The organism is Ruegeria sp. YKSF070 (assembly GCF_059612725.1).
Genome location: NZ_JBXWRD010000035.1, coordinates 1 through 50,760 on the forward strand (window position 1 = coordinate 1; position 50,760 = coordinate 50,760).

Below are 50,760 nucleotides of genomic sequence, written 5' to 3' on the forward strand. Positions count from 1 at the left end.
CTCGTCGCCTTCGTCGCCTTCGTTGTCCTCGTCGCCTTCGTCATCTTCGTCGCCTTCGTCGGCTTCGTCACTGCCTTGAACCACGAGGGCAAATGTCAAGGATTTGTCTGGCGCGATTATAACTTGACCGTCGCCGTCGAAACCGAATCCGGTAAAGGCCTGACCTTCGTCGCCTTCGTCGAGTTCGTCGCCTTCGTCGCCCTCTTCGGTGAGTTGGACCACGTCATCGATCACGTCGATAAGGTCGTCCTCGTCCCCTTCGTCCCCTTCGGTGCCCTCGTCGGCCTCATCCCCTTCGTCGCCTTCGTCGTGGTCGTCGTAGGCCTCGTCGCCCTCATTGCCCTCGTTGCCTTCGTCGTCCTCGTCGTCCTCGTCGCCCTCGTCGCCCTCGTTATCTTCGTCGAACTCGTCATCTTCGTTATCTTCGTTGTCTTCATCGGCCTCGTCGCCAGAGTCCGGGGACCCGTCCTCGTTGAGCTCGTTGTCCTCGTCGAATTCGTCGCCTTCGTTGCCTTCGTTGCCTTCGTTGTCCTCGTCGCCCTCGTCGTCCTCGTCGCCTTCGTCGTTTGCGCTGCCTGGGTCGGTTTCGTCGCGCTCGTCACCTTCGTCGCCGGTTTCCTCGTTCAGGCCGTTGCCACCTTCGTCGCCTTCGTCGTCCTCGTCGCCCTCGTCGCCCTCGTTGCCTTCGTTGTTTTCGTTGTCCTCGTCGTCTTCGTCGTTTTCGTCGCCTTCGTCGTTTTCGTCGCCCTCGTCGTTTTCGTCGTCCTCGTTATCCTCGTCGCCGTCGTCGGCCGCGGTCTCGTCACCTTCATTGCCTTCGTTGCCGTAGTTTTCCTCGTCGACCTCGTCGCCTTCGTTGCCCTCGTCGCCTTCGTCGTTTTCGTCGCCTTCGTTACCTTCGTTGCCTTCTTCTCCTAAGGCTGTAACCTCGTCGCCTTCGTCGTTTTCGTCTCCCTCGTCGCCCTCGTCACCGGAATTGTCCGAGGTATCCTCGTCGCCTTCGTCGCCTTCGTCGTCCTCGGCGCCCTCATCTCCGGTATTGGACTCGAACGTGAAGCCTTCGCCTTCGTCGCCTTCGTCGCCTTCGTCGCCCTCGTCGGCTTCGTCGCCTTCGTCGCCCTCGTTGTTTTCGTCGCCCTCATCGTGTTCGTCGCCGGTATCCGCGCCGACAGTCACATCTTCGTCGCCTTCGTCGCCCTCGTCGAATTCATCGCCTTCGTCGCCTTCGTCGCCTTCGTCGCCCTCGTTGTTTTCGTCGTTCTCATTGTGTTCGTCGTCTTCGTCGCCTTCGTTGTTTTCGTCGCCCTCGTTTTCTTCGTTGCCTTCGTTGCCTTCATCACCTTCGTCGTTTTCGTCGCCAAGGTTGGCTTCTATTTCCTCGTCGCCTTCATCGTCCTCGTCATCCTCGTCGCCCTCGTCGCCGTCGAATCCCCCGTCTTCGTCGCCTTCGTTGTCTTCGTCGCCCTCGCTGCCTTCGTTGTTCTCGTCGCCTTCGTTGTCCTCGTTGCCTTCGTCGCCTTCGTCGGCTTCGTCGTTTTCGTTGTCCTCGTCGCCTTCGTCATCTTCGTTGCCTTCGTCACCCCCGTCGTTCAGAGCAGACTCGCTGTAGGGGCCTTCGTTGCCCTCGTCATCCTCATCGTTTTCGTCGCCTTCGTCGCCTTCGTCGCCTTCATTGGATTCGTCATCCTCGTCGTCTTCGTCGCGTTCGTCGTCCTCGTCGCCCTCGTTGTTCTCGTCGTCGTCCTCGATGTCGTCACCAAAGGCATCGACGCTCTCGTCACCTTCGTTGCCCTCGTCGTCCTCGTCGCCCTCGTCATTGCCGGCAGCAGCGTCGATCTCGTTCTCGTCGCCTTCGTTGCCTTCGTCGCCTTCGTCGTCCTCGTCGCCTTCGTCGCCCTCGTTGGCTTCGTTGCCTTCGTCGCCTTCGTCGCCTTCGTCGTCTTCGTTGGCTTCGTTGCCTTCGTCGTTTTCGTCGCCTTCGTCGTCTTCGTCGCCCTCGTCGGCGGCGTCCTGGGGATCTACGTATTCGTCGCCCTCATCGCCTTCGTTGTTTTCGTCATCTTCGTCACCCTCGTCGTCTTCGTCGCCGCTATCGGCTGTTGACCTGTCGAAATTGAAGTGACCTTCGTCGTTGGGTTCGTCGAACCTGTCGAACCTGTCGTTATTTTCCTCGCCTTCGTTGTCTTCATTACCTTCGTCGTCCTCGTCTCCTTCATTGCCTTCGTCGCTGCCGCGTTCAAATGCGTCGTCGGCGATTTCGTCACCTTCATCGCCCTCGTCGCCCTCGTCGCCCTCGTCGCGTTCGTTGTCTTCGTCGCCTTCGTTGTCTTCGTCGCCTTCGTCGTCTTCGTCGCCCTCGTTGCTTTCGTTGCCCTCGTTGCCTTCGTCGTTCTCGTTGCCCTCGTTGGCCTCGTCGCCTTCGTCGCCCTCCTGGCCGAAACCTGTGTTCTCGTCGCCCTCGTCGCCGACTTCGTCGCCTTCGTTGCCCTCGTCGCCCTCGTTGCCTTCGTCGTTCTCGTCGCCTTCGTTGTCCTCGTCGCTTTCGTTGCCTTCGTCGTTCTCGTCGTTCTCGTCGCCTTCGTTGTCCTCGTCGTTCTCGTCGCCTTCGTCGGCCTCGTCTCCTTCGTCTCCTTCGTCGTCTTCGTTGCCTTCGTTGTCCTCGTTGCCCTCGTTGCCCTCGTTGCCCTCGTTGCCTTCGTCGGCTTCATTGCCCTCGTCGCCTTCGTCGGCGCCGCCGGCCACCTCGTCGCCTTCGTCGCCCTCGTTACCTTCGTCGCCTTCGTCGCCTTCGTCGCCCTCGTTGTCCTCGTTGCCTTCGTCGTTCTCGTTGTCCTCGTTGCCCTCGTCGCTCTCGTTGCCTTCGTTGTCCTCGTTGCCTTCGTCGCCCTCGTCGGCCTCGTTGCCCTCGTCGCCTTCGTTGCCTTCGTCGTCCTCGTTGCCCTCGTCGCCTTCGTTACCCTCGTTGCCCTCGTTGCCTTCGTCGCCCTCATCACCTTCGTTGCCTTCGTCGCCATCGTCTTCCGGGCCAAAGCTCAGCGAAGACAGGAGCGAGGTCTGCGCCTCGGCCAGCAGCAGGGAGATGAGGTCGGCGGAGAGGAGAGGAGCGGTCATGAGCGTAAGTCCTTGAAATCTGGCGCGGCCGAGACGCATGAAATTCGGCACGACGGCGTGAGCCAGCCGGACACGCGACGCAAAAAATTGTAGGTATGAAGAAAGCGTAGGCGGGTATTGGCTTTGAAACAAGGAATTTCAAATCAAGGAGGATGGCACGGGAATGTCCGCATTTGGTTTGCTCACCTGCCAACACCCTTGAAACGCGGCAGAAAGCGCTGAATGTCGATCCGAAGGAGTTCGCGAACCAGAGAAAGCATGGAACGGAAACCAAACGCTCCCAGAGTCTGAGAGCCCAGATGGCTACAACGGCCTGTCCGCTAATGAGACTACGGTGCGAGCGTAACCCCAATAAGGCCACGGCCCGCGGACCGATCCAAAGGCCGAATACATATCAGCGACTTTCGAGAACGTGCAAAACCTCACGTGCGAACAGCAGCCGGTTCATACATCTGGGCTCAACCGAGACATCTGACTAAAACCATCAGATGACCGCCCATCGTAACATTTCTGCCGTTGCCGATGTCGCCACACGTCACGCTGTCATCGACCGTCTTCCCAAACACTGTGCTGTAGAACCATGTCACAAACACTGTGGGGCAAAGAGTGTGTTACGGTTGCTTTGGCTCTCGCAAGACAACGTGTAGCTGATTGAAATGAACGGGAGGAATTGACAGATGGTCCAAAAGGTTTTGGCTGCTTTGGTGGCGCTTGCTGTGAGCGCTGGTTCCGCAATGGCGGTCTCTCCCGAAGCGCAACAACTCATCGACCGTGCGGCAGCAGATTGCCAGAGCTCGGAAAACGGCGAGTTTGATCAGGGCGATGCTGTAACTGAGATCGAACTGCGCTCTCAGTTTGGGACCGTGAACGCGGAACTTGTGGACGAAAGCCAATACGCATGCTCTTCCGCCGCGTCGCTCTACTGCGGGACAGGTGGCTGCATGCTTAATCTCATCGTGAACGGTGAGACGATGGCATGGCAGGCAACAGGTTGGCGTCTCATTGATTGGGGTCCTGACCGTATCCTTCTGATTGGACGTGACGGAGGCTGGTGCGGCGGCGCTGGCGCAGAGGTGTGCTATGAAGCGCTGGTTTGGAGCAATGGCAAGATATTGACCGTGGGACCTGAACCCGAATGAAAACACTCAGTCTTTAACTGTGCCCGAAAACACTGTGTTGAAGAAGTGTGTCACAAACAGTGTGGGGCAATTACTGTGTTCTGAGTAACCGACTCGCTCGTTGAAGGTTGAGCAATTTGCGCGAGGCAAAGCACATCTTCTGGCTCGAATTGACCGGGGCCATTTGCATGATCCTACTTGGATCGGCGATGCATTTTGCCTTCTCATGGTGCGGCGAATGGAAACCTCTGGCGTTACTGGCTGCAGTTAACGAGTCTATTTGGGAGCACTTGAAGCTGGCCTTTTGGCCAGGATTGTTTTGGGCCTGCATCATGCCATTGCCACCAAATCTGGGCCGGCTGGAGATGCTGAGCGCAAGAGGCTTTAGCCTTGCAATAACAGCAACGCTGATTGTCGCGATCTTTACCTCTTACACAGCAATCTTGGGACGCAATCTTCTTGCGCTCGACATCGGTACATTTATGCTCTCCATTTGCGTCGGCCAGTTGGTTTCTTTTTTGTTGCTCGCAAACCGAACCAGCCTGCGCAGATCGGTGGTTGCACTTGGATTAGCTGCTCTACTGCTTCAGTTAGCCGCCTACAGTCTCTTTACTTTCTTCCCACCTGACAATTGGCTATTCATCGAAACCCGCACAGGCCTCAGGGGTATCCCTGCTCAATAATCCCCGGTAACATTGGTTGCTGAGTTCCTACCCATGTCCCGGAACACTGTGGCGAAGAACTATGTTGCAGTTACTGTGGGCAAACTGAGGTGCCCCTAGGGTCAGGCTTCATAACCAATAGATGACGGTCGCCGCGAGGGCGATGGCCGATCGGAACACCTCGGGGCATCGGTCATGGCGGGTCGCCACACGCCGCCAATCCTTGAGCCTGCCGAACATGATCTCGATCACTGCCCGGCAGTGCATTGCGCAGCAATGTCACGAGAGCCCGTGCTTCTGCCCGGGCGCGATCAGTTGATGGATAGCTGGGAACGTCACAACGTTGCATAGTGTGGTAGACTGTGACCATCTCACAGCCTAACTCTTTGGCAATCTCTCCTGCCGCAGTCGTGGGAGCCATGCCTTTTCGAGCCTAGTTCGACAATCGCTCAAGGATTGTCGGCCAGTAGTCACGTTCTGTGATTTTCGGTGGTCGTTTGCTCATGGGCTATCGTTATCACGTTGCACGACAGCGGCGGTAGACCCCTGAAAAAGAAGCCGATTGTTGTAGAGTTGTTGCAGCGTCTAACAAACCAAAGGTCTTCACCGACGCGGGCGACCATCAACACGTTGAACTCTGTATGTTTTGATGGTGCCCCCACACGGACTCGAACCGCGGACCTACTGATTACAAATCAGTTGCTCTACCAGCTGAGCTATAGGGGCAACAGCTTCCGATTAATCGCAGGCACGCCCGACTGCAAGATGGAAATCTCGACCGCTAGGCGAAATTGTCCGAATACAGCCTCACGGCAAGCGTTTGACTGGCCAGCTGCGAGCTTGTAGTCAGGAAAATATCTGTTTGTTTTTCAAAAGGAAGCCCGGCAACCGATGCAGGTGGTATTCCATACCGGAGCACATGGCACCGACGATGATCGGCTGATCAAATGCCTGTTGGGCAACAAGGAGCCGTTCTCTCAACGTGGTATCATGGTTCCCGGACCGGCGCAGTATCGCGCCCTGTTCAAGAACGTGCTGACCGCGCTGGACGAGGCCGAACCCGAACCACAGGCACGCGAAGTGTTGATGGAGGCGATCCTGGATGGCGAGGTGGCCGACCGGGTGATCTTTTCGGATTCCAATTTCTTTGGCTCTCATTGGTCGGCCCTGGGTAAGGGAATGTTCTATCCCCGCGCGGCAACCCGCATGGCGAACCTGCAATCCATCTTTGCCTACGATCAGGTCGAGATGTTCATGGCGATCCGAAACCCGGCCAGTTTCGTGCCCGATGTGCTGGGTTCCCTGCCCGACAAGGGCGCGACCCAGGCGATGGAGGGGATGGACCTTCACAAGTTGCACTGGTCCGGCATGGTCGAAAGCATCCGCGCCGCGGCGCCCAACGTGCAACTGACCCTATGGTGCAACGAGGATACGCCGTTGATCTGGGCCCAGATCATCCGCGACATGGCAGGACTGGAACACGGCAACAAGATCGTGGGCGGTTTCTCGCTCCTGTCCGAGATCATGTCCAAAGAGGGCATGCAGCGGTTTCGTGCCTATCTGGCCGAACACCCCGAATTGAGCGAGATGCAGAAACGCCGGGTCATCGCCGCCTTTCTCGACAAATACGCGCTGGAGGATGCGGTCGAGGAAGAGCTGGACCTGCCCGGCTGGACCCATGAACTGGTCGACCAGCTGACCGAGCTATACGACGAAGACGTCTTCAACCTGCAACGCATTCCGGGCGTGCAGTTCATCGCCCCCTGACCCGTCCTGTTGCGGACGGGCCATCGGGCGCGCGACTCAGGCCATACCCAGCGCCGCCTTGTACATCTCCAGCACCGCTTCTTCCTCGGCGATGTCGTCCTTGTCGCGCTTGCGCAGGGCGACGATCTTGCGCATGACCTTAGTGTCGTAACCGCGCGCCTTGGCCTCGGCCATCACCTCTTTCTGCTGGTCGGCGATGTCTTTCTTTTCCTGCTCCAGTCGCTCGATCCGTTCGATGAACTGGCGCAACTCGCCTGCGGCGATCCCGTAATTGGCGTCTGATTGGGGCTGATCCATCGGTGCGACCTCCATCGGTGCGTTATGCGGCGACAAGCGGGATATCGCGGCGCCGGTTCGCCTGCAAGGATCATTTCCCGCCGGTTGCGCCGGATGGGCCGATGCGGTAACGCGGGCGCGCAACTGGCGTAACAGACGGGGCGCGGTCATGCTGTTCGACATCATCATCTGGACGGGCGCCGCCCTGTCGCTGCTCGGGCTGGCCGGGCTGGTCTGGTGCATCCTGCGCGTCAACCGTGCCCGCAAGGCAGGGCTGAGCGACGATGAACTACGCGCCGCAGTTCAGGCGGTGCTGCCGTGGAACCTGGGCGCGCTGTTCCTGTCCGTCATCGGGTTGATGATGGTGATGGTCGGGATTTCGCTGGGCTGAGCGCGACGCGCCCAGACCTGTAAATCAGACCGGCATATTGTCGAACCGCGCCTCGACCGCATCCTCGCACAGCGCCGCGTCCAGCTGGCGCAGGCGCGCAGGCACCTTCAGCCCATGCTGCCGCATGCGGTCCACGACCCGGCTGAATTCCGGCTGCACCTCGAGCCGGATACTCAGCGGCGCACCCGTAACGCGTCGTTCCAGACGTTCGGCGGCGTGATATAGATCCTGTGCTGTCATGTATCTTCTCCCCTGTATCGGAACCGAATCTGCCACAGCCGCGTAACAGGCTTAAGAAATTTCCCGGACATTCGGCCCCATCTCCCGGCCGAAAGGGCGGATATGCCTGTTTTCGTGGCGATTGCCTCATCCTTGCACAGCACCCGTTCGCGCACATTGACCGACATCAAAACGCCCAGGATATAGAAAAGTGGCACATGGGAGTTGCATCATATTCACAATTTACCATATGATCCGAGAAACCAACAGGAGTCCCTCATGACCCCCTTCGTAAAAGCCTTCTTCGACGAAGCCACCTTTACGGTGTCCTATGTGGTGCGCGAGCCCGACGGCCGCGCCTGCGCCATCGTCGACAGCGTTCTGGATTTCGACCACGCCTCTGGCCGGACAAACACCACATCTGCCGATGCGATCGTGGACTACGTCACCGCAGAGGGTCTGAATGTCGAGTGGATCCTCGAAAGCCACGTTCATGCCGATCACCTGTCCGCCGCCCCCTATCTGCAAGAGCGGCTGGGCGGCAAGATCGGTATCGGCGCCAACATCACCGTCGTGCAGGACACGTTCGGCAAGGTGTTCAACGAGGGCACCGAATTCCAGCGCGACGGTAGCCAGTTCGACGCGCTGTTCCGCGAGGGCGACAGTTTCCACATCGGCCAGATGCGCGGCGACGTGCTGCACACGCCCGGCCACACGCCGGCCTGCCTGACCTATGTGATCGGTGATGCGGCCTTTGTTGGCGATACGCTGTTCATGCCCGACTTTGGCACCGCGCGCTGCGATTTCCCCGGCGGCTCGTCTGCAACGCTCTACCAGTCGATCCAGAAGATTCTGGCCCTGCCGGACGAAACCCGCATTTTTGTCGGCCATGACTACAAGGCGCCGGGACGTGACGAATATGCCTGGGAAACCACGGTGGGCGAGCAGAAGGCGCTGAACATCCATATCGGCCAGGGCCGCAGCGTCGAGGAGTTCGTCCAGATGCGCGACGCACGCGATGCAACGCTGGGCATGCCGCGGCTGATCCTGCCCTCGTTGCAGGTAAACATGCGCGCGGGCCAGATGCCGCCAGCCGATGAACAGGGCAATGTCTTTCTGAAACTGCCGGTCAACAAGCTCTGACCGGCAGTCCAATCAAGCGCGAACAGGGAACATGGTAATAATGGAAACGGATTGGATTTGGGGTCTGGTCGGCGGGCTGTTGATCGGCACTGGCGGCGCGGTCTATCTGCTGGGCAATGGCCGCATCATGGGGGCCAGCGGCATTCTGGGCGGCCTGATCGACGGGACCGGCCGCAGCAACTGGGTTGAACGGGCGGTGTTCCTCTTCGGCGTCGTGGTGGCGCCGCTGGTGCTGTGGCCGCTCTACAGTGTCGAGATCGGCACGCATGTGACCAGCGATATCTGGGTCATCGTGGCCGCAGGCCTGCTGGTCGGGGTCGGCACCCGTATCGCCAATGGTTGCACCTCTGGCCACGGGGTCTGCGGCATCTCGCGGTTCTCGCTGCGTGGTATCGTGGCGACCGTGTTCTACATCCTTGCCGGCGGTCTGACGCTGGCGATCTTCCGCCATGTCCTGGGGGTGATCTGATGCGCTTGCTGATTTCGCTTGTCGCCGGGGCGCTGTTTGGCGGCGGTCTCTTTGTCTCGGGCATGACCGATACGCGCAAGGTACAGGGTTGGCTGGATGTGTTCGGCGACTGGGACCCGACGCTGGCCTTTGTGATGGGCGGCGCCATCCTGCCGATGCTGCTGGCCTGGCGCCTGACCGAGGGGCGCAAACCGTTGGCGGGTGGCAGCTTTCCGGCGCTGCCGCGACCCGAAATGGATCATCGCCTAATCACCGGATCGGTGCTGTTCGGCATGGGCTGGGGCCTGGCCGGGCTGTGCCCCGGCCCGGCCATCGCCTCGCTCAGCTATGGTGGTGTCGGCGGGCTGATTTTCCTGGTTGCGATGCTGGCGGGCATGGCGCTTGCACCTCGCGTCGGCACGCAACTGGACAGGCTTGCGGCAACGGCCTAAGGAGCGGATATGGATATTCGACCGATCACCCCCCGCTACGCCGTCTCGCCGCAGATTTCGGTCGAGGACATTCCCGCCATCGCAGCCGCCGGTTTCACCCGGATCATCTGCAACCGCCCCGATGCTGAGGTGCCGCCCAGCCATCAGGCCGAAGCCATCGGCGTGGCCGCGCGCGCGGCGGGGCTGGATTTCGAGGTGCTGGAGCTGACCCATCAAACCATGACACCGGAAAACGTGGCGCGGCAGAGCGCGCTGGCCGAGACTGCCAGCGGCCCGGTTCTGGCCTATTGCGCCTCGGGTACCCGGTGTTCCGTGGTCTGGGCGCTGGGTCACTGCGGCGCGCTCGGCGCCGACGCAGTGTTGAGCAAGACTGCAGCGGCAGGGTATCAGCTCGACGCACTGCGTCCACGGTTGGAAGAAATCGCGGCAGCACAGGGCTAATCCCGCCTTCCCCACCGGATTAGCGGGGTTGGGCCACCTCCTCCTCTTGCTGCAACCCCGCCAGTTCGGCGATTTCCGAAGCGACCTGGTCGGCGCTCAGCGCAGGCAGGTCGTATTCCGAGAGAGCATCCATTTCACTCTCGGTATCGGGATCGACATCCTCGTAATCCTCGGCGCGGCGGCGTGCACGCGCGCGCGGGTGCGTCTCGTGGTCGATCACATCCGGCTCCGACGGAGTTTCAGGCCTCGGCCCATCGCTGGGCTTGTGTGCCAGAAACCCGTCAGACCCCTGTTCAATCCGTTCGGGTTCGGGCAGTTTCTCGTTCAGCCGTACCGCCCGCATGCCCCGGCACTGGCCCAACCGGGCCAGCGCCACCTGCCGTCCCTCGATGGTTACGATTTCGGTCTTGTCGAGCTTCAGCCCCACCAGCGGCAGCAGGTCGCCGGGCTGCATCCCGGCAAAGGCAGCCAGAGGCAGGCGGATGCGCGAGATCACCGCATCCAGCTCGGCCCGGACCACGCCAAAGGCCGTGTCCAGATGACGGCCCTTGGATGCGGTCGCCCCTTCGGCGACAGCCAGATCCGCCTCGGACCGCTCAGGCAGGATAAGGGTGATCTGCCCCTGGGCCTTGCCTCCGGCAATCTCGGCCGTCAGATCGAACACCCGATAAAGATCATTTTCCAGCAACAGCAACAGGGCCCTGCGGCTTTCCGCACGCGCACAGAATTCGAACCCCGCGAGACAGGCGCGGTCGGCAGGCTGCTCGACCATGTCATGGGCCCGCGGCAGCAGCGCATCGAACAGCGGCGCCACCATGGCCGCGTCGGTTCCGGTGAACGAGCGTTCGACACCGCCCCCGGCCACAACCTGCCCAATTGTCTGCTGTTGCAGTATAGCGGAGACGCAAGCGCGATCGATACAGGCCGCTCCCAACGCGCCCTCTGGCCCCGATAGCATCAGGTAAAGCCGGTCCTCGGCCACCGCGCGGCCCAGTTCGTCCAGCTCGCGCCGGGCCTGGGTCGCCCCGATGACCGACATGGCCAGCCCCACCGCCTCGTCCGCGGCGCGGGCCAGCGCCAAGCGCAACGCCCGCAGGATCGAGCGGGTGTCGCCCTGCCGCTCGTCCCGTGCCAGGGCCAGTTTCCGCTCCAGAACCGTCTTGTTTTCCGTGTCCGTCGCCATCACATGCGCTTTGCCTGCCGCTCCGCCTCAGTCACCAGACAGGTGTAGCGCGGCAAGCGTTACCAAGCTCTTTACGACGATCTACTGCGCAGCAATTTCCATGCCGACCGGCAGGCTGACACGGAACGCGCCGCCTTCCTGCCCCGAGAGATAGCTGACATCGCCCCCCAACCGCTGCATGATCTCGCTGCAGATCGCCAGGCCCAGGCCGGCTCCGCCGGCCTTTTCGGCGCTGACACGTGCGAATTTCTCGAACACCATCTTGCGGGCATCCAGCGGGATTCCCCCACCATTGTCGATCAGGTCGACCACGATCCGCCCGCCCACGTCATGCACGGTGATCGTCAGTTCGGGGTCGGCCGCATCGCAATATTTCTGCGCGTTCGAAATCAGGTTGATGAACACCTGCGACAGCCGGTCCAGATCGGTGCGCAGCGCAATCCGCTCGGCCCCGCGATGACGCCGCACCCGCAGCGCCCTGTCTGTGCCCGTCAACGCCGTCGCCACGGCGCGGTCGAGGATATCCACCAACCGCCCCTGCCCCATGTTCAGCGTGACCTGACCGTTTTCCAGCACGCTCAGGTCCAGCAGGTCGTCCAACAGCCGCGTCAGTCGCAGCGCCTCGTCATGGATGATGGTGGCGTAGCGGGTCTTTTCCACCGGCTCGAGTCCGTCGGTATCGCGCAGAATCTCGGAAAACGCCCGGATCGAGGTCATCGGCGTGCGCAATTCGTGGCTGATCTGGCTCAGGAACGCGTCCTTTTGCAGCGAGATCTGGGTCAGTTTCTCGTTTGCCTCGCGCAATTTGCGTGCGGTGCGGCTCAGCTCGGCCGATTTCGCCTCAAGCCGGCTGGAATACTCAAGCAGCTGCGCGGATTCATCGGCCACCGCCAGCAGGTCCTCGACCGAGACCGACGAACCGCCGACGATCTGACCGATCATCGCATGGGCCGTGGCCGCCCCGACCGAACCGCTGAGTTCCCGCTCCAGCCGCTCCAGAAAGGCCGGGTTCGGCTCGGGCAGATAGGCGCGGCTGCCCTGCGCCACCGCCTCGGAATGAAAGAACTCCTGCGCCTCGCGCGCGCCCATGATCCGCTGCGACATGATCATCAGGTCCTCGCTTTGCGCAACGGACCCGGTCCACCCTCGCGGCCCGGCGGAATGGTCGAACACGTTGACGAACTGCGCGCCCTGCAACCGCTCCAGCGGGCTGGGAAAACTCAGCAGAGAAGCGATACAGAAGGCGGCGGTGTTCAGCGACAGTGACCACATCACCGAATGCACCATCGGGTCGAGCCCATCAATGCCGAACAGCGCCTGTGGGCGCAACCACGAGAGGCCGAAGAGCCCGTACTCCATCACCGAAGGCGCGATCACCCCGGCGCCCATTCCGGGCAGCAGCAGGGTATAGAGCCAGAGAACAAATCCCACTGTCAGCCCGACCAGCGCACCGGTGCGGGTGGCGCCGCGCCAGAACAGACCACCCACCAGCGCTGGCAGGATCTGGGCAATACCGGCAAAGGCAATGAGCCCGATCGAGGCCAGCGCCGCGCCGCCACCCGACAGGCGATAGTAGAAATAGCCAAGCGCCAGAACCGCTGCGATCGACACCCGCCGGGCATAGAGCACCACCGAACGAACATCCCCCGAGACCGAGGCGCCGCTGCCCTGGGCGTTCAGCCAGATCGGCATCACGATATGGTTCGACACCATGGTCGACAATGCCATGGCCGCCACGATCACCATCGAGGTCGCCGAGGAAAACCCGCCCAGAAAGGACAGCATGGCCAGTGTCTCCTGCCCCTGTGCCAGCGGGATCGTCAGCACGAACATATCCGGATTGGACCCCTCGGGCATGATCTCCAGCCCGACCACAGCGATGGGGACCACGAAAAGGCTCATCAGCATCAGGTAAAGCGGAAAGGCCCAGGCGGCGGTGCGCAAATGACGTTCGTCATCGTTCTCGACAACCATCACCTGGAACATGCGTGGCAGGCAGACAAAGGCCGCCGCCGCCAGAAAGGTGATGGTCGCCCAGCGCCCGTGGTCGACCTGCCAGACTCCGATTTCCGAGGCGTCGATGCGGGCGAATGTATCGCCCAGACCGCCGGCGATACCCCAGACCACGAAGATGCCCACCGCGAGCAATGCAACCAGTTTGACCATAGCCTCGATGGCGACGGCGGTGACCACACCATGATGGCGCTCGTTTGCGTCCAGGTTGCGGGTTCCGAACAGGATCGCGAACACCGCCAGTCCGCCCGCCACCCAGAAGGCGCTGGAACCCTCGCCGGGGCGGCTGACCGGATCGGCCTCGGCAAAGATATTGAAACTGAGGGTGATCGACTGGAGTTGCAGCGCGATATAGGGGGTGACGCCGATCACGGCCAAGAGGGTAACACAGACCGCCAGCGTGTTCGACTTGCCATAGCGCGACGAGATCAGGTCGGCGATCGAGGTGACCCGCTGCGAGCGGCCCACCCGCACCAGCTTGCGCAAACCCCACCACCAGCCGATCATCACCAGCGTCGGCCCCAGGTAGATGGTGACAAATTCCAGCCCCGACCGCGCCGCATAACCCACGGCGCCATAAAAGGTCCATGCCGTGCAGTAGATCGACAGCGACAGGGTGTAGACCAGCGGCGAGCGCAGCCAGGTTGTGCGCCCAGTCGAGGACAACCGGTCCGCGGCAAATGCGACCCCGAACAGCAGGATCACATAGGCCATGCAGACCGCGACCAGGACGTTGAGAGAGGTCACCGCTCGGTCTCCTGCCCGATCTGATGACCGCCACTCTGACGCGTGGCGCGTCCGAACAGGGCGCTGACCGCGATCAGGATGGCCCAGACGCCGAACACATATGTGATGGCCGCCGACATCCGCACGGTGCCTGCTCCCTCGGATGGCCAGAGCAGTGGAACGGCAAACAGCGCCGCCCCCATCAGCGGCAACAGGCGCGCAGCATCCATCAGGCGGCGGCGTCGATAGCTTTGCCGCTCAAGAAACACGGGCGGCGGCTGAACAGGGTCGCGCCCGGTCCCCTCGCCTGAGGACCGGCTCATGGGCGCGATGCCTGCGCGTGCAGATCGCGCACCGCTGTCAGCACCTCGGCATTGGAAAAGGGTTTGGTCATGAACCGGCTGACCCCGGCCTTTTCCGCCATGTCGCGATCGCGCGACTGGCCGCGCGCGGTCAGCATCAGCACCGGCAGATCCCGCGTCGCAACTCGTTCGCGCAATTCTCGCAGGATATCCATGCCGCTCTTGCCCGGCAGCATCACGTCCAGGATCACCAGATCAGGCGCGGCGGTGGTGATCTTCTCGACCGCATCCGCCCCGTCCTCGTGCGTTTCAACCTGCCAGCCATCGCGCGTCAGCAGGAAACGGATCGCTTCGGCGATGTTAGGCTCGTCTTCGATCAGCAGAAGCCGTCGGCTCATCCTTGCCCCTTCCTCCCCCAAAAGGTGGCGGACTGCTGCCCGCTCGTTTTCCCGATTTCAGATTAGACCCGCGGTCAGGGGCCTGTCAAAACCCTTCGGACAGGATTGATGGTTCACGGCGCGCGGCGCAATCGCGGCGAGGGCACACACGGCACGATGCGCCGACCGGCTGCGCCGCCTGCCGTCCGCGCTCGGCAGTGGGCACCGGCAGAATTAGCATGATGGAACGGATCACCGGATCACTGTCGAAATCGGGCATACCTTCAGGCCAGGCGACGGCAAGGCAATCGAACTCTGCCGCGTTTCGCCCCAGCTGCGACACTCGCCGGCGGATCGGGGCAAGCGGTCGGCCAAGAGCGGCGTAAAGCGGCCAGAGCGGGCAGGATTCGCCATGCCTGGGCAAGGCGAAACCGGTCACCGGCTTGCGAAACAGGATACTGCCCGAGGCGTCACAGATCACCAGCCCGGCTTCGTGTGGCAACACGCCTTCGGGCAGGCTGGCGAGGCGCCGGAACATCGCAGGCAGCCCCACGCCAAAGCGTCGCGCCAGCGCGACCGGATCGAGCCCCAGAACATCCAGCGCCGAGACCATCTCGGGCAGCGGCATGGCACGCGCATCGGCGGCATAGACCGCAAGCATCGAGCGCGCGATTTCGCGCGCGGCGCCCGAGGCCAGATTCTCGAGCGGCACATCCGCAACCGAGCCGCCCTTTTCAAGTTCGGTGAAATGGTGACCGCGTCCGGCGACAAAGGCCTCGACCTGCTCGACCGGGACACCGGTGCGATCCTCGCCCGCCTCGCTGTCGTCAAGCCAGCCCACCAGCGATTTAGAGCTTTCTGCCAGACGCTCGGCGTCCTGATGCAGGTTGCGATGGAACCGGTCCCGCCATTCCGCCTCCAGCTCTCCCGGTTCGGCAAGAATCGCCGCCGTCGAGCGGATCGCGGCAGCGGTCGACAGCACCTCGTGCAGCGACGCGGCAAGATGCGGGTCATGCGTCAGCCGATCAGACAAAGTCTCGACCGTGCGTTCCAGCGACCCGACGCGCCGGAAAAGCCGCGCCAGAACCTCGGCCCAGCCAGGAAAGCGGCCCGCGAATTCATCGACCCGGTCCGCCTCGGCGGCGGTGGAACCGGCATCGGCGGCCGCCTCGCGCAGCGTCGCCAGCAACGCCGCCTCGGCACCCTCGGTCAGCATCGAAGGCTCGACCGACAGTGCAGCCGCGATATCGACCAGCAGTTTACCGCCGATTCTGCGCCGGTTGTGCTCGATCAGGTTGAGATAGGAGGCGGAAATATCCACCTTGCGGGCCAAGTCGGCCTGCCTGAGGCCGGTCATCAGCCGCCGCTCGCGGATTCGACTGCCCGTCAATGTGTCGCGTGCCATGGTATCCCGTTCCCGGAATGTGAATAAAAATCAACGGGTTTCTGCGGCGCGACATAAGGTTTTTTACATCACCCCCAGAATCCGTGTTGAGAGATTTACAGAATTTTCTTTCGGTTTAAAGGGGTTATTGCGTAATTTTCCAATCCCCCACCATACTGCTTTTGCACACATGTGCCTGCGCATCGCGGAAGAGGAGCCGCCGCGCACGCAATCTTTTGGGAGGAAAACATGTCCAAGAACCAAGTCACGCGTCGGGGCGTGCTCAAGACCGGTGCGGTTGCCGGGGCCGGTGTGGCCCTGCCGACGATCTTCACCGCCTCTTCGGCCGCCGCTTATACCAACGAACCCACCGGTGGCACCGTCACCCTGGGTTTCAACGTGCCCCAAACCGGCCCCTATGCGGATGAAGGCAATGACGAATTGCTGGCCCAGCAGCTGGCGGTCGAGCATCTGAACGGGATGGGCGACGGCGGATGCCTGAACACCTTCACCTCGAAGGCACTCAAGGGCAACGGCATCCTGGGTAAGAAGGTCCAGTTCGTGACCGGCGACACCCAGACCAAGTCGGACGCCGCCCGCGCATCGGCCAAGTCGATGATCGAAAAGGACGGCGCCATCATGATCAACGGCGGCTCGTCCTCGGGCGTGGCCGTGGCCGTGCAGGGCCTGTGCCAGGATGCCGGCGTGATCTTCATGGCCGGCCTGACCCATGCCAACGACACCACAGGCAAGGACCGCAAGGCCAATGGCTTCCGCCATTTCTTCAACGCCTACATGTCGGGTGCCGCGCTGGCGCCGGTGCTGGCCAAGGAGATGGGCGCAGATCGCCGCGCCTATCACCTGACCGCCGACTACAACTGGGGCTGGACCCAGGAAGAGTCGATCGTGGCCTCGACCGAGGCACTGGGCTGGGAAACCGTGAACACGGTCAAGACCCCGCTTGCCTCGACCGATTTCTCGTCCTACATCGCGCCGGTCCTGAACTCGGGCGCCGACGTGCTGGTTCTGAACCACTATGGCGGCAACATGGTCAACTCGCTGACCAACGCCATCCAGTTCGGCCTGCTGGACAAGGTCGCCAACGGCAAGGACTTCAAGATCGTCGTGCCGCTCTATTCGGAACTGATGGCCGCCGGTGCCGGCGACAACATCAAGGGCGTTCTGGGCTCGATGAACTACAACTGGCAGCTCGACAATGAGGGCTCGCGCGCCTTCGTCAAATCGTTCGGCGAGAAATACGGCAAGCCGCCGTCGAACTCGGCCCAGACCTGCTATGCTCAGGTTCTGCTTTATGCCGATGCCTGCGAGCGGGCCGGAACCTTCAACCCCTGCGGTGTGGTCGAGGCGCTGGAAGGCTTCGAATTCGACGGACTGGGCAACGGTAAGACGCTTTATCGCGCCGAAGACCATCAGTGCTTCAAGGACGTTCTGGTGGTGCGCGGTGCGCAGAACCCGACCAACGCCTATGACACGCTGGAAATCGTCGAGGTCACCCCGGTCGAGCAGGTCATGTATCCGCCGAACCACCCGATGTTCGGTGGCGACGAGGCCACGCTAGGTCAGTGCAACCCGGGCGCCTGATCAGGCAACCGGACCTTTCGACGACAAGTCTTGAAATGTCGTGACCTTGCTCTTCCCGATCACGCATCGGGAAGAGCAATCAGTACCAGCCAAGGGTGGGGACGATGGACGCAATCCTGCTGCAAATTCTAAACGGGCTCGACAAGGGCTCTGCCTATGCGCTGATTGCGCTGGGCCTGACGCTGATCTTCGGGACACTGGGCGTCGTCAACTTCGCCCATGGTGCGCTGTTCATGATCGGGGCGTTTTGCGCCGTCATGCTGCAGCGCATTCTCAACCTGAGCTTTCAGACCATCGATGAAACACAGAAGGATTTCCTCGGCAATCCTCTGAAAGTCGATACGCCCTATGTTCATTCCTGGTTCGGGCCCGAGACCGGCGCCGCGATCATCGACTGGTCGGTGCCGCTGGCAGTCATTTTCGCCATCCCGATCATGCTGTTCATCGGCTATGCGATGGAACGTGGGCTGATCAAGCATTTCTACAAGCGCCCCCATGCCGACCAGATCCTGGTGACCTTTGGCCTGGCCATCGTGTTGCAGGAGATCATCAAGTATTTCTTCGGCGCCAACCCGATCCAGACGCCGGAACCCTCGGCGCTCAAGGGCTCGCTCGACATCGGGCTGATGCTGGGCTTTGATCCGAACGCAATCATCTATCCGATCTGGCGCCTCGTCTATTTCGCTTTTGCAGCGGTGATCATCGGCGGCGTCTTTGCCTTTCTGCAATTTACCACATTCGGCATGGTGGTGCGCGCAGGCATGGCGGATCGCGAGACCGTGGGCCTGTTGGGCATCAATATCGACAAGCGGTTCACCATCATGTTCGGCATCGCCGCCGGTGTCGCCGGTTTGGCGGGCGTCATGTACGGGCCGCTCAACCCGCCCAACTATCACATGGGGATGGATTTCCTGGTGCTCAGCTTCGTCGTCGTCGTGGTCGGCGGCATGGGCAGCCTGCCGGGCGCGGTCGCTGCCGGGTTCCTGCTGGGTGTGCTGGAAAGCTTTGCCTCGACCACCTGGGCCACCACCACCATCCCGGGCATCAACCAGATCATCATCTATCTGGTCGCAATCATCATTCTGCTGACCCGTCCTCGGGGCCTGTTGGGCCGCAAGGGCGTGATGGAGGACTAACCCATGCTGGGACTGGACAAGAAAGACACCTCGCTTCTGATCATCGTGGCGATCCTCACCCTGCTGGCGCCGTTCATCCTGAACCCCTTCCCGACCGGAAGCGCCATGGCGCAGTTCAACGCGGGCTATCCCGACCTGATGCAGCGGTTCGTGATCTTCGGCATCTTCGCGATCGGCTTCAACATCCTGTTCGGCCTGACCGGCTATCTCAGCTTTGGTCACGCGGCCTTCCTGGGCGTCGGCTCCTACTCGGCCGTGTGGATGTTCAAGCTGCTCAGCTACAACGTGATCCCGGCCATCGCGCTGAGTGTCGTCGTGGCCGCGCTGTTCGCGCTGCTGATCGGTTATGTCAGCCTGCGACGCTCGGGCATCTACTTCTCGATCCTGACACTGGCCTTTGCGCAGATGAGTTTTGCGCTGGCCTATTCGGTGCTGTCGAACCCCAAGTTCAACCTGACCAACGGGGAAACCGGTCTTCAGGTCTATGCCGACGACCCGCAGATCTTCCACCGTGACAGCCTGCCCGACATGCCGCATCTGTTTGGCCTGTCAATGCGCTCGACCTACAAGCTCGACCTCGGCGCCTGGAGCTTCGATTTCAACGCGGGCTATTACCTGTGCGCAGTGATCATGATGGTCATGTTCTACCTGGCCATCCGCATCTTTCGCTCGCCCTTTGGCATGATGCTGCGGGCGGTGAAGTCGAACCAGCAGCGCATGAACTATACCGGTCTCAATCCGCGGCCCTACACCCTGGCGGCCTTCGTCATCTCGGGCATGTATGCCGGTCTGGCCGGAGGCCTGATGGCGGCGATGGATCCGCTGGCGGGCGCAGAGCGGATGCAGTGGACCGCAAGCGGCGAGGTGGTGCTGATGACCATCCTCGGCGGTGCGGGAACCCTGATCGGGCCGGTTCTGGGCGCGGGCTTCATCAAGTATTTCGAGAACATCTTCTCGAAGATCAACGACACGATCCTGCACCAGTGGTTCAGCTTCCTGCCCGACGGGATCGAGGATTTCATGGTCTTTATCGTGCACCCGTTCATCGGCAAGGGCTGGCACCTGACGCTGGGCATCCTGTTCATGCTGGTGGTGATTTTCCTGCCCGGTGGCCTTGTGGAAGGCGGCCAGAGGCTGGGCAACTGGCTGCGCAACCGGGGCAAGCGCTCGGGTGAGGCCAAGACCAAGCACGAGCCTGCGGAATAAGGAGCCGGAACCATGGGAATTCTCGAAGTCAAGAATGTGGGCAAGCGGTTCGGTGGCCTTCAGGCGCTGTCCGATGTCAACCTGAGCGTGGCCGAAAACACCGTTCACGCGATCATCGGGCCAAATGGCGCGGGCAAGTCCACCTTGCTCAACTGCCTGGTCGGCAAGCTGATCCCGGACAGTGGCAGCGTCATGTTCGACGGTCAGTCGGTTCTGGGGCGCGCGCCCTTTGAGATCAACCAGATGGGTATCAGCCGCGTGTTCCAGACACCCGAGATCTTTGGCGATCTGACGGTGCTGGAAAACATGATGATCCCCTGTTTTGCCCGCCGCGACGGGGCGTTCGAACTGAACGCCCTGCCCTCGGTCGGCAGTCAGAAGGATGTCGTAGAACAGGCCATGCACATGCTGGAAGAGATGCGGATGGCCGACAAGCGCCACATGCACGCGGCCTCGATGTCGCGCGGCGACAAGCGGCGGCTGGAAATCGGTATGTGCCTGAGCCAGCAGCCCCGCCTGCTGCTGCTGGATGAACCGACCGCGGGCATGGCACGGGCCGATACCAACAACACCATCGACCTGCTCAAGCAGATCAAACAGGAGCGCGACATCACCATCGCCATCATCGAACATGACATGCATGTGGTGTTCAGCTTGGCCGAGCGGATCACCGTTCTGGCCCAGGGCACGCCCCTGGTCGAGGACACGCCGGAAAACATCAAGGGTCATCCGAAGGTGCGCGAAGCCTATCTGGGCGAAAGTGCGTAAGGGAGTGCGTCACTCATCCCGAAAAGCGGGAACCGGTTTTCGGACAAGATGAGTGAGAAAGGATAAACGATGAATGTAAAACCCGATTTCTCCAAGAACGCCAACCAGGCCACCACGGCGCCCGCCTTCCTGTCGGTCTGGGACATGCACGCCTATTACGGCGAGAGCTATATCGTGCAGGGCGTGAACTTCAACGTGCACGAGGGGGAGATCCTCGCCCTGCTGGGGCGAAACGGGGCGGGCAAGACCTCGACCCTGCGCTCGATCGCGCGCACTGGCTCGCCCCTGGTGACCCATGGCGAGATCTGGCTGGACCATCAACCACTGCACAAAATGGCCAGCTACGAGGCCGCGCAGGCCGGGTTGGGCCTCGTGCCCGAGGATCGACGGATCATCCCCGGACTGACGGTCGAAGAGAACCTGCAACTGGCCCAGATCGCGCCGCCGATCGGCTGGTCGATCGACCGGCTCTACGACCTGTTCCCACGCCTGGGTGAGCGGCGCAAGCAAGAGGGAGTGACGCTTTCGGGCGGCGAACAGCAGATGCTGGCCATTGCCCGCGCGCTGGCCCGCGACATCAAGGTTCTGTTGCTCGACGAACCCTATGAGGGGCTGGCGCCAGTCATCGTGGACGAGATCGAAAAGACCCTTATCCACATCAAGGAACAGGGTATGACCACGATCATCGTCGAACAGAACGCGGTGCGGGCGCTGGAATTGGCCGACCGCGCTGTGATCCTGGATACCGGCACGATCGTCTTCGACGGCAGCGCCGCCGAAGTGCTCGGTAACGCCGAACTGCGCGCCGAGTATCTGGCGATCTAACTTCACACTCCCCGTCGTGCAGGGCTATCAGCCCCTGCCGATACCTTGAGACCGGCCCTGAAGGGCCGGTTCTTTTTTGCCTTGCAGAAACCGTTTTCCGACACGGAAAACGGCCAGGAAAAGATCTTTTCCTGGTCGGAAATTCCCAATTTCCGACCCTTGCCCGAAAGGTCCGCGCCTGCCTAAATGAGCGCATGAAAATATGTGCGATCACCATGGTTTACCGCGATCACTGGGCGCTGGGTCAATGGTACCGGCACTTTGCACGCCAATTGGGCGCCGAGCATCTTTACGTCGTGGCCCATGGCGCCGACCCCGAGATTGCCCGCATCTGTCCCGGCGCCAGCATCCTGACCATCCCACGCGACGATCTCAGCCGGTTCGACACCCGCCGGGGCGACATGCTCAACGCCTTTCAGAACGGGCTGAACCAGATTTACGACTGGGTGATCCGCACCGACGCGGATGAGCTGATCTGCCTCGATCCCGCCCGTTTCGACAGTTTTACCGATTTCTTCGCCCGCCAGCGCCGCAGCGCCGTCTTTGCGCTGGGCCTGAACCTGGGCGAACGGGCCGAGGACGCCACGTTGCAAGGGGATGAACCGGTCCTGAACCATCGCCAGAGCGCGGTCTTTACCGGCAATTACTCCAAGGCCTGGGCGGTGCGCAACAGGATCGGTCTCAAGGCGCACGGGGTGCAGCTGCGACCGGCACGGGTCGAGAGCTTCCCCTTCATCATGCCGCGCGGTGTCTATCTCGTGCATCTGAAATACGCCAACAGCGCCGCACTGGCGCGTGCTGCGGAACACCGGCGAGAGGTGGCCGACCAGCCGGGCCTGGGTAATCCTGGCCAGGCCTGGCTCAACCCCGGCACCGACAGCCGCCGCTTCTTCAAACAGTTCGAGGCGCTGCCGGAGTTGCCATGGGAAGAGGCCGAGCCGCGCGCCTATGCCGATATCTCGGCGGAACCTGTCCGCGAGACAGGTCCCGGCGTGGTACGCGCGCGCCGGGACACGCCGCGCATCCGCACCCGCCTGCCTGACTGGTTCAGCGCGCTCTGATCTATTGCGCGGTCCAGCCGCCATCCACCGGGATCGCGGCCCCGGTCACGTTATGGGCGGTGAGGGCGCAAAGCCACAGCGCCAGCGCCCCGATCTCTGCCGGGTCCGAGGCCCGGCGCGAGGGCTGTTTCTCGGCCATCAGATCGGCCATAGCCGCCTCGCGATCGGCGCCTAGCGCCGCCATCCGCGCGGCGATCTGCGGCTCGAGAATGGCGGTTTCGGTCCAACCCGGACAGATGCAATTCACGGTCACGCCGCCCCGGCCCCGATCACCAAGCGCCGCATATTCCAGCGCCGCCACTTTGCTCAGCCCGATCAGCCCGTGCTTGGCCGCCACATAGGGCGCCTTCTCGACCGAGCCCACCAGACCGTGCACCGAGGCGATGTTGATCACCCGGCCATAGCCGCGCTCGGCCATGGCGGGCATGGCGGCCTGCATGGTGTAGAAGGCGGCGCTCAGATTGACGGACAGGATCGTCTCCCAGGTCTCGCCCGCCATCTGGGCCAGCGGCCCGGTGCGCTGGATACCGGCATTGTTGACCAGGATATCGGCGCCACCCCAATGGGCCACCTCGCGCATCAGCGTGGCGATCTGGCCAGGGTCGCGCAGGTCGCCGGCAAAGAACCGCGCCTCGGGCGCGCCCGCCGCGCGCATCGCAGCACAGGCCGCCTCGGCCTCACCCGCGTCGGCCAGCCCGTGCACCGCGATGCGGGCACCGGCCCCCGCCAACACCTTGGCAATCGCCAGCCCGATGCCCTGGACCGAGCCGGTCACCAGCGCCGTTTTTCCACTCAGATCGGTCATCCCTCGTCCTCCAGCATCCGGCGCAGTTCGGTCTTGAGAACCTTGCCGTAATTGTTCTTGGGCAGCTCCGGCAGCCAGCGATAGTGTTTAGGCCGCTTGAACCGCGCGATATTTCGGGTGCAGAGCGCGTCAAGCTCTGCCGCCTCGGCCTCACCCACCACAAAGGCCACCACCTCCTCGCCCCAGTCCGGATGGGGCCGGCCCACGACCGAGGCCTCGCGCACGCGCGGGTGGGTCAGCACGACCTCCTCGACCTCGCGGGGATAGATGTTCGATCCACCCGAGATGATCAGATCCTTGGAGCGGTCCTGAAGCGTCAGATACCCATCCGCGTCCAGAAACCCCATGTCTCCGGTCATTAACCAGCCGTCGCGCAAAGCCTTGGCACTTGCCAGCGGGTTGCGCCAGTACCCCGGCATCACCACGTCGCCGCGCACCATCACCTCGCCGGTCTGGCCCGGCGGCAGCGGCGCGCCATCCCCATCCCCGATGCGCAACTGGACCGGGGATTGCGCGCGCCCGACGCTGGCCAGCCGCGCCTGCCAGCGCGGGTGGTTACGGTCGGTCACGTCATGGCGCGACAGGGCGGTGATGCCCATCGGGCATTCGCCCTGACCATAGATCTGTACAAAGATCGGCCCGAAATGGTCGACCGCCTCGACGATATCGGCTAGATACATCGGCCCACCCGCATAGACCACGGTGCGCAGCCCCTCGCCGGTTTCTCCGCTGGCACGGGCCTGCTCGGTCATCCGCTTGACCATTGTGGGCGCTGCAAACATCTGCACCCGGCTGAAATGGCGCGCCAGATCGAAGATCTCATCCGGCTCGAACCCGCCCGAGGCCGGACAGACATGGCGGGCCCCGCGCAGCACATGCACCATGTTATAGAGCCCGGCGCCATGGCTCATTGGGGCGGCATAAAGCACCGTATCCTCGGGCGTGACCGGGTCAACATCCACCGGATAGGCGAGCGAGACCGCCATCAGCATGCGGTGGGTGATCATCACTCCCTTGGGCCTGCCCGTGGTGCCGGAGGTGTAAAACAGCCAGGCCAGATCGGTGGGATCACACTGGGCGGGCTCCGCGACCGGGTCGGCGGCAAGGATCACGGCCAGCCCGGCCGCGCCCGTCTCGACAATGCGGCCCGGCGCCTGGGCCTCGTACAGGGCGGCGGCCAGATCGGGCGTGGCAAAGGTGATCGTGGTTTCGGAATCGGCAAGGATATAGGCCGCCTCGCGCCCGTGCAGCTTGGCATTGATCGGCACCGCGGCGGCTCCGGCATACCAGATGCCATAGAGCAGGATCAGGTACTCGGGACAGTTCGCCATGAAAAGCGCGACCCTGTCGCCGGGCGCCACCCCCTGCCCCCGCAGCCAGCCCGCCACCCGCGCTGCGCGCTTGTGAAACTCCGCATAGTCGGCCACCAGATCGCGCCCGAGATAGAGCGCCGGGCGGTCGCCGCCCGCCTGCGCCTGCCGCGCCAGCCAGAGGCCGATATTCATGCCTTGACCGGTTCAAGGATCGAGGCGTAATTGGCCACCCCCGATCCCCCCATGTTGAAGACCAGCCCCAGTTCGGCGCCCGGATGCTGCATCGCATCCGCCTGCCCCAGAACCTGGCGCGCGATCAGGGCATGCATGGATACGCCCGTGGCCCCGACCGGATGCCCCTTGGCCTTGAGTCCGCCGGACAGGTTTACCGGCAGCCGCCCGCCCGCATGGACGACACCGCCCTCCAGCAGGTCAGCCGCATGGCCATGGGCAGCCAGTCCCATCGCCTCGTAGATCAGCAACTCGGCGATGGTGAAACAGTCATGAACCTCGGCCACGTCGATATCGCTGACGGTGACGCCAGCCCGGTCATAGGCCCGGTGGATCGCCCGGCGCGGTCCCTCGAAGGCCAGCAGATCGCGCTGCGACATCGGCATGATGTCATTCACATGCGCCACGCCGCGCAGCCGCGCGGCCTTGGCCACGTCACCCAGCATATCGTCGGCCACCAGCACGAGCGCCGCCGCCCCGTCCGAGACCAGCGAACAGTCGGTCTTTTTCAGCGGCGCGGCGATGATCGGGTTGCGATCGGACACCTCGGCGCAGAACGCCTCGTCCAGCGGTTTTTGCAACTGCGCCAGCGGGTTGTTGACCGAATTGCCATGGTTCTTGGCGGCAATCCGGGCCAGCGCCCGGCTTTGATCGCCGTAACGGTCGAAATAGGCCTGCGCGAACATGGCAAAGACGCCGGGAAAGGACAGGCCCGCCTCTTCCTTTTGATACGCCGCATGGCCAAGGGCCGCGGCCACCTCTGCCGTGGGCAGATGGGTCATCTTTTCCACCCCGATCACCAGCGCCACCCGCGCCTCGCCCGACAGGATCGCCTGACGCGCGGCAAACACCGCCGCCGAGCCCGAGGCGCAGGCGTTTTCCAGCCGGGTCGCGGGCTTGAAACGCAGGGCGGGGTCGATGCTCATCGCCAGCGAGGACGGAAAGCCGTCCCCCACCAGACCGGCATTGAAATGCCCGACCCAGATGCCATCGACCGCCTCGGCGCCCAGCCCGGCATCGGCCAATGCCTCGTGCCCGGCGGCGGTGATCATGTCCTCGACCGACATGTCGGTCAGCTTGCCGAATTTGGTATGCCCCCAGCCCGCGATGGAAACCATGGTCCGTCCTCCCCAAAAGATCTGTGGCAAATCCTGCCAAGACGCAGCTTTCGCTTCAATTCCGTAGAAATACCCGTCACCATACGCGGCATGAGTGACCCCGGCTTCGAATATGCGCCTATCGGTCTGGTAGAGCTGGAAAACCGCGTCATCCGGCGCTGCAACCTGCATTTTGCCAGCATGTTCGGCGGACAGGAAAGCGACTATCGCGACATGCCGCTGCTCAGGCTCTATCCCAGTCACGAGGATTTCGAGCGCATCGGCAAGCGTGGCCTGCAGGTCATGCGCGAAACCGGCTATTACACCGACGAACGCATCATGCGCCGCCGCGATGGCGATCTGTTCTGGTGCCGGGCGCGTGGCAAGTCGCTGACGCCCGACGACCCGTTCCGCCACGGGATCTGGAGCTTTGCCGACATCTCGGAAGAGCGCCGCGTGGTCGAGCTGACCCCGCGCGAACGCGAGGTGGCGCTGCTGACCTGCCGGGGCCTGTCGGCCAAGGAGGTGGGCGCGGAACTGGGACTCAGTTATCGCACTATCGAGGCGCATCGCGCCCGGCTGCTGGAAAAATTCGGCGCCCGAAAGCTGCCGGAACTGGTGGCGAAACTCTCCGGGATGCCGCTTTGATCGCAATTTCCTCGCAATCGAGCGGCGCAAACCCCATGTTTCCCGATGACAGGGCGCTTTTCATGGCCCGGCGCTTGGCCTATAACGCCGCGTAATTCACGAGCCCGAACACCACAAACGGGCCAAGGGGAACCGTCGAGGACACTCATGACAGACAGCAGACACGAAGCGGATGTGGCATTCATCAAGGCGCTGGCCGAATTGCTGCGGGAAAACGATCTGACCGAAGTGCAGGTCAAGCGTGAATATGGCGAGGAAGACAGCCTGAACGTGCGCGTCAGCCGCGTGTTGCCCGCAGCGGCTCCGGTGCAGGTCGCCGTGCCCGCCGCTGCCCACGCTGCTCCGGCCCCGGCGGCCCCTGCGGCGCCCACTGCTGCGCCGGCCAGCACCGAGGACCCCGCCGCCCATCCGGGCGCCGTGACCTCGCCCATGGTTGGCACCGTCTATCTGCAGGGTGAACCGGGCGCGCCCGCTTTCGTCAGTGTCGGCGCCAGCGTTGCCGAAGGTGACACGCTGCTGATCGTCGAGGCGATGAAGACCATGAACCACATCCACGCCCCGCGCGCGGGCACAGTCAAACGCATCCTGGTGGGAGACGGCGACGCCGTGGAATTCGGCACCCCGCTGGTCATCATCGAATAAGGGCGCCGTCATGTTCGACAAGATCCTGATTGCGAACCGAGGCGAGATCGCCCTGCGTGTGATCCGCGCCGCGCGCGAGATGGGGATCGCCACGGTTGCCGTGCACTCCACCGCCGACAGCGACGCGATGCATGTGCGCATGGCCGACGAATCGGTCTGTATCGGCCCCCCGCCCGGCAGCCAGAGCTATCTCTCGGTGCCCGCGATCATCTCGGCCTGCGAGATCACCGGCGCCCAGGCGATCCATCCCGGCTATGGCTTTCTGTCCGAAAACGCCGGTTTCGTGCAGATTGTCGAAGATCACGGAATCACCTTCATAGGCCCCTCGGCGGAACATATCCGCATCATGGGCGACAAGATCACCGCCAAGGAAACTGCCAAGGAACTGGGTATCCCCGTGGTTCCCGGCTCGGATGGCGGCGTGGCTGATCTGGCCGAGGCGCGCCGGGTCGGCGAGGAGATCGGCTATCCCGTGATCATCAAGGCCACCGCCGGTGGTGGCGGCCGCGGCATGAAGGTTGCCCGCAATGCCAAGGAGATGGAGCACGCCTTCTCCACCGCGCGCTCCGAGGCCAAGGCCGCCTTTGGCAATGACGAAGTCTATATCGAGAAATACCTGACCACGCCGCGCCATATCGAGATCCAGGTGTTTGGCGACGGTAAGGGGAATGCGGTGCATCTGGGCGAGCGCGACTGCTCGCTGCAGCGCCGTCACCAGAAAGTGTTCGAAGAGGCCCCCGGCCCCTGCATCACCCCCGAAGAACGTGCCCGGATCGGCAAGATCTGTGCCGATGCGGTGGCCAAGATCGACTATATCGGCGCCGGTACTGTGGAATTTCTCTATGAGAATGGCGAGTTCTACTTCATCGAGATGAACACCCGCCTTCAGGTGGAGCATCCGGTGACCGAGGGCATCTTTGGCGTCGATCTGGTGCGCGAGCAGATCCGGGTTGCCGCTGGTCTGCCGATGTCCTTTACCCAGGACGATCTGCAGATCAACGGCCACGCGATCGAGGTTCGGATCAACGCCGAGAAACTGCCGAATTTCTCGCCCTGCCCCGGCAAGATCACCGCCTATCACGCGCCCGGCGGTCTGGGCGTGCGGATGGATTCGGCGCTCTATACCGGCTACTCGATCCCGCCCTATTACGACAGCCTGATCGCCAAGCTGATCGTGCAGGGCCGCGACCGGCCCGAGGCGCTGGCCCGCCTGCAACGGGCGCTGAGCGAGCTGATCGTGGACGGGATCGACACCACGGTGCCGCTGTTTCACGCGCTGCTGCAAGAGCCCGACGTCCAGAGCGGCACCTATAACATCCACTGGCTGGAGCGCTGGCTTGCGGAGAACCTGGCCGACTGACTGTGTGGGCCGGGTTTACCCCCCGGTCCCGCACCGCGCACCGGGCGCGGCATGACGCTCGCGCCCGAACTGTTGCTGCATGGCTATTCCATCGGCATCTTCCCCATGGCAGAGCACCGCGACGACCCCGAGGTTTTCTGGGTCGATCCGATCCGGCGCGGCGTCTTTCCCCTGAACGGCTTTCACCTGTCGCGCAGCCTGGCGCGGCGGATGCGACGCGGCGACTATCAGGTCAGCATCGACCGTGATTTCGCAGGCGTGCTGGATGGCTGCGCCGACCGGGCAGAGACTTGGATCAACCCCGAAATCCGCGCCAGCTATCTGGCACTGCACCGCTTGGGTCATGCCCATTCGCTGGAAGTCTGGGACGGCACGCATCTGATCGGCGGCGTCTATGGCGTGGTTCTCGGCGCGGCCTTCTTTGGCGAGAGCATGTTCTCGCGCCGCACTGACGCGTCAAAGATCGCGCTGGCCTATTTGGTCGACAGGCTGCGACAGACCGGGTTCACCCTGTTCGACACCCAGTTCCTGACCGCGCATCTGGCCTCTCTCGGCGCGGTCGAAATCCCGCGCGCCGAATACCGGCGTCGGCTTGAGCGCGCGCTGGAAGGGGCGGCGGATTTCTCGGCCGTGATCGAGCAGAGCCCTCAGGGCGTCATACAGCGGATCACCCAGACATCATAGCGGGAATGGTCCAGCGCGCTCAGCGCCGGGGACGATGCGATCATCCAGCCGTCAAAGATCGCCTGCCGCTGGCCATGCTCCCAGATGGTGAGATAGGCAAAGGCGTCGCCAGTGGGGTTCTCGACCGGATAGCGGCAATCGCCCAGCGCCACGTCCAGCCCGTAGATCTCTGCCGTTTCGCCGTTTCCAACCCGGAAATCTTCGGTCTGGCCACTGACCTTGTCGAGCCCGCGCAACAAGGCCCCGGTGCCCGAGGTCACCTCGTCCGCCGCCAAAAGCGGCGCTGGCAACAGGGTCAGCAGGACCGCGACAAAACGGATCACTCGCCGCTCCCGTCGCCTGCCACAAACTTGACCAGCAGCGAGATCAGGCTGACCGCGCCCTGGGTGTCGTCGATCACGTCGCCCGGTTCGAAATAGAAGGCCGAACCGCCCGGCATGATTTCAAGGAAGTTACCGCCCAGCAGCCCTTCCGACGAGATTACCGCCGCGCTGTCATCAGGGATCTGGATCCCTTGAGTAACGGTGAAACGTGTGTCGGCGCGATAGCTGTCGGGGTTGAGATCGACCCCGGTGACGGTGCCGATCTTGACCCCCGCCAGCCGCACATCGGTGCCCACGGTCACCCCTTCGAGCGAGCGGAACGAGGCCGCCAGTTCGTATCCGCCAGTGCCGCGCGACAGGCCGGTTGCCTGGCTGGCATAAACGCCAAAGGCCAGCGCAGCGGCCAGTACCGCACCGCCGACCAGAACTTCTGTCATGTTGTGGCTGGACATATCCGCCTCTTTATTCCGGGCTCCAGGCCTCGTAATCACGCCGTTCAACCGGCTTGGGCCGGCGCAGAGAACCCGCCGGGACATAGGCCAGAGGTGTGCCGGTCAGGTTCTCCTGATGTGGCTTTTCCCAGGCCTTGTGTGGCAACGGCCGCTCGGTCGGCGGTTCATCCCAGGTCCGGTGCAGCCAGCCGTGCCATTCCGGGTCGATTCGGCTGGCCTCGGCCTCTCCGTTGAAGATCACCCAGCGCTGGCTGTCATCACCATTGCGATAAAAGACGTTTCCCTGCGCGTCCTCGCCTACCTTGGTGCCCTTGCGGGCGGTATAGATCCGGGTGTTCAGCGTGGCACCGTTCCACCAGGTCACGGCGCGCAGCAGGGTGTTCAGGATTCCCATAGGGTACCTCCGAAAATTACTTATCAGCAGATATGACCGATGCGCGCGCCAAGGTCCAGAGGCCAGCCCCGCGACAGGCCCACGCAGCCGTTATTGTGGCAACAAGGCCGTGACTTCGATCTCGATCCGGTATTTGGGGTCGATCAACCCGCATTCGATCATCGTCGCCGCCGGCGGATTTGCGCCAAAAGTCTCGGCCAGGATCGGCCAGCAGGGCTCGAATTCTGCCGCTTCGGGCAGATAGTAGTTCACCCGCACCACATCGGCGAATCCCGCGCCGGCCTCTTTCAGCGCCGCGCCGATGACTTCCAGCGCGGAACGGCACTGTGCCACCACATCATCACCTTGCCCCACGGTTCCTGCCACATGGACAAAACCGCCCGCCACTACCGCGCGACAATAGCCGATCTTCGCCTCGAACGCGCCGCCCGATGAAATCCGTCTGATACGCAACTTTGCTTTCCCTACCTGAGCGCCATGCACCGACATGGTGCTTTCCTCTTGCTGAAAAATATCCCGGGGGAGTCACCGCAGGTGACGGGGGCAGCGCCCCCTTGTCCCCCCTCAACACAAAACGGCGCGGAAGCACCGCGCCGTCCTATCCGCTCATCCCCGGCTTTCAGCCGGCGCTTGCCGATCCCTTTTCGTTTTCGGCATAGATCAACAGCGGCTGCGCATCCGAGGTCACTGCCTCTTCGTTCACCACCACCTTGGTCACGTCGTTCATGCTGGGCAGATCGAACATGGTATCCAGCAGGATATCCTCCATGATCGAGCGCAGGCCGCGCGCGCCGGTCTTCCTTTCGATGGCGCGCTTGGCGATCGCCTTCAGCGCGTCGTCGGTGAAATCCAGCTCGGTATCTTCCAGCTCGAACAGGCGCTGATACTGCTTTACCAATGCGTTCTTGGGTTTGGTCAGGATGGTGACCAGTGCATCCTCGTCCAGATCCTCAAGCGTCGCCAGAACCGGCAGACGGCCAACGAATTCCGGTATCAGGCCGAACTTCAACAGGTCCTCGGGCTCCAGCTCGGTAAAGAGCTCCCCCACTCCGCGCTCGTCACTGGCGCGCACATCGGCGCCAAAGCCCATGGCGCTGCCCTTGCCACGCTGCGCGATGATCTTGTCGAGACCTGCAAAGGCCCCGCCACAGATGAACAGGATATTGGTGGTATCCACCTGCAGAAATTCCTGCTGCGGATGTTTGCGCCCGCCCTGCGGCGGCACGCTGGCCACGGTGCCTTCCATCAGCTTCAAGAGCGCCTGTTGAACCCCCTCGCCCGACACGTCGCGGGTGATCGAGGGGTTTTCCGACTTGCGGGTGATCTTGTCGACCTCGTCGATATAGACGATGCCGCGCTGGGCGCGTTCGACATTGTATTCGCTGGCCTGCAACAGCTTGAGGATGATGTTCTCCACATCCTCGCCCACGTAACCGGCCTCGGTCAGGGTGGTTGCATCGGCCATGGTAAAAGGCACGTCCAGAATGCGTGCCAGCGTCTGCGCCAGCAGCGTCTTGCCGCAGCCGGTCGGGCCGATCAGCAGGATGTTCGATTTGGCCAGTTCGATATCGTTTCCGGCCTTCTGGGCGTGGTTCAGACGCTTGTAATGGTTGTGCACGGCAACCGAGAGCACCCTCTTGGCGGTGGACTGGCCGATCACATAGTCATCCAGCACGTCACAGATATCGCGCGGCGTCGGTACCCCGTCCGAAGATTTCAGGCTGCTGCTTTTGGTCTCTTCGCGGATGATGTCCATGCACAGCTCGACACATTCGTCGCAGATGAACACCGTCGGACCTGCGATCAGTTTGCGCACCTCGTGCTGGCTCTTGCCGCAGAAGCTGCAGTAAAGCGTGTTCTTGCTGTCACCGCCTGAATTCGTCGCCATGGTCACCCTTTCCGGCCTTCGTCCCGGCGCCCCGCTCCGCGCGGACGGGAGGCCGATTTGTTCATGAAGCTTAGGCCAGCATACCGGCCGCTACAATGTCAAACTTCCCGGTGCGCGGGGTTGTCCGTGCACCACCTGCCGATCAGGCGTCGTCGCCCTTGCTGCGACTTTCGACGATCTCGTCGATATGACCCCATTCCTTGGCCTCTTCCGGCGACATGAAATTGTCGCGGTCCAGCGCCTTTTCAACGGCTTTCTTGGTCTGGCCGGTGTGCTTGACATAGATGTCATAGAGCCGGTCCTTGAGTTTCTGGGTCTCGGCGGCATGGATCATGATGTCGCTGGCCTGACCCTGATACCCGCCCGAGGGCTGGTGCACCATGATACGGCTGTTGGGAAGCGAGAAACGCATCCCCTTTTCACCGCCGGCCAGCAGGACCGACCCCATCGAAGCCGCCTGGCCGATCACCAGGGTCGAGCATTTCGGCTTGATATACTGCATGGTGTCATAGATCGACAGGCCGCTGGTCACCACGCCGCCGGGGCTGTTGATGTAGATCGAGATCTCCTTGTTCGGATTCTCGGCCTCCAGATGCAGCAGCTGGGCCACGATCAGGTGGCTCATCCCGTCATGAATCGGGCCGTTGATGAAGATGATCCGCTCCTTCAGCAGGCGCGAGAAGATGTCATAGGCGCGCTCGCCCCGGCTGGTCTGTTCGACCACCATGGGGACAAGGGTATTCATATAGGTATCGACGGGATCGAACATCTGGGACCTGCCTGCTCTTAGCGTTGGTTCGGGACATTACCCGAGGAGGGTTACACGAGTCTTAGTGTCGCCTTGGAGGGGCTGCAAGGGCCGGAGGCGATTTCGTTTGCCGCAGACACGCGCGGCGGCATGACGCAAATCGGCAACAATGCGACGCATATTGACCTTGCGCCGGGCAAGCCGCACGGTACGGGCATGTAACCCGTCGGAGCCCTTGCCCGCTCCTTCCCGATCAGAGCGCCATGACCCAGACCCCCTTCGTTTCCAAAGCAGCCTCCGCCTCGGTTTCGCTTAACTATGACGGGCCGTCGCAGGATTTCCGCTTTCTGTTGCTGCCCAAGGCGACGATGCTGGCAGTGGCCGCGGCCATCGAACCCCTGCGCATCGCCAACCAGCTGACCAAGAAGCAGCTATATACCTGGCATACGATGACCGAGAACGGTGCGCCGGTCACCTGTTCCAACGGGCTGCGCATCACCCCGGATCAGGCACTGGCGCCGCTGCCGCCCGAGGCGATGGGTTTTGTCTGCGCCGGGGTCGAACCGGAGAAAAGCTATTCACCCGCCGTTCTGGCCTGGCTGAGGCGGGAATATCGCCATGGCAGCGCCCTGGGCGGCATCTGTACCGGCGCCTTTGCCCTGGCCCGGGCGGGGCTGCTGGAGGGGCGCCGTTTCACCCTGCATTGGGAAAACCAGCCCGGCTTTGCCGAGGCCTTTCCGGACCTGACCCCGACCCCGAACATCTACGAGCTGGACGGGCGGGTCACCACCTGCGGCGGCGGCAACACCGCCATCGACATGATGCTGGCGCTGATCGAAAAGCAGCACGGGCCCAAGCTGGCCATCGTGGTGGCCGATATGTGCATCCACATGCGCTCGGGCCGGCAATCGCCGCAGCGCTCGGCGCGGTCGGTGGCGATCGGCAGCCGCAACCCCGCGCTGCTCAAGGCGATCGAGCTGATGGAGGCGGAACTTGAGGAGCCGCTGACCAACGACGATCTGTGCGACCGGCTGGGCATCTCGCGCCGCCAGCTGGAGCGGTTGTTCAAACGCTACCTGGATCAGGGACCGATGGCGTTTTACCTCAACCTGAGGATCGAGCGCGCGTTCATCTTTCTGAACGAGACCAACATGACCGTGGCCGAGATCGCGGCCGCCACCGGCTTTGCCAATACCAGCCACCTGTCACGGCAGTTCCGCGCCCGTTACGGCGCCTCGCCGCATTCCTTCCGCAAGGCGTGGTCCTGAGCGGACCACGCCCCATGCGGCCGTTTAGCCAAACATGTCCGAGGTGATGCCGGCATACCAGCCGATGCTTTCCTCGTAAGTGGCCTGGCGCAGTTCGGCGCTTTCGCCGGTGGCACTGATAAAGCCGTCGACCTTGGCGATCTTCTCGTCCGTCGCCTCGTAGGTGGCGCCGACCTTGACCCCGTCATCGGTGCCAATCAGCGACCAGCAGGTGTTCGAGAACTTGGCCGGGAACATCTTGGAGCCGGTCAGCGCCGCGCGCACTGCCATTGCCGCCACCTTGGCCTGGCTGTTGGCCGAGAAGCCAGATTTCGGCATGTCGCCCTGGTTGGTGGCGTCGCCCAGCACGTGGATGTTCTCGTCCATCCGGCTTTGCATCGTATGGCCGATGACCGGCGCCCAGTTGCCTTCGTTGATGCCCGCGATTTCGCAGATGCGGCCCGCCTTCATCGCCGGGATCACGTTGCAGACATCGACCTTGGTCTCTTCGCCGTCGATGGTGACGGTCATCGCGTCGGGATCGACCGATACGTCGCCACCACCGAAATCCGGACCGATCCAGTCGACCATGCCCGAATAGTGGGTGTTCCAGCCTTCCTGGAACAGCGCCATTTTCGAGAATTTCGGCTTGGGATCGGCCACGATGATCTTGGCGGTCGGGTTTTTCTGTTTCAGCACATGCGCCACCATCGAAACCCGCTCGTAAGGTCCCGGCGGGCAGCGATAGGGGTTGGGCGGGGCCACCATGGCGAAGGTGCCGCCTTCGGGCATCGCCTCGATCTGCGCCTTGAGCAGTTCCGACTGCGACCCGGCCTTGTAGGCATGGGGCATCTTGTTCTGGGCACTGACGTCCCACCCCTCGACCGCGCCATCGACAAAGTCGATGCCGGGGCTCAGGATCAGCCGGTCATAAGGCAGCACGCCGCCCCCTGCCAGGCTGACGGTGCGCGCGTCACGGTCGATGCCGACAGCCCAGTCATGCACCACGTTGATGCCGTATTCGCTGGCCAGCTTGCCATAGGAATGGGCGATGCTCGACAGTTCGCGAAAGCCGCCGATATAGAGGTTCGAGAAGAAGCAGGTGTAATAGCTGCGGGTCGGTTCCACCAGGGTCACGTCGATGGCCCCATCGGCCCCCTTGGCGATATAGCGCGCCGCGGTTGCACCGCCAGCACCGCCGCCCACGACCACGACACGGGGTTTGCCCGCGCCCAGCACGACCGGCGCCTGAAGCGCCGCCGCCGCCGCGACACCGGTGCCCAGGAATGTCCGTCTGTTCAAAGTCATCTGGTTTCCTCCTCCAAAAAACAAATGAGCGCCGGACCTTACTCCAGCGCTTCGAAATAGGCGGCCAGCGCCGCGATCTCCTCATCTGACAGCCGCCCGGCCATCATCTGCATCACCGGGTGTGGCCTGATCTTCTGTTTATAGGCATGCATGGCCAGAACGAAATCCTCGGCCAGCCAGCCGGTGATCACCGGAATGCCGTTATAGTCGCCATCGGTCTGGTGGCAGGTGGTGCATTCGGTGGACAGATATTCACCATATTCGGGATCGCCCACCATGGCCAGCACCTCGGGTGCCAGTTCCACATCCTGTTTCAGCGCGGTGGGCGCTGCTTCGGGGATGTTCTGGGGACTGGCCGAGAACCGGCGCAGATAGGCCAGGATGTCGCCCCGGTCCTGCGCGTCAGGCAGGCCCGCAAACTCCATGTTGGTGCCCGAAACCAATGTCTTGGGATTGCTCAGATAGGCGTCGAGATGTTCGAGATCCCAGACCATCCCGTCGCGACGCGCGCGCAGGATGCCCGGGGAATAGTCGAAATCCTCGAACTGGGCGACCTTGCGGTCGAAGATGCCGTTCAGATGCGGCCCGGTGCCATGCTCGGCCCCCTCGCCCACCTGGTGGCAGCTGGCGCAGACCTGAAACAGCCCCTCCCCGCGCGCGGCATCACCGATATCGCGCGCAGTTTCGTCGGCACGGGCCGCCCCCGTCAGGGCGGCCCCGGCCAGTATCGCTCCTCCGAGCCAGCGCATCGCTTACTCGAAACTCTTCAGGTATTCGATGACGGCGGCGATATCGTCCTCCTTCTTCAGCCCGGCAAAGGACATCTTGGTCCCCTTCATATAGGCCTTGGGTTTGGCGAGGAAGGCGGCGAGTTCGTCCTCGGTCCAGACCAGCCCGCCTTCGCCAGCGGCCTGCATCGGCTTGGAATACTTGAACCCGTCAACCGCACCGGCAGCATGTCCAACGATACCGTTGAGCATGGGACCGGTCTTGTTCTTGGCACCCTCGCCGACTTGGTGGCAGGCCTTGCACTTCTTGAAGGCCTTTTCCCCCGCTGCCACCAGCTCGGGATCAAGCGCCGCCTCTTCCACCGGCGCAGGTTCCGCCGCCGTTTCGGTTGCTGCCGCTTCGGTGACAGTGGCCGCTTCCTCGGGCTCTGCCGCGGCCGCGTCGTCCCCGCCCGTATCCGGCGTCACGTCCAGTACTCTGGCGCGCATGGTGATCTCGACCGTGTCCTTGCAGTTTTCCATGCAGGGCTCGGCGGTCCAGAAATGCGCTTCGGACGTTTCGCGGTCATCGATGATGAACCCATCGGCATTGGGCAGTTCGACCTCGGCGAAATTCTCGTTCGAGAGCACGAAATCGTCATCCACCAGATCGTTGGAATAGAGGATATAAGCCACGATCGCATAGACGTCGTCCGGGCTGAGCGACTGCGCGTTCCCAAAGGGCATCGAGCGGTTCACATAGTCCCAGGCGGTGGACAGGTGCGGCCAGTAGGAGCCTACGGTCTTGAGCGGATCCTCGCGGTCGAGCGTGTCCATGCCACCGGCCAGCTTGGGCCAGTTGTCGACACCCTCGGCGAAATCGCCGTGGCAGATGGCGCAGTGTTCGGCAAACACCATCTCGCCATCCTCGACCGAACCCTCGCCTGCGGGCAGGCCGGTGCCATCGGGGCTGACGTCCAGATCCCAGGCGGCGATCTCTTCGGGCAGCGCCGGGCGGCCCAGACCGAATTCGCCCGCCCAGGCCGGCGCCGACAACATCAGCGCGGTGACCGATGCGGTGAGGGTCAGCTTAGGAAACTTCGACATTTTCGGCCACTCCGTTTGCCTTGACCCACCAGGTCTGGATCGCGTTGTTGTGATAGATCGAGTTGAGGCCCCGCACCTCGCGCAGCTGCGCCTTGGTGGGCTGCACATAGCCGCTGGAATCGCGGGCGCGGCTTTGCAACAGCATCTCGGAGCCGTCCCAGTTGGTATCGAGATAGAACCGGGTCAGCGCCTTGTCCTGCCCCGGCGCCGCCAGGCGGGCGGGCTGCCAGCTTTTGCCGCCATCCATCGAGACATCGACACCGGTGATCGCGCCGCGACCCGACCAGGCCAGGCCGGTGATCACCAGCGGACCCGCACCATGGGTGATCGGCGCCTGCGGGCTGGGCGAGGTGACGACCGATTTGGCATCCATCACCCAGGTCCATTTGCGGCTGGTGCCATCCTCGAGCGTGTCGGTGTATTTCGAGGTTTCCTCGCGGCTTTCGACGGGGCCGTCCATCACCTCGATCCGGCGCAGCCACTTGACCCACATGTTGCCTTCCCAGCCGGGTACAACCAGGCGCACGGGATAGCCATGTTCCTTGCGCAGCGCCTCGCCATTGGCCTTGAAGGCGACCAGAACGTCATCCAGCGCCTTTTCCATCGGGATCGAGCGGCCGTTGGATGAAGCATCGGCGCCCTCGACATAGACCCATTTGTCCTTGAGATCGCCCGCCGCGCTCAAGCCCGCCTCTTCCAGCAGGGTGCGCAGTGAGACGCCGGAATACTCCATGTTATGGATCATGCCATGGGTGAACTGGGCGCCGTTTAGCTGGGCACCGGCCCATTCCATGCCCGAGTTTGCCGCACATTCGCAGAAATACACGTGGTTCTGGCGCGGGAAACGTTCCAAATCCGCATAGGAGAAGACCAGCGGCTGATCGACCAACCCGTTGATCATCAGGCGGTAATCTTCCTTCTTCAACGCGATGGCGCCCGAATGGTGCCGTTCGAAGGCACATCCCTGCGGGGTGATGGTGCCATCCAGCGCGTGGATCGGGGTGAAGTTGATCGAGCTGATCGTGTCGGCGGTCAGCCATTCCACGTTGCGGCGAATGACGTCGCCCTCGTATTCGATGGGCAGGCCATAGGGGGTCGCGTCCACACCGTCGCCGGTGGCGCGCGCCCAGTCCTGAACCTCGGTGATCAGCGGATCGGGGCCTGCGGCCCGTGCCGCGCCCGCCGCCACGGCCCCTGCACCGGCGGCCGCGACACTGGTCAGGAACCGGCGGCGCGACGGGCTGTGCTTGCCAGAGCTTTCACTCATACTATTGCCTCCTTTGCATCACTGCATTCGCCTATGTGAATGCAATCGCTCAAAAAAATTTTGGCTAGGTGTGAGCGCCTCAGGCGCCCACGACCTCGACCGATGTATTCGGGGTCACGTTGACGGTGCCCAGTTTGCGGATGTGATTTTCGACCACATCCCAGATCTGCGGGCCTTCGGTGCCCTCGTTGACGCTGGCCCAGCCGGCGACGACATAATTCTTGGCCGGGTCGATCTTTTCCCCGGTTTTCAGCAGGGTCATCTCGCTGATGCGCTCTCCCTGCGGCTTGGTCACGTCGATGCGGTAACCCAGCCCGCCGACACGCACCATGTCGCCGCCCTGCTGGTAATAGGGGTCGGGGTTGAACAGGTTGTCACCCACATCCTCGAGCACCACATGCAGGAACTCTCCGGTCATCTCGGTGCGATAGGCGGCACCGTAACTCATCGAGGTTACGTTCCAGATATCCTCTCGGGTGATCTCCTGCCCCGGCAGGATCGACGGCCCCCAGCGCACGCCGGGCGACATGGCGATATCAGCATCGCGTTCGGAGATGAGCGCGTCGCAGATCAGATCGTCCCAGGTGCCGTTGAAATTGCCGCGACGATAGAGCAGCGCATCATCGGCGGTGCGCCCGATCACCTCGCGCAGCTGGTCGATATGCGGCTCTCGCTGCGCGTTGATCAGGGCGGTTACCTGCGGGTCGGGCGCGATCACGTCGGAAAAGATCGGGATCAGCTTGTGTTTCAAGCCCATCATCCGGCCATCGCGGATATCCAGATCGACCCGGCTGACGAATTTGCCGTTCGAGCCGCTGGCGATCACATAGGTCTGCTCCACCAGCACCGGTTCGGGCAGCGCGTCATGGGTATGGCCGCTGAGAATGACATCGATGCCGGTGACCCGGCCCGCCATCTTCTTGTCCACGTCAAAGCCGTTATGGCTCAGCACCACGACGACCTCGGCGCCCTCAGCCCGGACCTCGTCGACCATGGCCTGCATGTTCTCTTCGCGGATGCCGAACGAAAACTCGGGGAACATCCAGCCCGGATTGGCGATTGGCATATAGGGGAAGGCCTGACCGATGACGGCAACCTTGACGCCTCCGCGCTCGAAGAACTTGTAAGGTTTGAACAGCTCCGACGGCTCGTCCCATTCGGCGTCAAAGATGTTCTGGCCCAGCGAGGCAAAGGGCAGGCTTTCGACCAACTCGGTGACCCGGTCGGTGCCCAGGGTGAATTCCCAGTGGAAGGTCATCGCATCTGGTTTCAGCGCGTTCATCACGTTGACCACATCCTGCCCCTCGGTGTGGAAGCAGGTGTAGGAGCCGTGCCAGGTGTCACCGCCATCCAGCAGCAGCGCATCGGGCCGGTCCGCGCGGATCGCGTTCACCACGGTGGCGACCCGGTCCATGCCGCCCACCCGACCGTAGGCACGGGCCAGCGACGAGAAATCGTCATAGGTCAGCGCATAGGCCGAGGGGCTGCCATCCTCGATCCCGTAGAAGCGGCGGAAATCGGCACCCGTGACATGCGGCATCTGCCCCTTGGCCGCACCGATGCCCAGATTAACCTCGGGCTCGCGGAAATAGATCGGCATCAGCTGGGCATGGATGTCGGTGATATGGATCAGGGTCAGGTTGCCGAACGTGTCGAATTCCAGCAACTGGTCCTGGGTCAACGCCTGCTGCGCGGCCAGCCGGGACCAATTGCCAAAGCCGGAGGCCCCCACCAGGGCCGATGCGGCCATGGAAACCTGAAGAAAGTCGCGACGGGAGATCATGAGGCAGCCTTTTCCTGATCGTTTTCATCATAAATTCACAAAAGTGAATTTGTCTGGGCAAAAAAGACCCCGCACCGATATTCCGGTGCGGGGCCCAGTTGTTAGTTGCGGACCGAGGGTCCTTCGACCGACAGACCGTTGCCGCGGCTGGCAACATAGAGTTCCAGCGCCACAAATTCCGGGCTACCAGAGCTGAACGTCTCGGCGCGGGTATCGCGCACGCAGCCCTTGAAGCGGGCATGGGCCGTGTTCAGCTTGGCATTTTTCAGGCGGTAGGTCGGGAAACCGTTGATCTGCCCCTGGCTCAGGTGGTCGGCGCGGATCATGTTGCCATAATTGTCCTCATGGCAATTCGCGCAGCTCAGTTCCAGCTGACCATAACGGGTGTAGTAGATTTCCTTGCCCATCTCCCAGGTTGCCTGAACCGGGCCGTCAATCGCCACATTCACCGGCATGCCGCGCGAATGCACCGAGATCAGCGCCGTCATCGCCGCCATGTCGCCACCGTCATATTTCCACGCCTTGGCGCCCATGCGGTTCTCGCGGCAGTCGTTGACCTGCGCTTCCAGAGTGCGCACCTCTCCGGCGGCCTCGTTCCACTTGGGATAGACCGCCCGCACGCCCGCCATGCTTTCGGCGGCATCGCCGTGGCACGAGGCGCAGGATTTGCCCTCGGAACCATCGGCGGTGTCCCAAGCCTCTTGCGCCTGGTCGACAAAGACCATGGCCGGGTTGTCGAAGTCATCCATCTGCAACGCCTGGGTCTCGTCCGAACGGAAGCGCCAGCCCGAGTACAACTCGGACAGCGCGCCATCCAGATGAGCGGGCGCTTCGGTTTGGGTGACCATGTTGATCTCGCCATTGACGACCAACTCATCGCCGTCCGGGCCGGCCACCGCCGCCAGAGGCGCGGCCAGCAACGCGGCAATCGCGGTCATTGCCCTGACTTTCATCCATATTCCTCCCTTGGGTGATTGGCCGCGCCCGGTTCGCGCACCGGGCGGCGGCATCTTTTGCCTAGGACCGCGGATCAGGCGATCGTGATCGACTTGTTGTCGTTGTAGACAGAGCCGTCATCGTCATACCAGGTGAACACGAATTCGCCCGCTTCGGGCACAGTCGCTTCGAACTGGAAATAGGGGTTGGTGGAAATCGCCGGCTCCATGGTGATGTCGATCACCGACTGGCCGTTGAATTCGCAGGTGAAGCGGTTGATGATCGAACGCGGAATGACATTGCCTTCCTTGTCCTTGCGCTGACCGCTTTCCATCGCGTGGCTGATGAGGGTCTTGATCGTGATTGCCTCACCGGCTGCTGCCGATTTCGGGACTTTCACGCGGGGTTTAACACCAGATGCCATGTGTCTTGTCTCCTGATTATCGGACGAGCGGGCTTAGCCGCCACAGCCGCCGATGGTCACTTTTACGGTCGAGCTGGCCTTGACGAAGGAACCGTCGGCCATCTTGGCGATGGCGACAACGTCCTGAGTCCCGGCCAGACGAATGCGGGTGGATGCCGACTGCGCCGCAGCCAGCGGGCCAAAATTGAACTGCGCCACGCCCGGGGTCGGGTTGCCCATGGCCAGAACCAGAATCGACGCCGCGCCGGGCGCGCTGACCTCGATCGGAACGGTATTGCCGTTCTCGGCAATCTCGGGCGCGGTCAGGGTCAAACCGCCCTCGCCCATTTCGGCACCGCCGGTGAACTCGGCGATCCGGTCCTCGGCGGCGGCGTTCACGCGGAACGGCAGCACCGTCAGGGCCGCTGCGCCCAGGGCCAGACCCAGGGTGTCACGACGTGAGAAATCCATCGTTGCTCTCCTTTGTTTGTCGCCGTGCGGTTTCGGCACGGCTTATTCGTCCTTGAGGGTCGCGAGGAATGCGACCACGTCTTCGATCTCTTGCGCCGACAACAGAGGTGACAACGCACCCTTAGCGGCTTTTCCGGTATAGGCATCACCGGGGCGGGTATAGCCGTCGATCCGGTAGAAGGACGGCATCATCGATCCTTCGAACGTCATCTTGGCATTGGCGATCAGCCCGCGAAGCTCGGCCTCGGTCCAACGGCTTCCTGCGCCGTCCAGCGACGGCCCGATCTCGCCATGGAAGGGCACATCCGCCAATGCGCTTACCTGATGACAGGCGACGCAGTTGCCGTGCTGTTTAGAGCCCACGACCATGGCACCGTTCGCCGCATCGCCAGGTGTTCCGGTCAGCGATGCCTCGACGGCGCCGTCGGCATAGATCACATCGCCTGGTGCGGTTTCACCCGCCCAGGCTGCGCCACCGATCAGCGCCGCGGCCAGCGTCAGAATAGTTGTCTTCATGTGTCCTCCCATTGGCTCCCACGTGTCTGCGCACGTGGCGAAACTCGCTCGGTATACCGTAGGCCACGAACCACCTTGAACGCAACATCAAATTCACAAATATGAATTGGAATTTTGTTGCGCCTGACCTTCAGTCCGTTGAACCATTGCTGCGCTCCTGAATGCGCCGCGCGTGATACCGCTGGAAATCCTCATCATTATCAAGCGCATACCGCTTTTCGGCAACCCAGGTGAACATGTCCAGCGTAGTACCCGCGCTAAAGGCGCCGGGCATCACCGCCACCGCCGCCTGTTGCGCCGACTGGTCCTCGGCCACCTCTTCGGGCAGGAACAGAATCGTCGGCGTGAACAGGATACCCCATTTGCGGGCCATGTCCTTTTCCGACAGCGCCTCACCATCGAAATCGGTGACCTCGATATCGCCGTGCAGGTTCAATTGTACCACGAAATAGTTCTCTTCGATATAGCTGCTCACCTCGGGTCGGGGAAACACCTCCTTGTGCATCTTGGCGCAATAGACGCAGCCGCGCTGCTCAAAGAACAGCACTAGGCGTTTGCCCTCTGCGTTGGCCTCGCCCAGGTCCTCGCGCAGGTCCTTGAACGTGTCGCGCATCCACGCGGTCTTGTGCAGCCCGTCATCGCCCAGCTCCGCAGCCTGCGCGCCGCCCGTCAGGGCCAGCAGGCCCAGAATCGCCAGAAATCTTCTCATCTCCTCACCTCATAATCAGCCCGCCCCTCAGCCCAGTGCCGAAAAGCTGGGAACCCAACGGATCATCGCGTCGGCGATCCAGTTCACACCGCCGGTGACAATCAGGATAGCAAATACGATCAGCATTGCCCCCATCCCCTTCTCAACCCAGGCAAAGGCGGCGCGATGGCGCTGGACCCACCCCAGAAAGGGACGCGCGAAAAAGGCGGCTACCACAAAAGGCGCGGTCATGCCGACGCCATAGACCAGCAGCAAGAGGCCACCACGCCAGATCTCGCCCATGCCGCTGGCGATCATCAGGATCGCCGCCAGCGCCGGGCCCACACAGGGTGTCCAACCAAAGCCGAAAGCCAGACCCATCAGATAGGCCCCAAGCAGGGTCGAGGCGGGCATGGAACTGTCCATCCGGGCCTCGCGATATAGCAGCGGCACCCGGATCACGCCCAGGAAATGCAGGCCGAACACCACCAGAATCGCCGCCGCCGCCCAGGACAGCGTGTCCAGATAGGTGCCAAACAGCCGCCCCAGCGCGGTCGCCCCCATACCCAGCATCATGAAGACCGAGGTGACCCCGGCGGCAAAGGCGATCGACGACACGATCAGACGCCGCTGTGCCCCCGGCGCGATCCGCCCGTCGCCGCGCAGTTCGGCCATGCTGAGCCCGCCCATATAGGACAGGTAGAACGGCACCATCGGCAGCACGCAGGGTGTAAAGAAGCTGAGCAGCCCGGCAAACAGCGCACCAAGATAGGAAATTTCGAACATCTGTCGGCCTTGTGATGCACGGCGCTTGCGCGCGGCTTGATCTATTCACACATTCAAATTATGTTTTGTGTAAGTGAAAGGTCAACGGTGCATTCATGGGCATGACGAGAAACTTTCTGGCCGCGGGTTTGGCCGCGGTCCTTGCCTTGCCGGCGCTGGCCGCGGAATTGGTCATGGTCGAGCAGCATGGCTGCGAATGGTGCGCTCGATGGAACGAGGAAATCGCGCCGATCTACCCCAAGACCGCCGAGGGCGCCTTTGCCCCGCTGCGCCGGGTCGATCTACGCGCGATTCCCTCCGACCTGGAAACCGCGCGCCGGGTGGTGTTCACCCCGACCTTTCTGATCGTCGAGGACGGGCGCGAGCTGGCGCGGCTCGAAGGCTATCCGGGAGAGGATTTCTTCTGGCCGCTGCTGGAAAAGCTGTTGGTCGATCACACGGGCTTTGTACCCAAACCTCCCGGCAGCAGTTGAGCAGGCGGGACACGAGAACAAACATATTCGCGTGTGATGGTGGATTACGCGCGGCAAATCGGTTAAAGGGCGCCCGGCGCGCCAGACAGAGGGTTGACGCTTGAGTTATTGCCCGGGACCGACCCGGGGACGAGGACAAGAGACATGGCACTTCCGAAGTTTTCGACCGATATGGCCAATGATGAACTCGACAAGATGGTCGACAATGCCACCACCGCGTCGAATTTCCTCAAGGCGATCAGTCACGAAGGGCGGCTGATGATTTTGTGCCATCTGGTATCGGGCGAGAAATCGGTAACCGAGTTGGAAGAGTTGCTTGCTGCCCGTCAGGCAGCGGTCTCGCAACAACTGTCCCGTCTACGGCTCGAAGGTCTGGTAATTCCGCGCCGCGAGGGCAAGGCGATCTTTTACCGCTTGGCAGATGAGCGGCCAAGGCGGATACTGGAAGTGGTCTACGACCTGTTCTGCAACAACGACTGAGCCGCCCACCCGGTTCCGGTCGCCATCAAGCGGAACCGGCCACCGGAGCGTGGGGAGGAAAACATGCTTGTTTGGCTGAGCGACAGCCAGGCCGTTGCGTTGATTGGCCTTCTGGGCGGTATTGCCTTGGGGCTGGCCGCACGCCTGGGCCGGTTCTGTACCTTGGGCGCGATCGAAGACCTGCTCTATGGCGGCTCCGACCTCCGGATGCGGATGTGGGTGCTGGCCATCGGCGCCGCCATGGCGGGCAGTTTCGGCCTGATGGGGCTGGGCTGGCTCGATCCCGAGCAAAGCTATTACCTGTCGATCCGCTGGATGCCGCTGGCCTCGATCCTGGGCGGGCTGATGTTCGGCTATGGCATGGCACTGGCAGGCAATTGCGGCTACGGCTCGATCGCGCGGCTGGGCGGCGGCGATCTGCGCGCCTTTGTCATCGTGCTGGTGATGGGGGTCTTTACCTATGTCACCCTGGCCGGACCTCTGGCGCCGCTGCGCAACCTGCTGTTTCCCCAGATCGAGGTCGCCGGCGACCTGCCGCCGGGGCTGGCCCATCACGCCCATTTGCTGACCGGTCTGCCGGTACATGTGATCGGCATCGCCGTTGGGCTGATACTTTGCTTGGGAGCGCTGTCTTCGCGCGATTTGCGGCAGGAACCGAAATCCATCTTCTGGTCGCTGGTGGTGGCGGCGGCAATCGTCAGCGGCTGGGCCGGCAGCTACTGGGTCTATCAGAACGGGTTCGACGGGTTGCAGGTGGTGTCGCACAGCTTCTCGGCACCTGTGGGCGAATCCATCCTCTACGCGATGACCGGTTCGGTGCGCCCGCTGTCCTTTGCGGTGGGTTCGGTCGCCGGGGTCTGGGCGGGCGCCTTTTTCGGATCGCTGATTAAGGGCCATTTCCGCTGGGAGGCCTGCGAGGACCCGCGCGAACTGCGCCGCCAGATCGTAGGAGCAGCGATCATGGGTACCGGCGCAGTCATTGCCATGGGCTGCACCGTGGGTCAGGGGCTGACAGCCTTCAGCCTGCTGGCGATCAGCGCCCCGGTCACCTTTCTGGCGATCTTTGCCGGCGCCGCCCTTGGGTTGCGCCAGCTGATCGAAGGGTTCAGCGCAGCCGAATAACGGCGGCCCCGATCATTGGGCCGCGCAGGCGGCAAAGCTTGCCGCCATATCGCGCAGCACCTGCGGATAAAGCTCCGGTCCCGGCTCCAGCCCAGCGCCCAGCGGGTCGAGCACAAAAATCGCCGCACCTGTCCCTTCGACCGCCGTTTCGATCAGGGCAGTATTGTATTGCGGTTCAGAAAAAGCGCAGGTCACCGCCTCTTCCACCACCTCTTCGCGCAGATGCGCCAGCCGGGCCGGGCTGGGGCTGCTGGCATCGCCCAGTGACACGGTGCCGGCCAGCGTCAGGCCAAAGGGACGTTCGAAATACTGATAGGCATCGTGAAACGCGATAAAGGGTTTACCTTGCATCGGTTGCAACTCTGCCGCGATCTGGACTGTCAGCTCGGCCAGCCGGGCCTGCGCCTCGGCCGCGTTGGCGCGGTACCGGTCCGCGTGTTCGGGGTCGAGCCCGGCCAGTTCCTCGGCCAGCAGCGACAGCCAGACGCTGGCATTGCCCGGATCGAGCCAGGCATGCGGATCGGTGCCACTGTGATCATGATCGCCGTCATGGTCGTCATGCGCGGCCTGCGCGTGATCGTCATGCCCTTTGTCGCCCTGCGTTTCGTGATCTGCATGTTCCTTGTGATCGTCATGATCGTCATGATCTTCGTGGTCATCATGCGCCAGATCGCGATATCCCAACCGCGCCGTCGCGGGTTGTTCGAGCAGTGCGATATGGCGGGCATCGCCCGACAGCGACGACAGCGGCTTCTCCAGCCACGGGGTCAGTTCCTCGCCCATCCAGACCACCAGATCGGCCTGCTGCACTGCTCGCGCTTCGGACGGGCGCAGGGCATAACCATGCGGCGAGGCACCGGGGCGCACAATCAGGTCCGGTTCGCCAACCCCGGCCATGAGCTGGGCCACCAGCGAATGAACGGGCGCAATGTCGACCGCAACCTGCGGCACCTCGGCCAGCAGTGGCATGGCACAGGTCATCATCAGCGCGGATAGGGATAGACGGGTCATGGGCATCTCGACATGTTATAGTGTAACAGATTGCTCGACTTGATATCGAAGATGTTATAACATATCAAGCCTGAAATTCGCCGGGAGACCCCCATGACCGCCAAAGGTTTCGAACGTCACGACCACAGCCAATGCATCGCCACGGCGCTGCATCAGGCCGAAAGGCACTGCGCCGCGCACAAGCTGCAATTCACCCCGGTGCGCCGCCGGGTGCTGGAAATCCTGCTGGACCGTCACCGGGCCATGGGCGCCTATGAGATCCTCGACATACTCGCCGCCGACGGGCTGGGCTCGCAACCGCCGGTGGCCTATCGGGCGCTGGATTTCCTGGTGCAGAACGGATTCGCCCACCGGATCGAGCGCCTGAACGCCTATACCGCCTGCGCCCATCCAGAAGAGGATCACGTGCCCGCCTTTCTGATCTGCCGCAACTGCAAGGCGGTCGCCGAGGCGGGAACCGAGCTGGAACAGGGCCGCCTGGGCAAGGCCGCCGCCGAGGCCGGGTTTACCATCGAACGGATCGTGGTCGAGGCCGAGGGGCTCTGCCCTGGCTGCGCGGGTCAGGCCGCATGAGCACGCCGGTCATTGCCGCCGAGGGGCTGAGCATCCGGGTCGACGGCCGCACCGTGCTTGCCGATATCACCGTCGCCGTTCAACCCGGAGAGATCGTCACCATCGTCGGCCCCAACGGGTCGGGCAAATCCACCTTTCTCAGGGCGCTGATCGGTGCCCTGCCCCCGGCCTCGGGCCGGGTGATCCGCGCGCCGGGCCTGCGCATCGGCTATGTGCCGCAGAAACTGGCGATCGACGCGACGCTGCCGATCACCGTCAGCCGGTTCCTGAGCCTGCCGCGCCGGGTCCCGCAGGATGTCGCCGCCGAAGCGCTGGCCCGCGCCGGTGTGCCCGACCTGGCCAACCGGCAGATGACCGACCTGTCGGGCGGCCAGTTCCAGCGCGTGCTGCTGGCGCGCGCGGTGCTGGAACGCCCGCAACTCCTGCTGCTGGACGAGGCGACGCAGGGGCTGGACCAGCCCGGATCGGCCGCATTTTATCAACAGATCGAAGAGGTCCGCCAGGACCTCGGCTGCGCGGTGGTGATGGTCAGCCACGATCTGCACGTCGTCATGGCCGCCTCGGACCGGGTGCTGTGCATGAACGGTCATATCTGCTGCGAGGGCACGCCCGAGGTGGTGGCCGACGCGCCGGAATACCGGGCGCTGTTCGGCACCGGCACGCGGGGGGCGCTGGCGCTCTACCGCCACCAGCACAGCCACAGCCACGACGACGACTGCGGCCATGACCATGGCGCAGAGCATATGCATCAGCACGGAGACCGGTGATGCTGGACGACTTCATGATCCGTGCAGCCCTTGCGGGCGCGGGCGTTGCGCTGGCCTCGGGGCCGCTGGGCTGTTTCGTGGTCTGGCGGCGGATGGCCTATTTCGGCGAGGCGACGGCCCATGCGGCGGTGCTGGGCGTGGCGCTGGCGCTGGCGCTGTCGGCACCGATCCTGCCGGCGGTCGTGCTGGCGGCGGTGCTGATGGCCTCGGCGGTGACGCTGATGCGCGGGCGCGGCTATGCGATGGACACAGCGCTGGGGGTGATGGCCCATACGGCACTTGCGGCGGGGCTGGTGGCGGTGTCGCTGCTGGCCGATGTGCGGCTGGACCTGATGGCCTTTCTGTTCGGCGATATCCTGGCGGTGTCGCGCGGTGACCTGGCGGTGATCTGGGGCGGCGGGGCGCTGGTGCTGGGGCTGACGCTGTGGCGCTGGTCCGACCTGCTGATCGCGACGCTGAACCCCGATCTGGCCCATGCCGCCGGGGTCGATCCGCGCCGGGCCGAGACCTGGCTGACGCTGGCGCTGGCGGTGGTGGTCGCGGTGGCGATCAAGGTGGTGGGCGTGCTGCTGATCGCCGCACTTCTGGTCATTCCCGCCGCCGCCGCCCGGCCCCTGTCAGGCACGCCCGAGGGCATGGCGCTGGGGGCCGCGGGCATCGGCGGTCTGTCGGCGCTGGCCGGTCTATACGGCGCCTATCTGTTCGACACACCCGCAGGCCCCAGCATCGTCTGCGTCGCCGCGCTGAGCTTTATCGTGACCACATTGGCGAGAGGTCTTGTTAGGGGGCGGTGAGGGTCGAACGGACTGCGCCCTAGGTGACGCCCCTTACCCGCAAGATCCAGATGACCCGCGCCGAGGAACGGCGGATCCTGCAGGCGGGCGGTGTCGAGGGGGTGGAGGGCGGCGAGGTTGCGGGGGAGAGAAGGAAGGGGTAGTTTTGGTGAGGGCAAAATGTGTTCCCAATGCACCAAAAAATGAGTGGGAGCAGCACTTCCAAATTTCCACACTAACGCTTTCGCAGGAAGAAATTAGACAAATTCAGGACAGCGACTAGAGACGCAAATATTGATAGAATAAGAGAGTAGTAGGGCTCTGTTGCACAAATCCCGTGTGGGATTCATCTCATGAATCCAGCGTGGTAGCTGGGATGCATGAGCAGACCTACACCCCCGACCTACAGGACCAGGAACTGGCCAGCCTACAATGAAGCGCTCAAGCGCCGCGGCTCGCTGACGATTTGGTTCGACCCCGAAATGAGCTGGGAGGCCGCGCCGACAGGCAAGCGTGGCCGGCAGCAGACCTACAGCGACGCCGCTATCCAGAGCTGCCTTTCTATGAAGGTGTTGTTCGGCATGGCATTGCGACAGACGACCGGGTTCGTCGAGAGCCTCCTGCGGCTGATCGGTCTCGACTGGACGGTGCCAGACTTCAGCACCCTGTCCCGCCGCCAGAAGAGCCTGGCCGTGAACATCCCCTATCGCGGGTCCAAGGGACCGCTGCACCTGCTGATCGACAGCACCGGGATCAAGGTCGAGGGCGAAGGCGAGTGGCACGCCCGCAAGCATGGCGGTGCCAAACGGCGCGTCTGGCGCAAGATCCACCTCGGGATTGATGAGGAAACGTTGGAGATCAGGGCCGTCGAAGTCACCGGGAGCCATATCGGCGATGCGCCGGTGCTGCCTGACCTGCTTGGCCAAATCCCGGCGGACCAGCAGATCGGCAGCGTCACTGCCGACGGTGCCTACGACACCCGCAAATGCCACGATGCAATCGCTGACCGCGGCGCCCACGCTGTCATCCCGCCCCGCAAAAACGCCAAACCGTGGAAGACCGTCACCGCCGGCGCGGTCGCACGAAACGAAGCACTGCGGGCATCGAAATACCTCGGTCGCGCCCTCTGGCGACGATGGAGCGGAT

General features: G+C 62.9%; 56 protein-coding genes and 1 tRNA gene. 26 read left to right on the forward strand and 31 right to left on the reverse strand.

What is annotated here, in order from left to right:
• The coding region (locus tag AC2FL1_RS16200) for an ICP22 family protein (protein ID WP_496877658.1) at positions 1-3,111 on the reverse strand (3,111 nt) is incomplete at its 3' end.
• Between the two features lie 677 nt (positions 3,112-3,788).
• Here AC2FL1_RS16200 and AC2FL1_RS16205 point away from each other — a divergent pair.
• The gene (locus AC2FL1_RS16205) at positions 3,789-4,250 is read left to right on the forward strand and encodes a hypothetical protein (protein ID WP_496825022.1); all 462 of its coding nucleotides are present in this window, start codon (positions 3,789-3,791) and stop codon (positions 4,248-4,250) included.
• Between the two features lie 149 nt (positions 4,251-4,399).
• Entirely contained in the window at positions 4,400-4,912 is a 513-nt protein-coding gene (locus tag AC2FL1_RS16210) for a DUF6512 family protein (protein WP_496877679.1), read from the forward strand.
• Positions 4,913-5,020: 108 nt separating this feature from the next.
• Here the strand turns inward: AC2FL1_RS16210 and AC2FL1_RS16215 are convergent, their stop codons facing one another.
• Together AC2FL1_RS16215 and AC2FL1_RS16220 are read right to left on the reverse strand one after the other, a co-directional pair.
• Positions 5,021-5,158 (reverse strand): transposase, encoded by a 138-nt coding sequence (locus AC2FL1_RS16215; RefSeq protein ID WP_496877659.1) that lies wholly within the window; start codon positions 5,156-5,158, stop codon positions 5,021-5,023.
• A 383-nt stretch (positions 5,159-5,541) separates the two neighbouring features.
• A tRNA-Thr gene (locus AC2FL1_RS16220) sits at positions 5,542-5,617 on the reverse strand.
• A 165-nt stretch (positions 5,618-5,782) separates the two neighbouring features.
• Here AC2FL1_RS16220 and AC2FL1_RS16225 point away from each other — a divergent pair.
• Positions 5,783-6,658 carry a hypothetical protein gene (locus tag AC2FL1_RS16225; protein WP_496825024.1) on the forward strand — a complete coding sequence of 292 codons (876 nt, stop codon included), beginning with the start codon at positions 5,783-5,785 and terminating at the stop codon, positions 6,656-6,658.
• Positions 6,659-6,694: 36 nt separating this feature from the next.
• Here the strand turns inward: AC2FL1_RS16225 and AC2FL1_RS16230 are convergent, their stop codons facing one another.
• Positions 6,695-6,955 carry a DUF2312 domain-containing protein gene (locus tag AC2FL1_RS16230; protein ID WP_011046781.1) on the reverse strand — a complete coding sequence of 87 codons (261 nt, stop codon included), beginning with the start codon at positions 6,953-6,955 and terminating at the stop codon, positions 6,695-6,697.
• Positions 6,956-7,103: 148 nt separating this feature from the next.
• Between AC2FL1_RS16230 and AC2FL1_RS16235 the strand changes: the two genes are divergently transcribed.
• Positions 7,104-7,325 carry a hypothetical protein gene (locus tag AC2FL1_RS16235; protein ID WP_439653283.1) on the forward strand — a complete coding sequence of 74 codons (222 nt, stop codon included), beginning with the start codon at positions 7,104-7,106 and terminating at the stop codon, positions 7,323-7,325.
• A gap of 24 nt (positions 7,326-7,349) precedes the next feature.
• On the opposite strand, the gene AC2FL1_RS16240 is transcribed toward AC2FL1_RS16235, so the two are convergent.
• A complete protein-coding gene (locus AC2FL1_RS16240) occupies positions 7,350-7,565 on the reverse strand; it encodes a hypothetical protein (RefSeq protein ID WP_496825025.1) in 216 nt (71 codons plus the stop codon).
• A gap of 258 nt (positions 7,566-7,823) precedes the next feature.
• Here AC2FL1_RS16240 and AC2FL1_RS16245 point away from each other — a divergent pair, with 258 nt between their 5' ends.
• Genes AC2FL1_RS16245 through AC2FL1_RS16260 form a run of 4 tightly spaced genes read left to right on the forward strand, consistent with a single transcriptional unit; the run spans position 7,824 to position 10,028 of the window.
• On the forward strand, positions 7,824-8,687 hold the full coding sequence (locus AC2FL1_RS16245) for an MBL fold metallo-hydrolase (RefSeq protein WP_234182998.1): 864 nt from the start codon (positions 7,824-7,826) through the stop codon (positions 8,685-8,687).
• 40 nt (positions 8,688-8,727) lie between these two features.
• The gene (locus tag AC2FL1_RS16250) at positions 8,728-9,156 is read left to right on the forward strand and encodes a YeeE/YedE family protein (RefSeq protein WP_496825027.1); all 429 of its coding nucleotides are present in this window, start codon (positions 8,728-8,730) and stop codon (positions 9,154-9,156) included.
• Positions 9,156-9,587: a DUF6691 family protein gene (locus AC2FL1_RS16255; RefSeq protein ID WP_496825028.1), complete on the forward strand. Its 432-nt coding sequence runs from the start codon at positions 9,156-9,158 to the stop codon at positions 9,585-9,587. Before AC2FL1_RS16250 ends, AC2FL1_RS16255 begins: the two co-directional genes overlap by 1 nt.
• Positions 9,588-9,596: 9 nt before the next feature.
• Positions 9,597-10,028, forward strand: a complete 432-nt coding sequence (locus AC2FL1_RS16260; protein ID WP_496825029.1) for a protein tyrosine phosphatase family protein — start codon at positions 9,597-9,599, stop codon at positions 10,026-10,028.
• Between the two features lie 19 nt (positions 10,029-10,047).
• Here the strand turns inward: AC2FL1_RS16260 and AC2FL1_RS16265 are convergent, their stop codons facing one another.
• From AC2FL1_RS16265 to AC2FL1_RS16285, 5 genes are all read right to left on the reverse strand, one after another.
• Positions 10,048-11,211, reverse strand: a complete 1,164-nt coding sequence (locus AC2FL1_RS16265) for a FliM/FliN family flagellar motor C-terminal domain-containing protein (RefSeq protein ID WP_496877660.1) — start codon at positions 11,209-11,211, stop codon at positions 10,048-10,050.
• A gap of 81 nt (positions 11,212-11,292) precedes the next feature.
• Positions 11,293-13,971 carry an ATP-binding protein gene (locus AC2FL1_RS16270; RefSeq protein WP_496825031.1) on the reverse strand — a complete coding sequence of 893 codons (2,679 nt, stop codon included), beginning with the start codon at positions 13,969-13,971 and terminating at the stop codon, positions 11,293-11,295.
• Positions 13,968-14,273, reverse strand: a complete 306-nt coding sequence (locus tag AC2FL1_RS16275) for a hypothetical protein (RefSeq protein ID WP_496877661.1) — start codon at positions 14,271-14,273, stop codon at positions 13,968-13,970. Before AC2FL1_RS16275 ends, AC2FL1_RS16270 begins: the two co-directional genes overlap by 4 nt.
• Complete coding sequence (locus AC2FL1_RS16280) at positions 14,270-14,650, reverse strand: response regulator transcription factor (RefSeq protein WP_496825033.1); 381 nt, start codon at positions 14,648-14,650, stop codon at positions 14,270-14,272. The genes AC2FL1_RS16275 and AC2FL1_RS16280 overlap by 4 nt, the downstream gene beginning before the upstream one ends.
• An 85-nt stretch (positions 14,651-14,735) precedes the next feature.
• On the reverse strand, positions 14,736-16,034 hold the full coding sequence (locus AC2FL1_RS16285) for a short-chain fatty acyl-CoA regulator family protein (RefSeq protein WP_496825034.1): 1,299 nt from the start codon (positions 16,032-16,034) through the stop codon (positions 14,736-14,738).
• Between the two features lie 228 nt (positions 16,035-16,262).
• On the opposite strand from AC2FL1_RS16285, the gene AC2FL1_RS16290 reads away from it, so the two are divergent.
• The 6 genes from AC2FL1_RS16290 to AC2FL1_RS16315 all read left to right on the forward strand — a co-directional run bounded on the left by AC2FL1_RS16290 (position 16,263) and on the right by AC2FL1_RS16315 (position 22,611).
• Complete coding sequence (locus tag AC2FL1_RS16290; protein WP_496825035.1) at positions 16,263-17,615, forward strand: substrate-binding protein; 1,353 nt, start codon at positions 16,263-16,265, stop codon at positions 17,613-17,615.
• A gap of 104 nt (positions 17,616-17,719) precedes the next feature.
• Positions 17,720-18,751, forward strand: a complete 1,032-nt coding sequence (locus tag AC2FL1_RS16295; protein ID WP_044027955.1) for a branched-chain amino acid ABC transporter permease — start codon at positions 17,720-17,722, stop codon at positions 18,749-18,751.
• A gap of 3 nt (positions 18,752-18,754) precedes the next feature.
• Positions 18,755-19,957 (forward strand): branched-chain amino acid ABC transporter permease, encoded by a 1,203-nt coding sequence (locus AC2FL1_RS16300; protein WP_496859308.1) that lies wholly within the window; start codon positions 18,755-18,757, stop codon positions 19,955-19,957.
• A gap of 12 nt (positions 19,958-19,969) precedes the next feature.
• Entirely contained in the window at positions 19,970-20,725 is a 756-nt protein-coding gene (locus tag AC2FL1_RS16305; protein WP_496830560.1) for an ABC transporter ATP-binding protein, read from the forward strand.
• Positions 20,726-20,794: 69 nt separating this feature from the next.
• Positions 20,795-21,550 carry an ABC transporter ATP-binding protein gene (locus AC2FL1_RS16310; RefSeq protein ID WP_496830562.1) on the forward strand — a complete coding sequence of 252 codons (756 nt, stop codon included), beginning with the start codon at positions 20,795-20,797 and terminating at the stop codon, positions 21,548-21,550.
• 194 nt (positions 21,551-21,744) lie between these two features.
• Positions 21,745-22,611: a glycosyltransferase family 2 protein gene (locus tag AC2FL1_RS16315; RefSeq protein ID WP_496877662.1), complete on the forward strand. Its 867-nt coding sequence runs from the start codon at positions 21,745-21,747 to the stop codon at positions 22,609-22,611.
• 1 nt (position 22,612) lies between these two features.
• Here AC2FL1_RS16315 and AC2FL1_RS16320 read toward each other — a convergent pair whose 3' ends face one another.
• The 3 genes from AC2FL1_RS16320 to AC2FL1_RS16330 are packed head-to-tail and all read right to left on the reverse strand — an operon-like array spanning position 22,613 to position 26,078.
• Positions 22,613-23,416, reverse strand: coding sequence for a 3-hydroxybutyrate dehydrogenase (locus AC2FL1_RS16320; RefSeq protein WP_496877663.1), 804 nt, complete (start codon positions 23,414-23,416; stop codon positions 22,613-22,615).
• Positions 23,413-24,921: a class I adenylate-forming enzyme family protein gene (locus AC2FL1_RS16325; protein ID WP_496877664.1), complete on the reverse strand. Its 1,509-nt coding sequence runs from the start codon at positions 24,919-24,921 to the stop codon at positions 23,413-23,415. Before AC2FL1_RS16325 ends, AC2FL1_RS16320 begins: the two co-directional genes overlap by 4 nt.
• Positions 24,918-26,078, reverse strand: a complete 1,161-nt coding sequence (locus tag AC2FL1_RS16330) for an acetyl-CoA acetyltransferase (protein ID WP_496877665.1) — start codon at positions 26,076-26,078, stop codon at positions 24,918-24,920. Before AC2FL1_RS16330 ends, AC2FL1_RS16325 begins: the two co-directional genes overlap by 4 nt.
• Positions 26,079-26,168: 90 nt before the next feature.
• Here AC2FL1_RS16330 and AC2FL1_RS16335 point away from each other — a divergent pair, with 90 nt between their 5' ends.
• From AC2FL1_RS16335 to aat, 4 genes are all read left to right on the forward strand, one after another.
• Positions 26,169-26,705, forward strand: coding sequence for a LuxR C-terminal-related transcriptional regulator (locus tag AC2FL1_RS16335; RefSeq protein ID WP_496830572.1), 537 nt, complete (start codon positions 26,169-26,171; stop codon positions 26,703-26,705).
• A gap of 147 nt (positions 26,706-26,852) precedes the next feature.
• Positions 26,853-27,347, forward strand: coding sequence for an acetyl-CoA carboxylase biotin carboxyl carrier protein (gene accB / locus AC2FL1_RS16340; RefSeq protein ID WP_496877666.1), 495 nt, complete (start codon positions 26,853-26,855; stop codon positions 27,345-27,347).
• Between the two features lie 10 nt (positions 27,348-27,357).
• Entirely contained in the window at positions 27,358-28,707 is a 1,350-nt protein-coding gene (accC, locus tag AC2FL1_RS16345; protein ID WP_496830576.1) for an acetyl-CoA carboxylase biotin carboxylase subunit, read from the forward strand.
• A 51-nt stretch (positions 28,708-28,758) separates the two neighbouring features.
• Complete coding sequence (gene aat / locus AC2FL1_RS16350; protein WP_496830578.1) at positions 28,759-29,391, forward strand: leucyl/phenylalanyl-tRNA--protein transferase; 633 nt, start codon at positions 28,759-28,761, stop codon at positions 29,389-29,391.
• Here aat and AC2FL1_RS16355 read toward each other — a convergent pair.
• From AC2FL1_RS16355 to AC2FL1_RS16380, 6 genes are all read right to left on the reverse strand, one after another.
• Entirely contained in the window at positions 29,355-29,714 is a 360-nt protein-coding gene (locus AC2FL1_RS16355) for a DUF2155 domain-containing protein (RefSeq protein WP_496830580.1), read from the reverse strand. The two genes, aat and AC2FL1_RS16355, sit on opposite strands and share 37 nt — an antisense overlap.
• Positions 29,711-30,166, reverse strand: coding sequence for an outer membrane lipid asymmetry maintenance protein MlaD (mlaD, locus tag AC2FL1_RS16360; protein ID WP_496830582.1), 456 nt, complete (start codon positions 30,164-30,166; stop codon positions 29,711-29,713). Before mlaD ends, AC2FL1_RS16355 begins: the two co-directional genes overlap by 4 nt.
• Positions 30,167-30,176: 10 nt before the next feature.
• Positions 30,177-30,560, reverse strand: a complete 384-nt coding sequence (locus AC2FL1_RS16365) for an NADH:ubiquinone oxidoreductase subunit NDUFA12 (RefSeq protein ID WP_234139429.1) — start codon at positions 30,558-30,560, stop codon at positions 30,177-30,179.
• Between the two features lie 90 nt (positions 30,561-30,650).
• Positions 30,651-31,049: a RidA family protein gene (locus AC2FL1_RS16370; protein WP_496877667.1), complete on the reverse strand. Its 399-nt coding sequence runs from the start codon at positions 31,047-31,049 to the stop codon at positions 30,651-30,653.
• 130 nt (positions 31,050-31,179) lie between these two features.
• Complete coding sequence (gene clpX / locus AC2FL1_RS16375; RefSeq protein ID WP_234139427.1) at positions 31,180-32,448, reverse strand: ATP-dependent Clp protease ATP-binding subunit ClpX; 1,269 nt, start codon at positions 32,446-32,448, stop codon at positions 31,180-31,182.
• A 142-nt stretch (positions 32,449-32,590) separates the two neighbouring features.
• Entirely contained in the window at positions 32,591-33,217 is a 627-nt protein-coding gene (locus AC2FL1_RS16380) for an ATP-dependent Clp protease proteolytic subunit (RefSeq protein ID WP_234139426.1), read from the reverse strand.
• 242 nt (positions 33,218-33,459) lie between these two features.
• Between AC2FL1_RS16380 and AC2FL1_RS16385 the strand changes: the two genes are divergently transcribed.
• The gene (locus tag AC2FL1_RS16385; protein ID WP_234139425.1) at positions 33,460-34,464 is read left to right on the forward strand and encodes a GlxA family transcriptional regulator; all 1,005 of its coding nucleotides are present in this window, start codon (positions 33,460-33,462) and stop codon (positions 34,462-34,464) included.
• Between the two features lie 24 nt (positions 34,465-34,488).
• Here the strand turns inward: AC2FL1_RS16385 and AC2FL1_RS16390 are convergent, their stop codons facing one another.
• From AC2FL1_RS16390 to AC2FL1_RS16440, 11 genes are all read right to left on the reverse strand, one after another.
• Entirely contained in the window at positions 34,489-35,751 is a 1,263-nt protein-coding gene (locus tag AC2FL1_RS16390) for an FCSD flavin-binding domain-containing protein (protein ID WP_496877668.1), read from the reverse strand.
• A gap of 38 nt (positions 35,752-35,789) precedes the next feature.
• On the reverse strand, positions 35,790-36,500 hold the full coding sequence (locus AC2FL1_RS16395) for a c-type cytochrome (RefSeq protein WP_496877669.1): 711 nt from the start codon (positions 36,498-36,500) through the stop codon (positions 35,790-35,792).
• Positions 36,501-36,503: 3 nt separating this feature from the next.
• Entirely contained in the window at positions 36,504-37,565 is a 1,062-nt protein-coding gene (locus AC2FL1_RS16400) for a c-type cytochrome (RefSeq protein ID WP_496877670.1), read from the reverse strand.
• Positions 37,549-38,832 carry a sulfite dehydrogenase gene (gene soxC, locus AC2FL1_RS16405; protein WP_234218620.1) on the reverse strand — a complete coding sequence of 428 codons (1,284 nt, stop codon included), beginning with the start codon at positions 38,830-38,832 and terminating at the stop codon, positions 37,549-37,551. Before soxC ends, AC2FL1_RS16400 begins: the two co-directional genes overlap by 17 nt.
• 79 nt (positions 38,833-38,911) lie before the next feature.
• Positions 38,912-40,615, reverse strand: a complete 1,704-nt coding sequence (gene soxB, locus AC2FL1_RS16410; RefSeq protein ID WP_496877671.1) for a thiosulfohydrolase SoxB — start codon at positions 40,613-40,615, stop codon at positions 38,912-38,914.
• 101 nt (positions 40,616-40,716) lie between these two features.
• Positions 40,717-41,568: a sulfur oxidation c-type cytochrome SoxA gene (soxA, locus tag AC2FL1_RS16415; RefSeq protein WP_496830599.1), complete on the reverse strand. Its 852-nt coding sequence runs from the start codon at positions 41,566-41,568 to the stop codon at positions 40,717-40,719.
• Between the two features lie 77 nt (positions 41,569-41,645).
• On the reverse strand, positions 41,646-41,975 hold the full coding sequence (gene soxZ, locus AC2FL1_RS16420) for a thiosulfate oxidation carrier complex protein SoxZ (protein ID WP_496877672.1): 330 nt from the start codon (positions 41,973-41,975) through the stop codon (positions 41,646-41,648).
• A 33-nt stretch (positions 41,976-42,008) separates the two neighbouring features.
• The gene (gene soxY / locus AC2FL1_RS16425; protein ID WP_496830602.1) at positions 42,009-42,425 is read right to left on the reverse strand and encodes a thiosulfate oxidation carrier protein SoxY; all 417 of its coding nucleotides are present in this window, start codon (positions 42,423-42,425) and stop codon (positions 42,009-42,011) included.
• Between the two features lie 42 nt (positions 42,426-42,467).
• Complete coding sequence (gene soxX, locus AC2FL1_RS16430; RefSeq protein ID WP_496877673.1) at positions 42,468-42,941, reverse strand: sulfur oxidation c-type cytochrome SoxX; 474 nt, start codon at positions 42,939-42,941, stop codon at positions 42,468-42,470.
• A 130-nt stretch (positions 42,942-43,071) separates the two neighbouring features.
• Positions 43,072-43,650 (reverse strand): thioredoxin family protein, encoded by a 579-nt coding sequence (locus AC2FL1_RS16435; RefSeq protein ID WP_496859298.1) that lies wholly within the window; start codon positions 43,648-43,650, stop codon positions 43,072-43,074.
• 27 nt (positions 43,651-43,677) lie between these two features.
• Complete coding sequence (locus tag AC2FL1_RS16440; protein WP_234139414.1) at positions 43,678-44,415, reverse strand: cytochrome c biogenesis CcdA family protein; 738 nt, start codon at positions 44,413-44,415, stop codon at positions 43,678-43,680.
• A gap of 95 nt (positions 44,416-44,510) precedes the next feature.
• Here AC2FL1_RS16440 and AC2FL1_RS16445 point away from each other — a divergent pair, with 95 nt between their 5' ends.
• The 3 genes from AC2FL1_RS16445 to AC2FL1_RS16455 all read left to right on the forward strand — a co-directional run bounded on the left by AC2FL1_RS16445 (position 44,511) and on the right by AC2FL1_RS16455 (position 46,490).
• Positions 44,511-44,888: a thioredoxin fold domain-containing protein gene (locus tag AC2FL1_RS16445; protein WP_496830608.1), complete on the forward strand. Its 378-nt coding sequence runs from the start codon at positions 44,511-44,513 to the stop codon at positions 44,886-44,888.
• Positions 44,889-45,032: 144 nt separating this feature from the next.
• On the forward strand, positions 45,033-45,368 hold the full coding sequence (locus tag AC2FL1_RS16450; protein WP_496877674.1) for an ArsR/SmtB family transcription factor: 336 nt from the start codon (positions 45,033-45,035) through the stop codon (positions 45,366-45,368).
• Positions 45,369-45,431: 63 nt separating this feature from the next.
• Positions 45,432-46,490: a YeeE/YedE family protein gene (locus AC2FL1_RS16455; protein ID WP_496877675.1), complete on the forward strand. Its 1,059-nt coding sequence runs from the start codon at positions 45,432-45,434 to the stop codon at positions 46,488-46,490.
• Between the two features lie 12 nt (positions 46,491-46,502).
• Here the strand turns inward: AC2FL1_RS16455 and AC2FL1_RS16460 are convergent, their stop codons facing one another.
• Positions 46,503-47,507 (reverse strand): zinc ABC transporter substrate-binding protein, encoded by a 1,005-nt coding sequence (locus AC2FL1_RS16460; protein WP_496877676.1) that lies wholly within the window; start codon positions 47,505-47,507, stop codon positions 46,503-46,505.
• Between the two features lie 87 nt (positions 47,508-47,594).
• Here AC2FL1_RS16460 and AC2FL1_RS16465 point away from each other — a divergent pair, with 87 nt between their 5' ends.
• From AC2FL1_RS16465 to AC2FL1_RS16480, 4 genes are all read left to right on the forward strand, one after another.
• Positions 47,595-48,074 carry a helix-turn-helix domain-containing protein gene (locus tag AC2FL1_RS16465; RefSeq protein WP_011046734.1) on the forward strand — a complete coding sequence of 160 codons (480 nt, stop codon included), beginning with the start codon at positions 47,595-47,597 and terminating at the stop codon, positions 48,072-48,074.
• Complete coding sequence (locus tag AC2FL1_RS16470) at positions 48,071-48,841, forward strand: ATP-binding cassette domain-containing protein (RefSeq protein ID WP_496877677.1); 771 nt, start codon at positions 48,071-48,073, stop codon at positions 48,839-48,841. Before AC2FL1_RS16465 ends, AC2FL1_RS16470 begins: the two co-directional genes overlap by 4 nt.
• Positions 48,841-49,635 carry a metal ABC transporter permease gene (locus tag AC2FL1_RS16475; RefSeq protein WP_044027949.1) on the forward strand — a complete coding sequence of 265 codons (795 nt, stop codon included), beginning with the start codon at positions 48,841-48,843 and terminating at the stop codon, positions 49,633-49,635. Before AC2FL1_RS16470 ends, AC2FL1_RS16475 begins: the two co-directional genes overlap by 1 nt.
• Before the next feature lie 359 nt (positions 49,636-49,994).
• Positions 49,995-50,760 (forward strand): IS5 family transposase (locus AC2FL1_RS16480; protein ID WP_496877678.1); only part of this gene is annotated, 766 nt, incomplete at its 3' end.

Coding starts and splice junctions, on each gene's coding strand:
- AC2FL1_RS16205 (WP_496825022.1), top strand. CDS start 3,789: ATGGTCCAAAAGGTTTTGGCTGCTTTGGTGGCGCTTGCTGTGAGCGCT.
- AC2FL1_RS16215 (WP_496877659.1), bottom strand. CDS start 5,158: ATGCACTGCCGGGCAGTGATCGAGATCATGTTCGGCAGGCTCAAGGAT.
- AC2FL1_RS16225 (WP_496825024.1), top strand. CDS start 5,783: ATGCAGGTGGTATTCCATACCGGAGCACATGGCACCGACGATGATCGG.
- AC2FL1_RS16230 (WP_011046781.1), bottom strand. CDS start 6,955: ATGGATCAGCCCCAATCAGACGCCAATTACGGGATCGCCGCAGGCGAG.
- AC2FL1_RS16235 (WP_439653283.1), top strand. CDS start 7,104: ATGCTGTTCGACATCATCATCTGGACGGGCGCCGCCCTGTCGCTGCTC.
- AC2FL1_RS16240 (WP_496825025.1), bottom strand. CDS start 7,565: ATGACAGCACAGGATCTATATCACGCCGCCGAACGTCTGGAACGACGC.
- AC2FL1_RS16245 (WP_234182998.1), top strand. CDS start 7,824: ATGACCCCCTTCGTAAAAGCCTTCTTCGACGAAGCCACCTTTACGGTG.
- AC2FL1_RS16250 (WP_496825027.1), top strand. CDS start 8,728: ATGGAAACGGATTGGATTTGGGGTCTGGTCGGCGGGCTGTTGATCGGC.
- AC2FL1_RS16255 (WP_496825028.1), top strand. CDS start 9,156: ATGCGCTTGCTGATTTCGCTTGTCGCCGGGGCGCTGTTTGGCGGCGGT.
- AC2FL1_RS16260 (WP_496825029.1), top strand. CDS start 9,597: ATGGATATTCGACCGATCACCCCCCGCTACGCCGTCTCGCCGCAGATT.
- AC2FL1_RS16265 (WP_496877660.1), bottom strand. CDS start 11,211: ATGGCGACGGACACGGAAAACAAGACGGTTCTGGAGCGGAAACTGGCC.
- AC2FL1_RS16275 (WP_496877661.1), bottom strand. CDS start 14,273: ATGAGCCGGTCCTCAGGCGAGGGGACCGGGCGCGACCCTGTTCAGCCG.
- AC2FL1_RS16280 (WP_496825033.1), bottom strand. CDS start 14,650: ATGAGCCGACGGCTTCTGCTGATCGAAGACGAGCCTAACATCGCCGAA.
- AC2FL1_RS16285 (WP_496825034.1), bottom strand. CDS start 16,034: ATGGCACGCGACACATTGACGGGCAGTCGAATCCGCGAGCGGCGGCTG.
- AC2FL1_RS16290 (WP_496825035.1), top strand. CDS start 16,263: ATGTCCAAGAACCAAGTCACGCGTCGGGGCGTGCTCAAGACCGGTGCG.
- AC2FL1_RS16295 (WP_044027955.1), top strand. CDS start 17,720: ATGGACGCAATCCTGCTGCAAATTCTAAACGGGCTCGACAAGGGCTCT.
- AC2FL1_RS16300 (WP_496859308.1), top strand. CDS start 18,755: ATGCTGGGACTGGACAAGAAAGACACCTCGCTTCTGATCATCGTGGCG.
- AC2FL1_RS16305 (WP_496830560.1), top strand. CDS start 19,970: ATGGGAATTCTCGAAGTCAAGAATGTGGGCAAGCGGTTCGGTGGCCTT.
- AC2FL1_RS16310 (WP_496830562.1), top strand. CDS start 20,795: ATGAATGTAAAACCCGATTTCTCCAAGAACGCCAACCAGGCCACCACG.
- AC2FL1_RS16315 (WP_496877662.1), top strand. CDS start 21,745: ATGAAAATATGTGCGATCACCATGGTTTACCGCGATCACTGGGCGCTG.
- AC2FL1_RS16320 (WP_496877663.1), bottom strand. CDS start 23,416: ATGACCGATCTGAGTGGAAAAACGGCGCTGGTGACCGGCTCGGTCCAG.
- AC2FL1_RS16325 (WP_496877664.1), bottom strand. CDS start 24,921: ATGAATATCGGCCTCTGGCTGGCGCGGCAGGCGCAGGCGGGCGGCGAC.
- AC2FL1_RS16330 (WP_496877665.1), bottom strand. CDS start 26,078: ATGGTTTCCATCGCGGGCTGGGGGCATACCAAATTCGGCAAGCTGACC.
- AC2FL1_RS16335 (WP_496830572.1), top strand. CDS start 26,169: ATGAGTGACCCCGGCTTCGAATATGCGCCTATCGGTCTGGTAGAGCTG.
- accB (WP_496877666.1), top strand. CDS start 26,853: ATGACAGACAGCAGACACGAAGCGGATGTGGCATTCATCAAGGCGCTG.
- accC (WP_496830576.1), top strand. CDS start 27,358: ATGTTCGACAAGATCCTGATTGCGAACCGAGGCGAGATCGCCCTGCGT.
- aat (WP_496830578.1), top strand. CDS start 28,759: ATGACGCTCGCGCCCGAACTGTTGCTGCATGGCTATTCCATCGGCATC.
- mlaD (WP_496830582.1), bottom strand. CDS start 30,166: ATGTCCAGCCACAACATGACAGAAGTTCTGGTCGGCGGTGCGGTACTG.
- AC2FL1_RS16365 (WP_234139429.1), bottom strand. CDS start 30,560: ATGGGAATCCTGAACACCCTGCTGCGCGCCGTGACCTGGTGGAACGGT.
- AC2FL1_RS16370 (WP_496877667.1), bottom strand. CDS start 31,049: ATGTCGGTGCATGGCGCTCAGGTAGGGAAAGCAAAGTTGCGTATCAGA.
- clpX (WP_234139427.1), bottom strand. CDS start 32,448: ATGGCGACGAATTCAGGCGGTGACAGCAAGAACACGCTTTACTGCAGC.
- AC2FL1_RS16380 (WP_234139426.1), bottom strand. CDS start 33,217: ATGTTCGATCCCGTCGATACCTATATGAATACCCTTGTCCCCATGGTG.
- AC2FL1_RS16385 (WP_234139425.1), top strand. CDS start 33,460: ATGACCCAGACCCCCTTCGTTTCCAAAGCAGCCTCCGCCTCGGTTTCG.
- AC2FL1_RS16390 (WP_496877668.1), bottom strand. CDS start 35,751: ATGACTTTGAACAGACGGACATTCCTGGGCACCGGTGTCGCGGCGGCG.
- AC2FL1_RS16395 (WP_496877669.1), bottom strand. CDS start 36,500: ATGCGCTGGCTCGGAGGAGCGATACTGGCCGGGGCCGCCCTGACGGGG.
- AC2FL1_RS16400 (WP_496877670.1), bottom strand. CDS start 37,565: ATGTCGAAGTTTCCTAAGCTGACCCTCACCGCATCGGTCACCGCGCTG.
- soxC (WP_234218620.1), bottom strand. CDS start 38,832: ATGAGTGAAAGCTCTGGCAAGCACAGCCCGTCGCGCCGCCGGTTCCTG.
- soxB (WP_496877671.1), bottom strand. CDS start 40,615: ATGATCTCCCGTCGCGACTTTCTTCAGGTTTCCATGGCCGCATCGGCC.
- soxA (WP_496830599.1), bottom strand. CDS start 41,568: ATGAAAGTCAGGGCAATGACCGCGATTGCCGCGTTGCTGGCCGCGCCT.
- soxZ (WP_496877672.1), bottom strand. CDS start 41,975: ATGGCATCTGGTGTTAAACCCCGCGTGAAAGTCCCGAAATCGGCAGCA.
- soxY (WP_496830602.1), bottom strand. CDS start 42,425: ATGGATTTCTCACGTCGTGACACCCTGGGTCTGGCCCTGGGCGCAGCG.
- soxX (WP_496877673.1), bottom strand. CDS start 42,941: ATGAAGACAACTATTCTGACGCTGGCCGCGGCGCTGATCGGTGGCGCA.
- AC2FL1_RS16435 (WP_496859298.1), bottom strand. CDS start 43,650: ATGAGAAGATTTCTGGCGATTCTGGGCCTGCTGGCCCTGACGGGCGGC.
- AC2FL1_RS16440 (WP_234139414.1), bottom strand. CDS start 44,415: ATGTTCGAAATTTCCTATCTTGGTGCGCTGTTTGCCGGGCTGCTCAGC.
- AC2FL1_RS16445 (WP_496830608.1), top strand. CDS start 44,511: ATGGGCATGACGAGAAACTTTCTGGCCGCGGGTTTGGCCGCGGTCCTT.
- AC2FL1_RS16450 (WP_496877674.1), top strand. CDS start 45,033: ATGGCACTTCCGAAGTTTTCGACCGATATGGCCAATGATGAACTCGAC.
- AC2FL1_RS16455 (WP_496877675.1), top strand. CDS start 45,432: ATGCTTGTTTGGCTGAGCGACAGCCAGGCCGTTGCGTTGATTGGCCTT.
- AC2FL1_RS16460 (WP_496877676.1), bottom strand. CDS start 47,507: ATGCCCATGACCCGTCTATCCCTATCCGCGCTGATGATGACCTGTGCC.
- AC2FL1_RS16465 (WP_011046734.1), top strand. CDS start 47,595: ATGACCGCCAAAGGTTTCGAACGTCACGACCACAGCCAATGCATCGCC.
- AC2FL1_RS16470 (WP_496877677.1), top strand. CDS start 48,071: ATGAGCACGCCGGTCATTGCCGCCGAGGGGCTGAGCATCCGGGTCGAC.
- AC2FL1_RS16475 (WP_044027949.1), top strand. CDS start 48,841: ATGCTGGACGACTTCATGATCCGTGCAGCCCTTGCGGGCGCGGGCGTT.